Consider the following 57,671-nt stretch of genomic DNA (forward strand, 5'->3'; position numbering starts at 1 on the left):
TAGTCCTTAAGGGTCGTTTCCTTACCTTCGATGTTTTTGAATGGGATCTCTTGCAGATCGGCTTGGGCGAGGAGGGACGTGGCTAGCAGGGAAAACGCTGCGATGCTGAATTTAAACATGATGGAGCATAGATAGCCCATGGATGATATCGCGCAATGCGGAAAGTAAGGCGAGTTCGCAACTTGCCGACAACTAGCCAAGCTGTCCTACTTGAGCCGGTGATGTGCGATCGCTGCTAAAAATGCGCCGAGGGTGTAGCAGACGAGGTCGCTCCAGACAAAGGTGTGGCCGAGGATCAGGGCGGCGATTGGGTTCGCGCGGATGACGTCAATCCATGCGGCGTGATAGAGCTGGCTAAGTTCGATGGCCACGGAGATGACCAAGGTGGTTAGGCATAGACGCTTGGTCGTGGATTGGGGCGCGAGCATGGCGAGGCCCCAGAACACAGCCATGGCCCAGAGGGTGTCACCGGCGTATTGACCGAAGACACTGGTGTCCGAAACAAAGCGCGAACGTGAGAACAGCCCCAGAGCGATGGTCACGACCAGACAGCCGATTGCGATCAGTCGCCGGGAGGACGGGCTCATGGCGCTAGCGTTTGGGGTGGCGGTATTTCCAAGTGCCGCGTTCTAACAACTCCACCTTGACCTTGGTGATGCCGCGGGAGTAAAAGCCGAGCTCTTTGGCGCAGCCGATCGCGATGTCGATGACCCGGCCTTTGACGTAGGGGCCTCGATCGGTGATCGTCAGAATCTTGGACTTGCCGTTGAAGAGGCAGGTCACGCGCACCTTGCTACCCATTGGCCAGTGCTTGTGCGCGGCGGTGTGGGCGTGGTCCCGCAGGGGCCGGCCGCTCGCCGTCTTGGTGCCGAAATTCGTGCGGACGCTGTACCATGAGGCCAGGCCATGTTGGGTTTTCAGAACCTTGGGCTTGGGGGCAGGGACGACCTCCTTGGAACCCGTGGTCGAGCAGGAAACCAATGCTGCGGAACACAGCACGAGAAACAGAAGCTTTTTCATCGATGTGTCGTTGCCTAGTCGTTCTTCAGCACCTTGATAAACGCTTCCTGGGGGATGCTGACTTTACCAAATTGCTTCATCTTTTCTTTACCCTTTTTCTGTTTCTCCAGCAGTTTGCGTTTCCGAGAAATATCACCCCCGTAACACTTGGCGGTGACGTTTTTCCGCATCGCGGAGATGCGCTCGGCGGCGACGATCTTGCCGCCCACGCAGGCCTGAATGGCAACCACGAAGAGCTGTTGGGGAATGACGTCCTTGAGTTTGTTCGCCAACTGACGACCGTAGGTTTCTGCCTTGTCGCGGTGCACGATGGTGGAGAATGCTTCCACCGGTTCTTGCGCGATAAGCATGTCCATCTTGACCATTTTCGCAGCGCGGTAACCGCAGTGCTCGTAATCCATCGATCCATAACCCCGAGTCATCGACTTCATGCGATCGTTGAAATCGACCAGAATTTCAGCCAGTGGCAGCTCGCAAGTGAGCATCACGCGGGTGTCGTCAATGGTTTCGGTGTGAGTGAGTTCGCCTCGTTTTTCCATCACCAGTGACATGATATCACCGATGTATTCGCTGGGCACCATGATGAAGGTGCGGACCATGGGTTCGCGGATTTCCTCGATTTCCTGGGCTTCGGGAAGGAAGGAGGGGTTATCGACGATAAGTTCTTCTCCGTTGGTTCTGGTTACCTCATAAATCACCGATGGGTAGGTGGAGATGACGTCCATGTTGAACTCACGGCGCAGGCGCTCCTGGATGATTTCCATGTGCAGCAGGCCGAGGAAACCACAGCGGAAGCCGAAGCCGAGCGCGGATGAGCTCTCGGACATGAAGGTGAAGGCTGCATCGTTGATCTGCAGCTTGCCCATCGCGGTTTTCAAGTTCTCGTAGTCGGAGCTATCGACCGGATAGATGCCGGAGAAAACCATGGGCTGGATCTCTTTGTAACCCGGCAGTGCCTCGAGGCAGGGGTGGGTGGAGTCGGTTAGGGTGTCGCCAATTTTCGCCTCGTCGGCGGATTTCATATTGGCAATGACGTAGCCCACGTCGCCGGCGATGAGTTCGTCGCGCTTGGTCATCTTCGGGGTGAAGACGCCGCACTCCTTGACCTCGTAAGTTTTATCGGTGGCAAAGAGCTTGATGCGCTGGCGCGGTTTGATGGTGCCGCTGAAGACACGGACGTAGGAAATCACACCACGGAAGGCATCGTAGATGGAGTCGAAAACGGAGGCCCGCAGCAGGTTGTCATCGTTGTCCACCGGTGGGGGGACGCGTGCGACCACGGCTTCGAGAATGTCCTCGATGCCAATGCCATTTTTCGCCGAAGCAGGGATGGCCTCCTCGGCGGGGATGGCGAGGATGTCTTCGAGCTGTTGTTTGCTCTTTTCGACATCGGCTGCCGGGAGGTCGATTTTGTTCAGCACCGGGATGATGGTCAGGTTCTGCTCCATCGCGAGGTGCAGGTTCGCCATCGTCTGGGCTTCCACCCCTTGCGCGGCATCGATCATCAGGATGGCTCCTTCGCAAGCAGCGAGGGAACGAGCGACTTCGTAGGAGAAATCGACGTGGCCGGGGGTGTCCAGCAGGTTCAGGCTGTAGGTGATCCCGTCCTTCGCCTTGTATTTCATGGCAACCGGGTGGGACTTGATGGTGATGCCTTTTTCCCGTTCGAGATCCATGGCATCGAGCAGCTGATCCTGCTGCTGACGCTCGGTGATCGTCTGGGTGTATTCCAGAAGTCGATCCGACAAGGTGGTCTTGCCGTGATCGATGTGGGCGATGATCGAAAAGTTACGTGTGAGTTCTGTGCTCATGATGTTGAACCGCGAAATATGCTAAGGACGCGAAAAGTGCTAGGGTTGTGTTTGGAACCGCGAATTTTGCGAATGATGCAAAGGGAGAATGGAGTGGCCGAGTGTGGCGTCGCTGGGTGTTGGCTTGGACAATGGCTGGGTGACTAGCCTTTGATTTCCATTAACATTTGGGCGTTGTTCGGGAAGCGCTTGAGGAAGAAAAGGAGACGTTCCATCGCTTCTTCCGGACGGTGGCCGGCGAGGCCGCGGCGGATGAGGTGGATCTTGTTCAGCAGGTGCTCCGCCATGATTAGCTCCTCGCGGCGGGTGCCTGATTTGAAGATGTCCACAGCCGGGTAGATGTATTGCTCGGCAATGCGGCGATCGAGCACGAGTTCCATGTTGCCGGTGCCTTTGAACTCTTGGAAAATGGCTTCGTCAGCGCGGGAGTTCGTCTGGATCAATGCGGTGGCTAAAATCGTGAGCGATCCTGCCTGGCGGGTGTTTCGCGCAGCGGCGAAGAGCTTACGTGGCAACTCCAGAGCGCCGGCGACGATACCGCCGGACTGATAACCGCGTCCTTTCTTGCCACGGCCACCTCCGCCACCGCCTCCGGTGTTGTAGGCGCGGGCGAGACGGGTGATGGAGTCCATCAGGATGAGCACGTCCTTGTCACCCTCGACCAAGCGCTTGGCGCGCTCGATACACATTTCGGAAATGCGGGCGTGGTTGCGTGCCGGGTCGTCATTCGAGCTGGCGTAGATTTCCACGCCGGGGAGACAACGTCTGAATTCGGTGACCTCCTCCGGACGTTCATCGACCAAGAGGATGATCAGGTGAATCGATTCATCGTATTTCTCTCTGATCGCCTCTGCCATGTGCAGCATCAAGGTGGTTTTACCGGAGCGGGGAGGCGACACGATGAGGCCGCGCTGGCCACGACCGACGGGAGCGACAATGTCTAACACCCGAGTGGTGTAGCGATCGGGGGTGGTTTCAAATGCAATGCGACGGTCCGGGTTGATCGCCTTCAGCTCCTCGAAGTGAGGGAGCTTGAATGCCTCGTCCGGGCCGAGGTCGTTGACGGTTTCGATCTTGGTGAGCTGCGGTCCGCGTGGGCCTTCCTGGCTGGTGCCGTGAATCCAGACGCCGGCGCGCAGGCCGTGGGTGCGGATGAAATCGGGCGGCACGAAGACGTCCTTTTTGCATTGTTCGAAATTTTTCTCCGGAACGCGCAGGAAACCAAATCCCTTGGGTGCGATCTCTAACATGCCATTGACCTCCACCGGATCGCCAGTGAGAACGATTTCACGTTTCGGTGGTCGTTCGCGTTTTTGGTTGCCTTGGTTGCGCTGGTTGCCTCTGCCGTTGCCCTCATTGCCGTTGTTATTTTGATCGTTATCACGGCGACCTTTGTTGCGGCGGTTATTGCGGCGGTCGTTGTTGCGCTGGCGACCATTTTTCTGGCGGTTGCCTTGCTGCTGGCGGTTGTCCTGATCGTTTTGGCGATTGTCGTTGTTGGACCTTTCCGCCGGTGCCTCGTCTTGAGTAGAGGTGTTTTTGCTATCACGTTTGACCGGGCCGAGGCCCTTGACGCGTCCCATTTTCGGTTGCTCGGTGGCTTCCGCTGGGGCGTTTTGCTCTGGCTGACGCTCTTTGGTGTCGCTGGTTGTATTGGACTCGGCTGCAGGCTGGGGTGCTTTCGCCCCTTGATCAGCCTTCGTCACTTTGGCCGCTGAGGCGTCGAGTGGCAGTTCCTCCTGGGTGGCGACAGACTTTTTGGGCGCCTTTTTAGCGGCTTTTTTTGCCGTCTTTTTCGCCGCCTTCTTGGCTGTTTTTTTCACGGCTTTGGTCGCCTTTTTCGCTGTCTTCTTGGCAGCTTTTTTGGCGGATTTCTTTTTTGCCGGTGCCTTTTCAACCGTGGGTTTGGTTGATTCAGGCTGTGGGTCCTGTGTCGATGGATCGCTCATGTAAAAATGGGAGGGATGGAAAAGTGGTGGTGGGCAACTGGCTGAGCCAGTCTGTGGTAGCTCTCACTGGATGCGAAAAGCTGGTGAAACGTGGTTTCGAGAAATGGGTAATTGGGAAAAATGGCAGTCCTTCACGGGTGGAAAGGTGACGTGCATGGATGACGCTGATCACGGAAAGTGGATCAGGGGCGGGAGGTCATCTCCGAATGGGGCGTTCAAGTTCGCGAGCCCTTGGAGTTGAGTCCTGGTCGGCGGAAAAGACCAATTTCTGACCGCCTCATCGTCCAGACGACGGAAATATGCAGCAGCATCGATGCCTTGGCAATGATTTATTTTGTCCTCAGATTTGGAGGGACGACCGTTAAAGCCGCCAATTTTTTCAACACGAGAGCCCTATGGACACTGCGATGCAAATACCCCCAACTCTCGTGAGTGGCCCCGACGGATGCCGTGAGCAGGACGAGGTGTGACACAAAAAAGCCCTCTCTTCGCCGAGGCAAAGAGAAGGCTGATGAATTGAGGTTGGTAGCGCCTTGGTCTACTTGCGGCGGCGCATGATGAGTGCAATGCCACCGAGTCCAAGGAGAGCTGCGGAGGATGGCTCAGGAACGCTGGTCAAGGTGAAACCGTTCATGGCGGATCCGGCTGTTCCCGCTGTGTTTTGAACCGTAACCGAAGCGCCTTCAGCAACAAAAGAATAGCTAGCGTCGAAATCGTTGGCGCTCCACTGGACATTGTCGATTGTGCTCGAGCTGCCGTTGGTCAGTGTGTATTCACGAATATCTGAGTTGGTTGTGCCGCCATTAGAGTCAAGTGCATAGACGCTGAGTGTATAGGCTTGCCCTATCACCAGGCCGTTGATGGTGAGTGCTAGTGCTCCTGTTGAACCGGAAGCTCCGACAATATCTTCATAGATCTCTACGGGGGCGTTGGCTCTGTTCTGAAGATCAAACATGCTCACATTGGCACCGGTGTTGATGTTGGTGGCTGTCATAGTCGCACTGATGTCGTTGGCAAAGCCTGTGCTAGCGGCTGTGTAGGTGTCACTGGTGGATGTGAGCACCTGATGAAAGGCTCCTTGAGTATTGACATCTGTGTCGTCTCCGAGGGATGAGTCCCAACGGACAAATCCAGGGGCTACCGAGCCGTGGAAATCGACGGACAAGCTGGCAGCGGATGCGCTCAAAGGAGCTAAGGCAATGAAGAGTGCCGTAAGTTTCAATGTTTGGGTGTTAATCATGGTATGGTTTTTTATGTTGATGCTTCCGTTGTCATAAGTTTCCGCGCCTTTGGCCAAGGCTAAAGGGGAACCCTAAGATGTAGCATTTGAATGTTCGTCATCCAAAAATCTATGGTGAGTTAATTTCCAATAACGAATCAGAGCTACCAACTAACAAAAGACCGATACCAACAAGGATTTATGAATTGGTTAGAGGGGTATGTTTTGGCCTAATCCATTACTTGGTGAGCCACAAAAAAAGACAGCCTGATGCTGTCTTTCAAGGAGTGGGGTAACGGACACTCACCGGGATGCATCAAGTGGCTTACTCAGCCAGAGTGATGGTGATCTTGCCGTGATCCACGTCGATGTCTTGGACTCCTTCGGCAAGGCGGTTGTTGGACAGATTGAGGCCGAGTTCACCGATGAGGTTTTTGCCTTTGATGTCGGCTAACCAGGCGTTGGGGAGGGAGAGTCCCCAGACGGTGAGGTCGTCGAGGATGATGGCGGGGTTATTCTGATCATCGGTGAGTTTGAAACGGGCTTTGGCCTTGAGGGTGCGACCGCCGACCACGGGGATCTCCTCATCCAGATCGGTGCGGATGCGGGCGTGGATGGCTTGGTTGGCGAGCTCGAAGCGGACTTTATCGCCCAAGCCGGTGTTATCGTGGAACAGGGCGTTGACCTCCTTTTCCGTGAGCACGAGAGTCTTGCCTCCGGGTTCATAGCTGCGCTCTTGCACGGCTTCGACTTTTTCATCGAGGAGACGTTGTTCCTGTTGATCGAGGACGACCGGTTGGATCGGGCGATTGCTCCACCAGTAGTAGGCGGCGCCGGCGGATACCAGCAGCAGGGCTACTACGCCGATGACGAGGAGGGTCTTGCGCTTTCCTCCGGTGCGGGCAGGGCGGAGAGGGGTGGCTGTTTCTGAGGTGCTCATGATGGATTGGAGGGTTGTTATGTGAGTATAAGTCACATCGGGGGATTAGCTATCAGTGAATCGATGAGAAAACCGGGCGGAAATTGTAACGGCAGACTCAGGGTGAACTGAATTCGAGTCGCAATCCACGCGGTCGCCAGTAATCGACGATGCGCTTCTGCAGCGCCGATCTCTCGTCCAGAGGGATCAATGCCTGGTCGGCCTGTTTCACCGGTGGCCGTTGTTGGATTTTGGCGAGAAACTCTCGGGTGGCAGCGCGGCGTTTGCTGCCTCCGTGGAACAGGGTGTGCACGATGAGCAGGGAGGTGCCGTAGCTGCGGTAGTGGTTTTCGGCCTCCCCTTGTTCGATGCGTTTTCTCCATTGCTCGGAGCTGAGTGCCATGGTTTCTGCGATGCCCGGGAGCACGATGTGATCTTGATCGTTGGGGAGATGACGTTTGATGCGGCGTTTGATGGAGGAAGGGACTTTTGAAAACTGATAGACGCCTCCGGTTTCATGCATGGCTGCGAGGTATTCGGCGACTCCTTCTTGAAACCATGTCGGATAGTGGGCGAGATCGCGGTGCATGCACAGGTGGGTGAACTCGTGCACCAGCAGCCCGTAGTCCGCCTTGGGCGGTAGTCGGCTTCCTGACGGAGGTGGCGGACTGAGAAAGGTGTCTGCGCGGAGCATGATCGCTTGTTTCCTGCCACTGTAATATCCAGCCGCCTCCTTGGGGCCTCCGGCGGCGACGAAGCTATCTTGATCTGGAAAAATATACACCTTGGCGCGGCCATCTTTGGGCATGCCGAGCAGTGGCAGAGGCAGGCGCTTGATCACGCTGGGCACCGATTCAGCGGTGGTGGCGAAGAGAGCCAGATTGCGCTGGTTCAGTGCGGTCAGCGAATGCAGCGCGAAGTTCTCGGTGTGATAGATGAACTCCCGACCACCGCCACCTTGCTGCACGAGGACAATTTTGGCCTGGGTAGAGGGACGGAATGATTGAGGCCAGGATTTGACGTGAGATTCTTGTGCCTGGGCAGCAAGGCTAAAGCTGAGGCTAGCCAGCAGCAGCCAGCATTTAGCGAGGAATCGTAGTCTGGAGAATAGAGGCATCAGCAGTGGCGGTCAGCGGCTCTCCAGCGCGAGGCATGAGGAGGAAATCTCCGGCAACATGCTGGCGGCCATCGGCTGACTCTAAAACACCATCGACGACGGTCACAATGGAAAAGCGCTCAGGGTCAGGATTTCCGACACTGGCGCCGGCGCTGAGGCTGAGTCGGTCGACCTGGAAATACGGACAGCTGGCGAGTGTTTGTCCGTCGGGCGTGTCCATGGGCGGTTCGGTATCGGTGAAATCAATGCAGCTCATGGATTCCTCGACGTGGAGTTGACGTGGTTGACCATCGAGCCCCATGCGGTTCCAGTCGAAGACACGGTAGGTGGTGTCCGAGTTTTGTTGGATTTCGTAAATCACCAAGCCTGCGCCGATGGCGTGGAGTCGACCCGATGGGATGAAGATGGAGTCGCCCGCCTTCGGACGGATCGCGTGCACCGTTTGATCGACGGTTCCAGCTTCGATCGACGCTTGGAAATCTTCCTGGGTGATGCCCTCCTTCAGGCCGACGTAGAGTGTTGCGCCCGGATCCGCGGCGGCGATATACCACATCTCCGTTTTTGGCTCGCCGCCAAGCTCTCCGGCGATCTCCGCCGGTGGGTGGACTTGGATCGACAGATCATCGCGTGCGTCGAGGATTTTGATGAGCAGGGGGAAGTGCGGTTCCGCTTCAAATCCGACGCCGAAGATTTCCTCTCGCTTTTCCTGCCACAGCTGGCCGAGGGTGCTGCCGGACAGGGGGCCGTGATCCACCACCGACTGCTCACCTGGGCGGTCGGTCATTTCCCAAGATTCACCGAATGGGGTGTTCGGCTTGGGAAGGGAGCGATCGTAAACTGTCTCCAGTTCACGTCCGCCCCAGACACGTTCCATGTAGAGCGGGGAGAATGTGATCGGCTGCATGCAAAAACCCATAGGTGGTGGTTAGAGAACTGCGATGATTTTTTGAGAAAAAAATTCGCTTCCGATGTGGGATCGACTAGGGGTAGGGCATGAGCAATGGCGCGAGTAGCGAGGCATGGATTGTGGCGGAGAACCTTCACCGGGGATACTCGGTGGGGAAGAAACGCGTGGAGGTGCTGCATGGTATCAATCTGGAAATCCGTCGAGGTGAGAAAGTCTTTCTCTGTGGCCCCAGTGGTGCCGGGAAGACCACACTGATGTATATTCTCGCCGGTCTGGAGCGCCCCGAGCAAGGGCGGGTGCTGGTGGATGGGGTGGACCTCTATGCCCAAACGCGCCGGAAGCAGGCGAAGCTGCGGAATCAATGCATGTCCTATATCTTCCAGAACTATTACCTCATGCCCGAGCTGACCGCTTTGGAAAATGTCATGGTGCCGGCGATGATCGGCGGCAAGGATCTGGCTGAGAAGGCGAAGGCTTCGCTGGAGCGCGTCGGCTTGAGCAATCGTATCGATCACCTCCCGGCCGAACTCAGCGGCGGCGAGCAGCAGCGGGTCGCCATTGCGCGTTCGCTGGTGAACTCCCCCCAGATTATTTTTGCGGATGAACCGACGGGAAACCTCGACTCTCGCAACGGCTCCCAAGTGATGGAGATGCTGATCAACCTCACCAAGGAAGATAACGTCACCCTGGTGGTGGTCACTCACGATGAAAGCCTCGCGCTTCACGGCGACCGCAAGATGATCGTGAAAGATGGTGTCATAGCCTGAAAAAAGGCATATGCAATAGGGCCGATCCGTGCTTTAACAGCGCCAACAATTTTCTGACCCATCATGAGCGACTCACAAAAAATCTGGCTCGACGGAGAACTCGTCGACGAAGCCGATGCAAAAATTTCCATCTTCGATCACGGCCTGCTTTACGGTGACGGCATCTTCGAAGGGATTCGCGCTTACAATGGCCGTGTGTTCCGGCTGAAAGAGCATGTCGAGCGTTTGTTCCTCTCGGCCAAGGCTATCTTGTTAGATATGCCGTGGACAGAGAGCGAAGTGTGCGACATCGTCTGTGAAACTGTCCGTGCCAATGGTCTTAGCGATGGTTACATCCGCCTCGTGGTCACCCGTGGTAGCGGGGGGCTGGGCCTGAACCCCTACCTCTGTCCGAAGCCCTCGATGTTCTGCATCGCCGCTTCCATTCAGCTCTATCCGAAGGAGCATTACGAAAATGGCCTGGAGCTCATCACCTGTTCCACCCGCCGTCCTACCCACGCCACCCTCAGCCCTCAGGTAAAGTCGCTGAACTACCTGAACAACGTCATGGCGAAGGTGGAGTGCATCCAAGCCGGCGTGATGGAAGGTCTGATGCTGAATGAGCACGGCACCGTGGCCGAGTGCACTGGCGATACGGTTTTCATCGTGAAAGACGGAGTCGTCTACACACCACCGATCAGTGATGGCGCGCTCGATGGCATCACTCGCGCGGTGATCTTTGAACTTTGTGAGCGACTGGACATCAAGATTGTGGAGAAAACCATGACTCGCTACGATGTCTACACCTCCGACGAATGTTTCCTAACGGGCACAGCCGCCGAAGTGATTCCTGTGGTGAAAATGGACAGCCGCGCGATCGGTGACGGCACTCCCGGTGAGGTCTTTAAGAAGCTGCTCGACGGCTTCCGTCATGAGACCACCACCACCGGCGTCGACATTGCCTAATCGCTTTCGGCAAAAATCTGATACCGCTCGAGAAAATCGGCGAGGTCGTCAGGATTGGTATAACATTTTTCCACATCGTGTTTCAGCAGCTCGGCATGACGCTTGAGCTCGCTGGCGAACACGGGGGAAATGGCACGTTCCTTGAGTCTGGCCAAGGTGTCCATGAGGGTGATGCTGACCGATTCCACGTTGCAGGAGTTTTGCCGAATCTGATTGAAGGAGGCATCGAGAAATCCTGAGTAGGTGTAAGTCTGCGTGGCAATCCGGAGCAGTCCTTCGTCATCGTGCAGCACGCCGCCGGGGATGCCCTTTTCGTCCAGCTCCGCCATCGCGGAGCCGAGCACCTTGATGCAGTTTTTGGCAGTGAAGGGGTCGTTGATCCCGGGGGACAGCGCCCTGACGGCTACTTCCACCAGTTGGTCGATGGCAAACTCGGCGTCCTGGTCGTCGGTTCTCTCCGGGCCCAGCAGCAGTGCCTCCTCGACATCATCCTGAACGTCATCCCAGCCACCGTCTTGCGTCCAGAGCAGTGCCACCTCTTCGCCGGGCAAGATGTGGTCGCCCGGTTTGAAGTGAATGCGTAGCAGGGCGCGGTGTTCCATGGCACGTGCTAACAAGGGTTCGATGTTGATGGCCTGCACGAAACCGGAGCGCTTGGTTTTGACCGAGATCGGCTCGTTCAAGTCCTGGGGCAATGTTCCGGCTTTCACTGAGGCGTGTTTTTCTTCGGACAGCGCCGATAGGGGGAACAAGACCTCCAAGGTCTTAAACAGGCGGCGGGAGACATCGTTGATCACTTCCGAGGCCTGGAGGAAATTGGTGACGTGATGAATGAAGGCAATCAGCAGGGCAAAGCTCAGCACCCCGAAGACACCTCCGGCGGTGACCGAGAGCTGGGGCACCCAGCCGTGGTCGCCATCGCGCACCGTGGCGGTGACCATCAGGCAGTAAATAAAGGTGCCGATGTAGCCACCTAACACCCACTTCGTCTGCGGTTGGCGGATGAAGTTTTGCATCAGTCGGGGGCCGTATTGGTTCGATGCGGACGACAGTACCACCATGGTGATGGAGAACACCACGCCGGCCACCGTGATCGAGGAGCCGGCCACGGTGGTTAGGATGGCGCGCGCGCCTGAGGCATCGGTGAGTTCCCATTCCAGGGTGCCATATAGCGCCATATCGATCTTCTGCGCGGCATACGCAGCCAGCATCGCGCAGATCGAGACCAAGCCGGGAATAAACCAGAAGCTCATCTGCATCCGATTGAGAAAACGCGAGATCTTAACTTTCACTGGATAACCTTGGGGGCGATTGCGGGTATTGTAAAAATAAATCGGGGAGGAATCGTTCTCAGCCGGTGAGGATTTTCAGCCCCATGACCAAACTATCGATCTTTCGACCTTGCTTTTCAGGGCATCGCCCTGAGAGAATAGCAGCATGCCTGTTCAAGGATCGATTGATAAATACCGCGTAGACTCCAAGGAGAAGTTCAAGCTCAGTGATTATGAGACGAATGATAAATCGCTCTTTCAACATGGGGGCAAAGAGGAGCATGATCCGTATTTGAATCAGCTCCGTGACGAGCTGAAGCAGCTGCAAAACCAGCTCTACGCCGAGAGCAAACATCGCGTGCTGGTGGTCATTCAGGCCATGGACACCGGTGGCAAAGACGGCACCGTGAAGAGTGTGTTTTCCAAAGTCGATCCCCAGGGAATCCACATCGAACCCTTTAAGAAACCCAGCGAGGAGGAACTGGCGCACGATTTCCTCTGGCGCATTCATGAGAAAGTCCCGCGCAATGGACAGATCGTGGTATTCAATCGCAGTCACTACGAAGACATCATTGCGGTGCGCGTGAAAAATATCTACCCCAAGGAAGTTTGGAAACCGCGCTACCGCCACATCGTGGAGTTCGAGCGCATGCTGGCTGAAGAAGGCACGACCATCGTGAAGCTCTTCCTGCACATCTCCAAGGACGAGCAGAAAGAACGCCTGCAAGCGCGTCTCGATAATCCGGCGAAACATTGGAAATTCAACCCGGACGATCTCAAGGACCGTGCGCGTTGGGACGACTTCATGGAGGTCTATGAGGACCTGATTGAGAAAACCAGCACCGAGTATGCACCCTGGCACATCATCCCTGCCGATCGCAAATGGTATCGTAACCTCGTGGTCGCGCGTATCATGGTGGACACTCTCAAGGGGCTGGACATGAAGTTTCCGACCTCCGATTGGATCGCCGAGGACATCACTATCGATTAACTCATGGCGGCGCACGCAGCAGAGTTTACCTTATCGACCCGGGGTAAGGGGACCTATGAAATCACCGATCAGGTGATGAATGTCGTGGCTGAGGCCGGTGTCGGCACGGGCACGGCGACCATTTTTGTCCAGCATACCAGCGCCAGCTTGGTGATCATGGAGAATGCGGATCCGAGCGCGCGCACGGATTTGGAGGCCTTTTTTGATCACCTCGTGCCGGAAGACACACCGTATTTCATCCACACCTACGAAGGGCCGGATGACATGCCCTCACACATCCGCATGGCTCTCACCCGCAGTAGTGAGGTGATCCCAGTGATTCATGGTAGGATGACTCTGGGCACCTGGCAGGGGATCTTTCTCTTCGAACACCGCCACGCCCCGCACACCCGGCGGATTAGCATCGTGGTGCAAGGCGACTGAGGGCCGACTGCTTTCATGGTGGCATGCGCACCAAGGTCGAACTAGGGGTAATGCTCTGCAACTTTCTGGACTCGGAGAGTGTGGAGCCGTGTTGATTTTGTTGGAATCTAACAAAAAACATCTTTTAGGAAAAGGACGGCCGAACTTTATAGTGATTATGAGTTAGTTTTTCAAGTGTCTGGAAGAGAATTTCTTAGCGCGGTAGTTAGAAAGATTCTTGGACAAAAAAGAGGTCTGCGACATAGTAATATCATGTCACATCTAACCCTCGTTTCAAACAGACTACCGATAAGGATCAATGAAGAAGGAGAAGTGGAGCGCACCACCGGTGGGCTGGCATCCGCCCTTGCTGGCGCGGGCATTCCCGGGTCATTTACCTGGATTGGCTGGGGCGGGGTAAATGAGGAGGACATTGAGGACAGGGAGGATTATGAGAAGAAATTAAAGGCGGTGGGGGTCAAGCCGGTGATCCTCGAGACCGATGAGTTTGATGCCTACTACGAAGGGTATTCGAACTCCACGCTCTGGCCGATGTTGCATTACATGAAGGACCGCGCGCGCTTTGATCCGGAATGGATGGAAGGATACCGCGGGGTGAACCAGAAATTTGCCGAAGTGGTCGCCAAGGAGGCCGACCAGGACGGAGAGGTCTGGATCCACGATTATCATTTGATGTTAGTGCCGAAGATGCTGCGGAAACTGAGACCGGATTTGAAGATTGGTTTTTTCCTTCACACCCCGTGGCCATCGAGCGAAATCATCCGTGCTCTGCCGGAGCGTAACGAAATTTTGGAGGGGCTGTTAGGGTGTGACGTGATTGGATTTCATACCTACAACTACCTGCGCCACTTCCGCTCCTGCCTGCTGCGGATCCTCGGGATTGAAGGGGAGTCGGAGGGGCTCTGGCACGGCGATCGGATGGTGCGGATGGGCGTGTATCCCATCGGCCACAACAGCATTGGTTTTCAGGAGGCAATGCAAAGCGACACCTATCGCGAAGCCCTGGCTTTGCACAAAAAACGTCTCGATGGCGGCAAGCTCATCCTCAGCGTGGAGCGCCTCGATTACACCAAGGGGGTGCCGGAAAAGCTCGATGCCATCCGTGAGTTCCTGAAGAAAAACCCGGAGCAACGCAGTCAGGTGAACTTTGTGATCATCGCTGTGCCGTCGCGTGTCGGGGTGGAGGAATACAACTTGTTAGCCGAAACCGTGCAACGCGAAGTGGGCGCCATCAATGGCGACTACGGTGAGGTGGGGCACTCGCCGGTGCAGTTCTTGCACCGCGGATTCCCCATGGAGGAACTGGCGGCCTTTTACGCCCTGGCGGAAGTTTGCATGGTGACGCCCATTATCGATGGAATGAATCTGGTGGCGAAGGAGTATATCGATTGCAAAAGGAAGAAATACGATGCCCGCGCCGGTGTGCTGATCCTGAGTGAGTTTGCCGGAGCGGCCCAAGAGATGTCGCACTCCTTGCTAATCAACCCACACGATACCCAAGGGGTGGTGAAAGCGATGGAGCAGGCGCTGGCGATGTCTGAGGACGAGATGTGGTCGCGTGTGCGCGCCATGCAAGATCGCTTGGCCCGCAACGATGCCGGCGCCTGGGCGAGACACTTCCTCGGCGATCTCGATGCCAGTGGCACGCCGGAGCACGATCCAGCGGCGCACGAAACTTTGGCGGAAGTGGAGGCAAACCTGACCAAGCACCTCGCCGCCGGTCGTAAGGTGGCCCTTTTCCTCGATTACGATGGCACTTTGCGCGACTTTGTGGATCGCCCCGAAGATGCGGTGCCGGATGCCAGTTTGTTGAATTTGTTAGAACGTCTGGCAGCGCATGACTCATTGAATCTCGCGGTGATCAGTGGTCGACCCAAGGAGTTTTTGGAAAGCCACATCGGTCACCTTCCCATCGATCTGGTGGCTGAGCACGGTTACTACTGGAAACGCCTGGAGGTGGGGGAGTGGGAGCTGATGAACCCGCACGTGGACAACTCTTGGATGGAAACCGTTCGGCCAGTGTTAGAGTGGGCGGTGACCTTGACTCCCGGCTCTGAAATCGAGGTGAAGACTTCATCGATCGTGTGGCACTACCGTCAGGCCGACCCGGAATTCGGTCTTTGGCGCGCCAAGGGGCTGTTGGACGAGCTCACTGCCATCACCGCGAGCCTTCCGGTGTCGGTGCATCACGGGCAGAAAATCGTCGAGGTCGCGTCGCAAATGGTGAACAAGGGCGTGGCAGCGGACTCCCTGATGAGGGACTGGATGCCGGACATTGCCTTTGCCGCGGGGGACGACCAGACCGATGAAACCATGTTCGCCATCACCCCGGTCTGTGAGGACCATTTCCACACGGTCAAAATAGGAACTGGCTCAACACGTGCTGAACATCGCACCAGCATCAAAGGCCTCCGCCGCTTTCTCGAATCCCTAGCAGACACCCTTTCACAACAGTCATGACCCACGCAAACTCTGATAACTACAACTACGGTATCATCGGCAATGGACGCACCTGCGCTCTGATCGATACGGACGCCACCATTGTTTACTGCTGCATGCCGGATTTTGATTCCGGAACGATCTTCGCCTCCATCCTCGACCCGGACATCGGGGGCGAGATGGGGATTTCCATGATCGGCGGTGAACCGGTAAGTCAGGAATACGAACGCAATACCGGCATCTTGGTCACCCGCTTCAAGGGCGATGATGGCGAGTTTGAGGTGATCGATTTCATGCCTCGCTACTCGTGGGACGGTCGGGCCGGAACGAACCATGATGTCTCCAGCGATGTCATCCGCGTGATCAATCCCCTCAGTGGCTCACCGCGGATGAAGGTGAATTATAACCCGAGACTGGAGTATGGTCGTTTCGATACCGAATCCCACCCGTTTGGTGATAGCAGGATCAAGAGCACCACTTCCGGTCAACGGAAAGACGGTCACGCGGTCTATGAGTCATGCTATTTATACACGGATCTCGATTGTGATACCATTATCGCCGGTGGCGAGCATAGCCTCGATCAGCAGGTTTATCTGCTGGTGAGTTATAACGATAAGGTGATGCCTCCCGATGCCGATCTGGTGGAGCTTATGCTTCAGCGCACGCGTTCCTACTGGTTGCTGTGGGCAGCGCGCACGCACCGCTGCGAACGTTACAGTGCGGAGATTTTACGATCAGCTATCACGCTGAAAATGCTGCAGTTCTCGCCCACTGGCGCCGTGCTGGCAGCCGGCACCACCTCGCTGCCGGAAACCATCGGTGAGGAACGGAACTGGGACTACCGCTTCTGTTGGATCCGTGATGGATCGATGACCGTTTCGGTGTTGCGCCACCTCGGCCACCCGCTGATGGCCGAGCGCTTCATCGATTGGGTGATGAAAACCGTGCCCACCAAGGATGATGCGCTGCAGATCATGTATGGAATCCGGGGTGAGAAAAAACTCACCGAAGAGGAGCTGGACCACATGTCCGGCTACCACGGTTCTGGTCCTGTGAGGGTGGGGAATGCCGCCTATCACCAGATGCAGCACGATATTTACGGCATCCTCATGGACGTCATCCACCAGGATCTGGAAGCGAGGAAACGGACACCGGAGACGCTCGATCGGATCTGGACCCGCGTTCGCTCGATCGTGAAAACCGTCAGCGAATACTGGCAGGAACCGGATCGTGGTATCTGGGAAATTCGGGGGGAAGCCAGACACTTCGTCTTTTCCAAAGTGCTCTGCTGGGTGGCGGTCGATCGTGCGATCAAAGTGGCCCGGATGTTAGATAAAGACACCTGGGCTGACAATCACGAGGCGCTGCTCGCCGCGATCAAGGATGACATCATGGAAAAAGGATGGAATGAGAAGAAGCAGGCATTCACCCAGGCCTATGGCTCGGAGGATTTGGATTCGTCGAACCTGCTGATGGCTGAGTATGGCTTCATCGATTACAAGCATCCCAAGTTTGTTTCCACCGTAGAAAAGAGCGATGAAGACCTCTGCCGCGGCGGACTGATGTATCGCTATCGGAACCAGGATGATTTCGGTGAGCCGTCGAGCGCTTTCACCGTTTGTTCCTTCTGGATGGTCAAGGCCTTGGCGAAAATCGGCAAGCGCAAGGAGGCGCGGAAACGCTTTGAAACCTTGCTCAGCTATGCCAATCCCAAGGGACTCTACGGCGAGGATCTCGATTTCGAGAGCAAACGTCACCTCGGAAACTTCCCCCAAGCCTATTCCCACCTCGCGCTCATCGACTGCGCACTCGAGCTGGCCGAGGACTGTGGTGATTACCTCATCGAAGCCTAAGAGTATAATCTAGCAGGAGGTGTCAGCCCTCTGCTAGGTATGGACGTGGTGCTTGTGTGTCTGATTGTTTTTAGACATTCAGGCACATATGGGTATCTTCGGCTCGATCTCTCTTTGAGGACCGTGTAGAGTCGCCTCACCGCCCCTTGAGATGAAAATACGAGTGAAAGTCACCCCGAATGCACGAGCCAATGAAGTCATGGGCTGGCAGGAAATGGATTTGGTCGGCCCCGTGCTGCTGGTGCGCATCAAAGCTCCACCGGTCGATGGCAAAGCCAACAAGGCATTGACCCAATTCCTCGCCAAACACCTGGGTGTTAGTAAATCCCAAGTGCGCTTGGAAAAAGGAGACAGCTCAAGAATCAAAGTGCTCTCAGTGCCAGACGGTGTGGAGGTTTGAGTTTGTCAGTTTTCAGTGGTCATGTGGTCACGTAGTGTTCAGCCCTAGGGGCCGGCCCGCCTCAACCCAGACCCGGAGGGTCGACAGAAACTAGCGCGGGGTGAAACCCCGGGGGGGATAAACAGCCGCCACAAGCACCCAAGTCCCGGAGGGACGACAGAAGGGCAACTGCGCCTAACACCCTCCTCTCGGTTCCACGCAAATAGGCCGATGGAACCCTGCATGTTATTCCGCAGGAATGCCAAACAGGCTGATCGCCAAAGCCAACACCGCCATCAAAGCGAAGAAAATCGCACTGGGTTTCCGTTTCAAAGACATGGCCGCATAGGCTGCAATCCCCGACTGCAGCGCGTAATAGATCGCGAAGGCTCGCGAGGCGAAACTGATGATCTCAAACACATTCGAGGTCCACGTGAGAAGCAGACCAATTCCCACCAACAGGCCGTAACCCATCCTGGGCGATATCCGCCCCCCTGAGATCTCACTCAGCAATCCACCCGAGCCACTGGTGTCTGCGATGGCGGCACTGAACTGGGCTGCAAGAGCCGCTGCGACGAGGAGGACAGGCAGGATAGGGGCCACCACCAGCATTAAGTCGATGATGGCGGTTTCGTCTAACTCAAGTTCACCTGGAACGATGGCATAAGTCAGCAGGCCAATGTAAACGAGGTAAATCACGGTCGCGATGATTTGCGCCCACCACATCGATCGGATACGCGTCTTTGCATCATAGGTATGACCAATATAGCGAGAAGTCTCGAATCCCTGCACCGTCACAATCAGCCCTGCCAGTAGCATCAGTGCATTGGTTCCACTTTCCTTGGCTTGGTCGAAGACCAAGGCCCCGGCATGGGCCTGGTCACCAAAATAGACAGCGAGGCCGACAATGAGGCCGGCGATGACGGCCAGTTTCACTCCCACAGAAATCTGTTCCATGCGCTCGAGCGCGGAAAACCCCCGTGTGCAACCAACGCTCAGAATCAGGAGAAACACTCCAGTGGTCATTAGGCGCGCGTGGAAGGGGTCGTCCACGCTAGTGAGGCTGACGGCAAACGAACCAAATAAATTGAGGTAATACGCAACCGAGATGAAGAAGGCGAACGCCAGACTCACTGAAGCAAAAAGCTCCATCCGATGGATCACCGGACCTCGCTGGGCTCGGGTATCGATGTCTTGGATATTGAAGCGAATCGCGCTGCCAAAGCCCCACGCCACACCACAGAGCAGCAGCATGGCCAAAGGTGCCCAGCCGCCAAAGCTGACATCCAGAATGGGGCCTAACACCAAGAATCCGCTGCCGATAATGGAGGCCAAGGGGGTAATGGTCGCTCGCCACAGCGGTGAGTTGGCCACGCGCGGCCAGATGAGCAACGCACTGACAAGAATGACGGCGGTAAGTATGAAAATGTTTAGCACCTCGGAAAATAGGAAAGTTCAACAGCCAGCAGAAGCCACTGCGTTACGAGCTAGCGATAAAGCTCCAGCACCCGACCGACAAGGCGCAAATCCAACGCTCTAGCAGCGGGGGAGAGGCTGTTAGCCGTATTCAGTGTTCAGGAGTCAGGAGTGTGGAGTCAGGAGTCAGGAGTCAGGAGTGTGGTTTTCTGCCCCTGGGGCCCGGCCCGCCCTCAACCCAGACCCGGAGGGTCGACAGAAACTAACGCGGGGTGAAACCCCGGGGGGGAAATAGGCACCACACGCCCCCCAGTCCCAGAGGGACGACAGAAGGCCGCCTCTCCGAGCATCTCACCAACACCACCAACCCATCCCAACCGGAATCCCTCGATCGTAAAAAACAGGCCGCCTCATTCCGCTATCTCTTCGGCCCCTCGGACTTGGAGAAAATTACGGTTCGGTTCCGCATTGAGTTTTTCAGGGATGGCCAACTCCAATTCAGCCCCTTCGAGATGCATAAAAGTCGCCGCCCGCCAGCGTGTCTCATCTCTCGTGTAGGCGAAAGCATCTGTAATGGGGCTCTGGTCGATAGCGATGCGCAAGTTCTTACTGCCGACATTCCAGTTCGCCTTGAAGTAATCGTATCCCTCCTTGCGCCCTTTGTAGTAGACCGATCCCAAGGTGTCTCGGTTGGTGGTTGCCACGACTTCCTCAAATTCTGCCCTGGAATAAATTGTGCTACATCCTCCGGCTAGAAATGAGAGACCTATCGCCGTCGCTCCGACGACGGCAGCACCACCGAGGGCGAGAAATAATTTCAACATTGATTTCATAGCGAGGGATTAGGGTGTGAATGAGCTCACTGGATCCTTGGTTTGATTTCTCTCTTGGCAATTTTCTGCAAAATAACCTCCGTGCTTGATGCTAACAGAACAAAGCCAGCCAGCACATACACGACATGGTTTGAGGACTTGCTTACATAAATCAATGCCAAGACCATCGCTGTGAGGCTGAGTATGGCGGCAGTTAATACCAAAGGTTTCGAGCCCTTTGTTTCGTTGAGGATTTTTAAATGACCAAGGTGGGTGACCGTATGGATCAACAAGATAGAAATGGAGCCAATTGAGGCGATCTCTGACAAGTCAAACAGCAGTGATAAGACAATGATCAGAATCCCGCTGATGATTAAGCCTTCCCGGCTATGTGCGATGGGCTTGCCAAACTGCGCCGGAAGCTCTCCTTCTTTGGCCAGCTGATAAGTCACATTGGTAACCGCATATAAATTGGCATTGATCGATGACGCCGTTGCAATCAATGCTGTGATGGCAACCACCGTAAAACCAGTTTTACCAAAAATCGGCAGAGCGGCCTCAGCCAGGGCGAAGTCCTTGGCCGCGATGACTTTTCCCACTGGGAGGTTTCCGAAAACAGCAAAGGCAATAGCGACGTAAAGCACCATCACCAAGAGGATGGCTGTCATCATGGCTTTGGGGAGCGTTTTAGAAGGTGTGGGCATGTCTTCCGCCGTATTGGTGATGACGCGGAAGCCTTCAAAGGCAAAAAATGTAATGGCCAAGCTGAATAAAATATCTCCAGAGCCCGGATAATGTTTCGTCGACAGGAGCTCTGGATCGACAAACATGATGCCAGCGATCGATAAACCGGTTAGAACCACGAATTTTACACCCACCGTAATCCTTTCCCAGATGGCCACATCCTTGGCTCCCTTGAGGTTGATCCCAACAAATAAAACAATAATCCCAATCGCAAAAAAGTGATGTGTGAGGCTCGTTATCTGCTCGGAGGGTAGAAAGGTCACCGCGTAATTGCCAAATGCCTTAGCGACTAAGCTTAATGAGACAACGGCTGAAAAATACAGCATCACCCCCATGGTTCCGGTGAAAAAGCCCACGCCATAAGCCTGAGATAGGTATTCGATGATCCCCCCTGATGACGGGTAGCGTGCGCCTAACTTCCCCAACGAATAACCACTGAATAAAGCAATGATCCCACCGAGGATGAATGAAATATAGACAGCACTTCCTGAGATAGCGCTCGCTTCACCGAGCAGGGCAAAGATCCCAGCGCCTACCATCGCCCCGACCCCCATGGATACAGCCGACCAGAAACCAATCGGTTTTTGTGATTTATGCATACAATCGCTTACAGATTCAAGGCGAGTGTAACGCCCCTTAGGTCTGTGTAAAGCGACCAAGTAGCGAATGAGAACCAGCGCTTGATAGGCCTCAGTCCATGAATGATAAATGTTCGCGCGCCGGTGGTCGATTACGGCTGGTCAGTGGTCAGTTAGTGACTCGATCACGAGTTGGCTATCTTCGTGCCGATTCGGGTTCTTGAGTGCGCAGGCCATCGCAAGCCAATCGCTGTGGACTTGGTTGTAAACGCTGAGGCCAAAGAGAAATTGGTCATCATGAGCGAGATAGCTCAAGGAGTCGCTTTTTCTCACCGCAGCTTCATCAGCGATTAGCCGCGTTGCGGCAGCCTCGGAGGCTTTCCAGTCACTTGCCTTTTGCGCGAGAATCATCGTAGCCAAGGTAAAAAAGGGGTAGCCCTCATCGAGGTTCGTTGTGCTTAGTAACTTTCTGGTCGCTTCCACGGCCGATCGGACTAACGACAGGTGCCGCTCGCAGCTCGGGTCGAGGTCGATCAGGAGATCGCGTGCCAGGTAGTTTGCAGGTCGCACAACTTCACTACATTGTCCATGATGCAAGAGAGCTAAGCCGATGGCAGAGGTAAACCTGCGGTAACGCCGAAATCGTTCAGGGTCAGGCCACTCATCAGGTTTCGCCCATCCCGTCAGCCCGATCACTTCTGAAAGGTCAAAGTCGGCCTGTGTGGGCATCGCTCCAGAGCGTCTGATCTCTGTCCAAACCTTCACATAATCCGGGTAGCCGGGGTCCCCCGGTGAGAAGTCGATGATATCCTGATCACAGACTCTTGAGCGAGTGTACTCAAACAGGCTGACGATTGAGGAATCCATGACGTGTGATGAATTAGCACTTGGTGCAGTGATGTGAAACGAGGTTTTTTGGCGTAAGAGAGTAATCTGCCGCCGCGGTTGCAACGTCTGTCAACCGGGTGGATTGATCGTTGTAAAACGCGTTTGGACTCCAACACCTATCGGACGCGTGCCCCGGCTTGTTATGCTTGGGTGTTTTGTTGTTTGAGGTAGTTGAGAGCACTCTGGCATGCCTTACGGACCTCACAATCAGAATCTGACATAAGACCTTCGAGTAGAGATAGAGCTTCTTCCGTATACTGATTCACTACTGCTCTTATACAAGCAATACGCGTCTGATGAAATAGAGAATTATCAGCCGCCCCTATCATGACGTATCTCTTGGATTCGGGGTTCTGAATCTCTGCTAGAATGTCGCCCGACTTCCATGAAATCTCACCACCACCAGTATTGAGGAGCCAGCCTCCTAGGAGATGCACAAAGCTGTCAGAAACGGCATAGAAGTTATCTTCAGAATAGAGTAGCTCGATCAGAGCATACATGTAATCGGCTAGCCATGGAGAGCCGCCTGGCTGGCCATCCTCAATCTGCTCAATCAGAGGAGCAATAAATCTCTGATCGTTGACATCTGCCAACAATGACGCAAAAGCATTCGTGTCGTCAGTATGAGATGGGTCTTTGATGATCTCTACAAGAGTTTCAACTACACGGCCGTTGATGGGTTTAGAGTCAGCGTAAAGTTCAGCGAGCACATCGTTGCGCGTGCTTATGTCAGTGAGTCCCTGAGCGATCATTATCTTAGCCTAACATTAGGGCCGAGGCCTTGTTACCCTCTTGGTTACCATTGGATATCCGTGTTTGGAAGGGTCGATTGAAGCTTCTTACCTCCCGCATCAGAAATCTGTGTTTCAAACAAGTAGAGCTCTTTGAGGTTGATAAGATCCCGAAGCTTCTCAAGTCCTTCATTTGAAATGCGGGTATTCCGAAGGTGGAGGACCCTCAGTGCTTGCAGGTCTCCGATATGCTCAAAGGCTGCATCGGATATCCCCGTTCGATGAAGATACAGTTCCCGAAGTTTGGTAAGTTTGCAGATCTCCTGAACATCCTGATCCGTCACATTCGTTCCACCTAAATAGACGCAGCAAATCCTCTCAAAATACTTGGAATTCTCGGGCTTCACCATATCGCGAACCCATGCCGGGCCAAGCCACTCTCTTCGAATGCCTCCGCGTATTGTATCATCGGGACGATGTTTTGATATTCTTTCAGCGATCATTGATTCCTGCTCCCACCTTTGTTTCGCCATTGCCACCTCGTATTTGAGTGCTGCCTCAGTTCGATTGCTAGACTCATCCAGAATCCGAATCTTGCCTTCCAGTGCAGAGCTCGGCAGAACGATACTTTTGGCTGCGATAAACTTCAAATGGACAGGCTTGAAGTCGCCCAATATCCCTTTAGCGATAAGCAATCCGTCGAGATCATCCTCAGACTTCGATAAAGTAAGTTCCCAATCCATGGGAAAGGCCTTTCCAATATTTCCATACGTGGCCGTAAAATCAATCCGCTGGTCGTTCGATGAAGTCACGTTCATTTTGTCGAAGAAAACTGAATTTTCCTCAGTAATAATCTCAATCTCTCCCGCCCACTGACCGTCCGTTCTAATGAGTGTATATCGATAAGGCCATTCCGAGTCGGTTGATTGGGAAATATAGAACTCCGGCTCCTCAACGAGCTCCTCCGCAGACCTTCCACCCTCCTTACACGTTGTAACAAATAAGCAAATTGCGAGTGTGATTACGGCTCGGTGCATTGGTTCTTTTTAGTATAACCTTGAGGTCAACCACTGCGTATTAAATGGCTGCGCACAAGGAGCGGTTAACGGTCGCCAGCTTCTCCTTGTCATCCCTTTGCTGTCTTCTGGCGCAATTCACTGCATAAATGCCAATACACATCCATATCATAAATCTCAAGGTTCTCGATGGTATCTGGTCCACTTAAAAAGAGAGGGGTTTGATAACCAACGCACTCAGTAAATTTAGGAGTTATGCCACCCGCATCGAGCCACTCATGGAAAAAAGGTTCAGCAAGGGCGTCTGAAGCATACTCGACCAATTCGATGTTGTGAAAATCAGCAAACGAAACAGGGATCTGCATCGCCTCGCCAGCACCTGGTTCAATAAGTAATATTGGCCACTGTCCTTCGCTTGGTCTGGTATCAAGAGCAAAATGGCGTCCTAACCAGTCGTATCCGAAACACACGATTACTCCCCGATACTCGGGAAAAGCCATCTCAACATTCTTAGTCCAATCCGCAATATCTCCAGATCCGTGAAGACGATATAGACCATTAGAAAAAGTTGCACCGCCTGAAGAACGAAGAAGCTCAGTGATCCCCGTGGCCCGCTCTTCAAGTGAAGAAAGAACTGAAAGATTTAGTTCGCCGCTAGGACCTGCGCCCTCGCCATATTTTTCACGGAAATGAGCGAACATTTTTTAGGATAACATCAAAAGCCAGCCTCCGACTAAAACGGGCGAATGTTGCCGAAGAAGTTAAGGCTTAGAGTGATCATAAAATTAAACGATGTAACGTGTAGTGGCTTGGTGTGCGCTGCCTTGTTCTAATTGATTTTATTGGCTTCACTGAAGGATACATGAATGACAAGGATGTCTCCTTCTACAGGCTGAATAAAAACTTTAAACCTGATATACTCACCAGTATCCGCTGAAGTTTCGTTGAACGAAGAAGAATAATGTTTACCCAACAAGCCTGGTGCAGATGTATTTACTCCTTTAGAGCCAGAGGAGGAAATGTTTTTATATTCACTTTTAAACCCTTTCGCGATCATGTCTGCTAAGTCGCCCAAATTTGGACCGGTCATGCCCTTCTTGGCCTGATAAATAAAATAAGCACTGCCCTGTGAAATGCGAATATCGCCGACATCAAAAGATGATGTTGGATTTGTATTTTCAAATCTTTTGAGTTTATAAGACGACATTAAAGACTTTGCGGTCTTCACAAGACCTCCTTCAGAAAGAGGGGCTGAATATAGACTGATGGTAGAAAGTATCGTTATTGATGCTGTAATGATTAAGTTCATTTTTTTGTAGAACCGTCAAAGGCCTGCCTCCCGCTACTGGGAGCTAGCCTCCGACTCAAGTTTAGGTTTCTGATCACCCTCAGGCTTCGACTTGGGAGCGGTAGCGGGGTGGCCAGTGCTGTTCCGTTCGCCCTCTTTTTCGAACCAGTATAGCGCGCCAGCCAACAAGGCAGCCCCCTCATCGCGATGAAGAATGTTGATGATGGGGAACTGATTTTCATTAAATTTCCTGCGGCCTATACTCGATTTTTCCGGCACATAATATCCGAAACTGTGAACTGCAGATTGACTCGTAAAAGTATGTGCCAATCTGATGTCCCATCCCCACAGCCTCTGGAGATGCACGTAGACCATTCTGTATGTTTCGCTGCCATCTAAACTTCGAGGTGTAGAATTGATCGCCTTCCCAGACAACACGACTGACACAGCTTCCATCCTTGCCGGGGATTTCTCTGGCGGTTCTTCACACTCGTCCCCATCGATCGAATTCTTCGCTCCATAGAGAATCCAATTTCCCTTGGGAAAGACCAAGCTATTAAAGGTCACCGTAACGTCCCCCCTGGGGTCAGCCTTGTGTTTGAAGACGACAGCCCGACCATCCTTCGCTTCTAAGATTGCTCTTTTATCTAAAATACAGCCAAGCGACTCGATTTTCTCCGCTACGATTTCCATGCGTCTTTCACCAACCGAGGGAAACTGTTGGAGGGCGTTCTCATTTGCTTTAGAATCTGCGGCAACCCAAAGGAAAACCAGCATTGTGATTGCAGTTCTTGTGATTCCGATTCTTGATTGCATGGTTCTCAGTTGATCCTCCGTATCTTGTTCGCCTAGTTCGTTTGTTCGTCCGCAAGGAGAGCGCCCCGCTCGCGCAAAGCACTGACTCGATCTTCTTGGAAGGAGGCCCAGTCGAGCGGGGTTCTCCCATCACTGCAGGGTTGATTGATGTCCTCTCCCAGTGAAATTAGTAGATCGACAACATTCAGATTCCCATTCATGGCAGCGAAGTGCATGGATTCGCCAAATGGCCGACCTAGGGACGCCCATTGCTCAATCACATCCGACCGCCCCTCCATAGCCGCACACTCACAAACCGAACGCCGATATTCACTCTGCCAGTCGGCAGGCAACGATTCCCAACTGGTAAAGTCGCACTCAGGAGGATCCGGGGGCGTAGGCTTAACCCGCTCAAGCAGATCCGAGAAACCAGCTGCAAGCTTTGCTCTCTCGCCAGTCTCGTGGTCCCACCAGAAAACAGTATGTGGAGATGCAAGACGCATGACAAATAGGTTACCACCATGATCACTACCAATAACGAAGAGGTCGTCCGGAACTGCCCCCTCGTAGCAATCCTGCATACCATCAAGGTCGCTGAATAGAACTCCGTTCTGGGGGTCGATCCCGTGTAGCGTTCTTATCTCGAAATAGCCTTCATCCCGTGCGATCGCATCAATTGTGTTCTCAATCAGTGATCCTCCTCCACAATCGAGCAGAAACGTTCTGTAGTCGTCGGGAAGACTAATGCCGCGGGAAGCCTCAAGATCCACCAGCTTCTTGGGATCTGCGCCTCCATAGGGGCTTTCGATGCAGGTGAACATTTTTTGGCAGAACGTCAAAGCGATGTCACTGCCTGCCGACAGCGCGCTCCGACTTCGGGGTTGATGGTTGAATGTTCATGACGCTTCCGACTCGGCGCGGGCAGGCAGTTGATCATCCGCGACTTGTTATGCCTTGGGTTTTCTCGGTGCGAAATCATCCTTGTTGTCGATGACCCATCGATGAGCAGCCTCCTGCGTCTCTCTGTCGATTTCGGCGAAAGTGCCCCACTTCGATTCGAGTTCCCGGAGCGCCTCATCCAACGACGCACGATCACTCTCCGACAACTCGGCATAGGGCTCCTCGTGATCTGGAATCAGACTCCTGTATCCGAATCGATCCAATATGGCCAGGTACTCCGCAACTGCTTCGGCAGCTTTGGTCGCTCCGCATCGTTCGAGACTGGGCAATACCTGAAAAAGCACTGAGTGATGTCCCTCTACAATCATGTCTAAGAACCCGTTCCGCCAATCGCAAGACAAGCGCCCGACAAAGGTTGGAACCTGTTCGCAGGTGAGAAGTCTCTGGTCGGGTATCCCTGCCGAATCAGCGAAATACGATAGAACTTCGTAGTGCTCACGACCTCGGAGAATCTCATCAATATCGTAGGAGACCGGATTCCTGTCGAAATCGGCAAGTTCCTTCGATCTCTCTTTCTTCGATTCTATCTTCTCGCAGTCTTCGCAGAGGATCGAAAGGCCACCGATGTCCAAAAACTCAGTCACTCGTCCACAACGCCGACACCTCTTGTTCGGGGTGTCCGCCAGTAAGTCAGAGATGTCCGATTTTTTTGGCATAACGTTCCAGCACACCCAATCCGACCGACTCAGCGCGCTTTCATCACTTCTACCACGCTCCCTCCTCCTGTCAATCCTCCGACTCGCCAGCGCGGTCGGATTTGTGGTGCTGCGTCTTGTTCGCTTTGATTACGTATGTCGTAATTTTCTCAGCGCAATGACGCACTTGCCCCCGCGTAGGATAGTCGTCAGGCACAATTTGAATCTCTTCAACCTCAAGATTCGCTTCATGGAGCCTATTAGCGTCCAAGACACCTTCCAGAACCTCGGCAACGTATTGCTCCAGATCAAACGACGGCTTTTCTGCCTTGGCGATGGAAGAACGGACCGTAATAACTGGACCACCATCTGGCACCCTGCCGAATCTAAGAGAAACCAATACGCAACCTGGTCCCGTCACATGACTCATCCTCACGTATGTATCAGTGCGAATTGTTTCCATTCTATTCCTCCGATACGCGAAGAGCTAGTTTTCCACCTTCGATTCTCCAAGAGACATCGAACCCTTCACAGATACAACCGTGTATTTGGTTCTCCACCTCACCAAGTTTCAACGAAGTCGTCCCCACACACTCGGGACCACAAAATTGTCGCAACGTAATATCGGTAATTGTTGTATCTTTCGTCTCCTCCCTGAACCGCTGAACCAGAGAGTCTGCCTTCTTCAACACGGGATTCATCTTTTTAGCGAACGTCATAGCGCACCAATCCCTGACCGGGAGGCGAACGTCGATGACGGGTTAAGGGTTGTAATCATAAAATCGATCCGAAAACACAGCGCGGTCAGGGATTGGGTGCCGCGACTTGTTCTCTCTTGGTTTCTGTTAGTAAAAGTCATAGTAGATCTTCCACGTTCCGAGCTCGGGATGACGCCAGAATGTCAGACTACCATTGTCAATGACGTTGAGTTGAATCTTCGCATCCGAAGAAATCTGGAATACAAATTCATGGGGATGCAGGTCGACCCCTGACTGACAGAACGAGGGAAATCCGCCGAACTTGTGGCCATACACATGTGATGTGACGTCGTAGTAATTCGAAATCTGGTTGTTACTCTCAAGAGCTAGAAAGGCGTCTTCCTGTTCGGAAGTCAGCCCGCCACCGTCCCAGACAGGGTGATCTGTCGCGACCAACTCCGAACGTAGGGGAAATGGCTTCAGCCCTTCACCATCGTTCTTGAACTCTTTACGCACGAGTCCAGCAATCTCCCGATACTCTCGAATCGCAAAGCAACCGTCCATCAAATCAGAATCGCCTTCGAGCTCGGGTGATATAAATGCAGTCAAAAGAGTAAACCCAGAGAGCGAAGCAGGAATATGGGGAAGTGCCTGAAGATAAAACTGCCCTAACTCCATCATTCGATTGCCGTGCTTGTCCAACGGGACATCCTCGTCTGGCAAGTAATGAGATACACGCCCAAGCCATGATTCTTCGATTTCATTGGTGGGGCGGAATCCGCCTACCTCGAATGTCGTGCAGGGTCGGCTTACCTGTTCAAGAAGCGTGGCGAGATTCATTTTTGAGAGAACGTCATAGCTCACCTATCCCTGACCAAGGGGCGAGCGTAGACTTATGGTGAATAGTTGTAGTGGTCATAAAACGTAACATCGGGGCAGGTCAGGGATTAGGTGCAGCGTCTTGTTCTGCTTAGTTTAGTGTTAAGGCGATAAACCGGAATTGAGGGAATTGCTTTGATGTTTCGATCAGCTCTGCAAGTGTTCCTTCGGTCATTCCTTTCGTTATAGCTAAATCCAAAACACCCATCTCAATAGTGTCGTTGATCTTACTAAATATCAATACATCCACTATCGCGTCGTTGCCGTTTAATTTAGCATTCCTACCCCAAGAGGCATTGGCTAAACGCCAGCCTGCGTCAATATCGCCTTGATAAAAAGGATGTTGACCTGTGTGTGACCGAAGGCACCAGGCCCAATAATTCTTTCTGCTACGTTCAGGGAAAAAACTCGCTGTAATATAGTTACCTCGCTTTAACTCTCCAGTTCCTAAAACTAATGAATCACCATTCTCAATTTGCCGAACTTGAGCTGATTCATAGTTTGAGGCACTTGTGATGTGATAAAACTTTACGCCGGTTGTAGGAGGTTCATCACTAGATGAGTAGTGCATGATTTGGCTAAAAACAATAACCTCAGCAGTCTTATCTCGATGTTTGCTGCACCCGACAACTAGAAGAATAATTACACTTAGAATAATAGGGGTAAATCGCATATTTTTTAGCAGAACGTCAAGGGTGACCCGCCGCCTACAGGCAGCGCCACTCCGCAACAGGGTTAAGGGTTGAATTAAATAGGGTCATGTCGACTCGGGGCGTGTAGGCGGTTGGTGTCCACCCGCTTGTTCTCTCAGGTTTTGTTCTGCGCGGTTGATCGCGTCCTCGGCAATCCTGTCTTGCTCGTCGCGCCGCGAAAACCACTCATGGCCACACCAACTGCAAATGCATGCCTTGGGTGTTGCGACGAGATGGCCACAAGCTTCGCATCTGTTCAGGTAGAATAGCTCGGGACACTCACTTTCGATTCGCTGCAAAACGCGATCCGTAAAGGCATCGAATCCATCGCGAAGCTCCGAAGCGATATAGGCATCATCCCAGTCCCCAAACATCTTCCTGAGCATCTTGTCCTGAGAGGGTGAATTCGCAGCCTTTTGCCGTCCGAGATAGGCCTTGTAAACGCTTCGCTCAGCCTCAGTGCAGATGACGGAGAAATGAGCCCAAAGATAACGTCTTAGCTCCGTCTGCTCATTGTAATCCTGCACGGGCATGTTTTTAGAGAGAACAGTGTTATTAGTTGACTCGAGTAGTAGAAACTTTCAGACGCTTAATTATCATAGCTTGTTAAGTGTAGAGTTGATACCCGTTGTAATGCATAAATTCTAGCTTGTTAGTTCGAGGCGCCGCAAGAGAAATAATGGATAAGTTCTGTTATTTGTATGGATGAATATAGTATCTGGAGGTGTTATTACGGGTTTATTGCTAGTCACAGATGGTTAAAATACATCCGGAATGAAAGGTGTCGTTTTTTCTTGATCCAATATTCATGTGAACAGTATGTTTGTGTTATGAGTCGGAATGATAATGCAAAGATTGATCGGCAGGCTTCGGAGGGGAGGACGGAAGCAAAGATCGTGGACTGGCGTGAGGACATGTTAGCTTCGCGGGATTTGAATGATCGAGAGAAACAGGGGTATGGTTTTCTGTTATCTTGGTATGAAACGTGGCGTATCTCCAGGCGTTTGCAGCCAAATTTACAGTCAGCTCGTCAATTTTGGAGGCAAGAGGTTCTCGCGAAAGATCGTAAGCAGTGGCAGTTGGAGCAATGGGCACAAGCTGTTCGCTGGTATTTGCAGTGGCTGGATATATGTGCCAGGCAGGGATGGGCGACGGTGAGTCTGGCTGAGAAGGTGAGGGATGCGGTGGAGCGGACTGGTGCTAGGCGTGGTTTGGCGTTGAAAACGAGGCAAGGCTACGGCAGCTGGGCCGCCCGTTTTGCGGCTTGGGCTGGTGTGAGAAAGCGAGTTACGAATCCTGAGTATGCTCGTGATTGGTTGGGGCAATTAGTAAGTCAGTCACGTGTGAGTTATGCGACCCAGAAGCAGGCCCTGAATGCTCTGGTGTTCCTTTACCGCGATGTGTGTGGCATGGAAGAAGTAGATTTAGGTGTGAAGCTGCGCAAAACACCCAAGCGTATCCCTGTGGTGTTGGATATGAATGAACTAATGAAATTGATCGAGAAGCTAGAGCCCATCTACCGTCTGCCGGCACAGCTTCAATACGGCGCTGGTCTAAGAGTCAGCGAGCTAGTGAATCTACGAATCAAAGATGTGGATACTGAACGACGGCAACTCACCGTCAGAGCTGGAAAGGGGGATAAAGATCGGGTAACTGTGGTGCCAGCTCAGCTGGTAGAATCCATTGAGTTGAACAAAAAACGTGCACGCCTGCTTTATGAAGAAGACCGGCGCAATAAGTCACCAGGAGTGTTTTTACCAGGGGCTTTGATGAGGAAAATGCCTAAGGCTGGAGAGCGGTGGGCGTGGTTTTGGCTGTTTCCGGCGAGGGATTTGTCGAAAGACCCTGACTCTGGAATCATCAGGAGGCATTGCCTTCATCCAGCCGTTTACTCAAGAGCCCTGCAGCGAGCTGCGCTGGCAGCAGGGATTGAAAAACGAGTGACTTCGCATGTGCTCCGCCACTGTTTTGCTACGCACTTGTTAGAATCAGGTTGTGACTTGCGGACGATCCAAGAGCTGCTGGGGCACGGCGATGTGAGGACAACGGAAATCTACACCCACGTAGCCAAAGGGGCGAACGGATGTGGTGTTAGGAGTCCGTTTGACGACTGGTGACAGTGAGGCAGATGCTGACGGCGAGGAGGTTTTCTGTCGCCAGGAGCTCCGCACAGCTGATCAGGCATCTGCGATGTCTTCGGCCGGGTAGGTCCAAATTTCACTAAGCGTGGGGTGGTAGTGGGGGATGGTGGCCAGCTGGCCGGCGGTGGCGCGGAAGGCCATGGCGACGACGATCTCGTGGATGAGTTCGGTGGCTTCGGGGCCGACCACGGACCCGCCGAGGATTTCCTTGGTTTCGGCATCGGCGATGAGTTTGACGAAGCCGTGCTCGGTGCCGTGCACCATGGACTTTCCGTGATCGTTGAATGGATAGCTTTCCACGATGACCTTTTTCCCTTCCTCCTCGGCCTCGAGTTCGTTGATCCCGACGGAGGCGACTTGGGGCTCGGTGAAGATGCCGTAGAGCTTCAGGCGGTAGTCCATGAGCTGGAAGCTGCTTTCTGGATCGCCCCGGAGAAGTTTAGCGGCATTGGTGGCGGCTTTTTCACCTTGTTCGATGGCGAGGTGGACAATTTCGTAGGGGCCGCAGACGTCACCGGCGGCGAAGATGTGGGGGCAGCTGCTTTGCACGGCCTTACTGATGACCACCTTGCCCTTGTCCAGATCCACTCCGGCCTGTTCCGCCTGCAAGTGCCCGGTGTTTGGCTTGCGACCGAGGGCGCAGAGGATTTCTGCCGCCTCGACGCTGAGGGATTGATCGTGGTGATCGAAGGTGATTTTTTTCATCCCCTCGGCAGTGGTTTCCACCTGCTGGATTGAAGTGCCGCAGAAAACTTGCATGCCTCGTGCCTCCAGTGCTTCTTGCAAGGTATCGGCCAGGTCGTGATCCATGCCGCTGAGCAAGTGCTCGCTGCGCTGGATGACGGTGACTTTCTTGCCAATGCCCTCGTAGTAGTGAGCCATCTCCAAGGCAATGGCACCACCACCTAACACGATGATGGAATCCGGCACATCTTCTTGGTCTAAGACATCATCGCTGGTGACGTAACCGGTTTCCTCCAAACCGGGGATATCCGGCACCGCGATGGATGATCCGGTGGCGATGACAAAGCTCTTCGCCGAGACGGTCAACAGCTCGCCACCATCGCGAGGTTTGACTTCCAGTGTATGGGGATCTGTGAAGCGGGCGTGGCCGCGGATGAGATCGAATCGGCCGTCCTGCAGCTGCTCCGCGCGGTAATCGCTGAATTCACTGATTAAGCGGCGTTTGCGGGCGATGATGCTGTGGGTGTCCGGCTCGCCAGCTTCGGCGCGGAGGCCAAATTCTTCAGCTTCGCGAATGACGATGTTTCTGTTAGCCGATTCGATCAGTGTCTTACTAGGCATGCAGCCGCGAAGGATGCAAAGGCCACCGAGCTCATCGGCGCCATCGATGACGACGGTTTTCAGTCCTTCGGAAACGGCGGTGCGTGCGGCGGCGTAACCTCCGCTGCCACCTCCGATGACGGCGAGATCATATGTGTTGGTTGATTGGTTCATTAGTTGATTAGTTGATTAGTTGATTAGTTGATTAGTTGATTAGTTGATTAGTTGATTAGTTGATTAGTTGATTGGTTGATTGGTTGATTGGTTGATTGGTTGATTGGTTGATTGGTTGATTGGTCGATTGGTCGATTGGTTGATTTGTTGATTTGTTGATTTGTTGATTTGTTGATTGGTTGATTGGTTGATTGGTTATTGAGCGAGGGTGCGGTAGTTATCGTTTCTGATGGTTAGGCCGATGGCGTCGAGGTGCTCGAGCAGGGGCATGACGACTTTTCGGGTGGAATCGAGGTGCTGGCGGAGCTCGCTGGCGGTGGCTTGACCACGCTCGCTGATGAAGGACGTGACGCGGTCGGCGGCGTGATTCCGGACTTCGGTGCTAATGACGACCTTGGGATCGAGTTCAATGACTTGGCCGGAGCGGATGAGGAATTTCATCGCTTGCTCGGACTTTGCGCTGGCTGTGAGGTCGGCTTTATTCGGTGGCTGCAGCCCGCATTGCTGCAGATTTTTCAAAATAGCCTGGGCCTCCGGGGCGATTTCTTCAGGCAGTGTCAGCTGGTGTTTTTTATTCGCAAGCCCCTTGCCGTTATAGAGGAAACCGCGCTGCTCCATGGCCTCGGGAAGCAGGAGGAGTAGCTTGGGGGGGAGTTCCGGAAGTTGCTTGGCCAGTTCGTCCGTGGGCATGGCTGGGATGTCCGGTCGCTTGCGGTGCCAGGTATTGATCGCCTTGGACGCTGCATCCAGCTGGGCATTCCACCATGGTGCATCAAGCCAGAGGCCACCGTGGCTGATGATGGAACCCTCTGAGAGCATGCGCTTAATCTGGGCGGCAATGGCCTTGGGGTGAAATGGGCTGTTAGGAAGTGGGTTTCCCTGCGGGATTTGGTGGTCGCGCTCTAGCAGGGAGCTGAGGTAGGGCGGAATGGTGTCCGGGCTGGTGGCTCTGGCTTGTAGGAAATGCTCGCGTGCCTCGGTGCGGAATCCTTGACGCCGGGGCTGGGCATCCAGGACGGTGCCGCCAGCCAGGGTGCTCTGCTGAGAGCCATCGCGCAGCACCACACGGTCGCCAGTTAGAAAGAGCAGGGGTGTCTCGAGGCGCAGTTGGGCCAAGCAGTCTTCACCGGGGTGCAGCTGGGTGCGATCGTTGAGAATCACCCTCGCCTGGCAGCGTGTGGAGCCGTGGTGCAGCATCACGGTTTCGGTATTTTTCAATGCCCGGGCCTTGAAGCCGGGGATCGGGCGGGCGAGACGTTGCAGGTGGATATCGACCGTATCTGTGGGAGTGCCGATATGGGGAGCGCAGAGGCTGTGGCCACGCTGTGCGCCGGTTTTCCCCGGGCCGGCAATGGGTAAATCCGGCACGTTGAGAGCGGTGCGCATGCCTGGCAGGGCGGTCTCGAGCGATTGATTGTGGTTCTGGATGTAACGAATCTTGGTCTCGAGCCCCAGCGGCTGCAGCGTTAGGGAATCGCCCACATGCACCGCACCCCCACTGAGCGTGCCGGTGACCACGGTGCCAGTGCCCTTGGGGGAGAAGATGCGATCGATCGCCAAACGTGCCTTCCCCTCGGGTGGGTGCTGCGGGCAGTGGTGCAGGTTTTCTAACAAAACTTGTTGCAGAGCATCGATCCCATCGCCTGTGACCGACGAGACCGGCACGATGGGAGCATCTGCGAGGGAGGTGTCCTTAAGTTCATCGCGCAGGACTTCGATGGAAAACGGCACGTCCTCGCAGAGGTCCGCCTTGGTGAGGGCGATGACGATGTTTTTGATGCCGAGGTAAGAGAGGATGTGCAGATGCTCCTCGGACTGCGGCATCCAGCCATCATCGGCGGCGATGATAAAGATGGCGAGGTCCAGTGCGCCGACGCCGGCCACCATGTTGTTGACGAAGTCGGCGTGGCCGGGGACATCGACAATGCCGATCTCGTAATGCGCCTCACCATCGGTCAATGCCATGTGGGCAAAACCTAGCTCGATGGTGACACCGCGTGATTTTTCCTCCGGTAAACGATCGGGGTCCGAGCCGGTGAGGCACTTCACCAAGGAAGATTTTCCATGATCGATATGGCCTGCGGTGCCTAAGACGAGATAGCTGCTCATGCTAAAGCTACGATCCGCGAAGAGTGGCTGTTAGGAAAGGGGTTTTTAGTGCGATTTTTTTTGCCACCGGTTCGCTGATGCTACGCAGACGATGGATGCGGCTTTGGCGACGCATTTTGTTGGGACTGGGGGACCACGGAAGATGTGGAATGCTCGGAAGGTCGCTGGGGGGGGGCGGCTTGTTTTTTTTGACCGCGAGTCTGGCGAATGGGGCGAGTTTTTATTGGATGGCGGTGGGACCACCCTACTACGCCGAGGCTACGCAGGGCTCGCGAAAGGGCTGGCTCAGGGGGATTAGCGGGCTGCTTGTCTGAGTTTGTTTTGCTCTTTGTCGTAGATGTGGAAATCGATACGACTGAAGGCGTTGAGATCGAGCGAGACTTCGCCGAATGCTTGGCTGTAGCCGCTGATTTTTCCATCTTGGAAGGACGCGAGGCGGAGGGTGACGTGGCCGCCCTCGTGGAACCACGCGCGGACGTCGCCGGCGTATTTTCGTGGTTGAGCACCGGTGTCGCCGAGACTCAGGGACTTGATTCGTTTGAGGGGAATACGGATGGGGGTGTATTTGGTCTCGATGATCATGCGTCCGTCCTGGACCTTGCCGACGGTGCCGGGGACTTCATCGCCATTTTTCAGAATGATGCGGTGCGGGGGCAGGGCGTCTTTCTCGTCGGCATCCTGTTCCTTGTCTTGCCCGGCGGGCTGCAGGTCCAGCTGCTGATTGGGCAGGCTGGTGCCGTTCCATGGGACCACGGCGATGTTGGAAATCTCGATGGGGTATCGTTTTTCACCGACAAACGACATACCGGTGCCCAGGTTCTCTGGATCGGGTGCCTGGGACTGCAGCACGCAGACGTGCACGTTATCGATGTAAACCGTGATGGTTCCGGACTTGCGATCGATATAAATGTCAAAGTGGGCATCGGTTTTATCGCGTGGCAAATTGAGTTGTTTCCAACGTCCGCCACGCGCCACCACGCCACCACCGTTTGCTTTCCCCCGGGTGCGCAGGTAAGCGTAGGAGCGGTTGAAATTAAGATCGTAGTAGGCATCTGGTCGACCCTCCGAGACATCGCTGGAGTAGAGGTGCAGGCGGAAGCGCATGGAGGTGTTCCAGCGGGTGTCGAAGCTGATGTGGGCCTTCTCGGTGAGGCCGATATCGCGGCCGATGGCGCCGTCCGAGGTGGATTTCAGCGAACCGCTTTCGAATTCCCATGCCTTGTTGTCATCGGCAAATGTCCACTCTTTGATGCTGTTAGGCCCGTAGTAGCTGCCGGGGCCATTGCTGATGATCTGCAGGGACTGCACCATGGAGCGTTTTAGGCTGATGATGCCACCATACCACGTTTCCAGCTTCACGCTTTCGGGCGTGAGCTCGTGGAGGCTCCCGAAGAGGGTATCGCCCCGGGTTTCGCTGAACGAGGGTTGCAGTCTGACCCGGGCGACGGTTTCGGGGCGAGGTCGGTGTTTCCAGGTATCGAGCTGCAGCGACAGGATATTCTCCACGGGAAAACCGGCCTTTTGGCGCAGGCTGTCCGAGGTGAACTCGAGGTTGCCCTCGTCATCCATGCCGTGCGGCAGGCCGCTGAGTTTATCGCCATTGGTGAGAAAAATGCGCGACTTGACCGCTGGGTCGTCGGACGCCTGTTCTGCCGCTCCCTCGTCGGTGGCTGGCACGTGGCGAGGCTTGGCTAGATTTTTACCTGCCTGCTCGATCGCCTCAAGCACCTCATCGGCGCGGACGGCCTGAGTGCCGGCACAGAGAGCCATGAGCATGCCTGATAGAGCGAGGGCGCTGAACCGTGCTGAAATGGGGTGGAGTGAATCTTTCATGAAGTGAGATGCGTGGTTGTGCTCGCTAAGGGCTTATTTGCTTTGGGCGATGCTGCGCAGGGCTTCCGGTTTCAACGTGAACTGGCCGAGGATGGGGTGGTTCGCGCTGATGCTACCATCGTCCAAGCGCGCTTGATTGAGCTGCACGGAGCCGGATCCGTGAAGGTGGGCGGTGAAGGTGGATTTGGGATAGGGGGTGACATTTTTCGCTTTGGCGAAATACAGACTGCTGATCCGGCGATCCGGCACCATCAGGGGTTTGGTCGCGTGTTTAACATCCAGCTGGATCATACGCCGCCCCTCGCCGCCGCTGATCGATGCGATATGACCGGAGATTTTCTCCCCTTCGCTATCGACCAAGACATCGGTGACGGAGTCGATGATTTTGGTCTGGAACCTCGACGGTTCGCCATCGTTCCAGTCGCTCACCTTGATATTGCTCAGCAGGGCGGTGGTGCCGCGGCTGGCGCGGTTGTTGAAAATGATGTGGTTGCCGTCAGCGGTGGTGAAGGTATCGGTGCAGGTGGCGGTTTTGTGGCCATCGATATACAGCAAGATTGTTCCCTCCACGCGATTGACCCGAAGATCGATGCTGAGTTTCCTACTTTTCACATCGTGCGGTTTGAGATCGATATTGGCCAGCAGTGCGGGGTGCTGGTCCTTGACGATGCGTTTGATCTGCATGCCGGCGGTGTTGAACAGGAACTCGTAGGTGTTCTGCTTAGTCTGGGCGGCATCGGTGCTGGCGCAGAAGCGGAAGACAAAATTCGGCGTATCCTGCCAAGCGAGGTCGAAGCGGAAGCGCACGTTGTCCGGCAGGTCGAGCTCGCGAGCCAATTGGCCGATCCCCTTGCCGGTGTAGACGCCGTCCTTCAGGCGCCACTGGCCAGAGGTGCTGTCCCACTCCGAAGGCTCTTCCGTGGCGGTGTAGATCAGTCGCTCCTGGGAGAGACCGAAACGCAGAGAAGTCACCTGCTGGCGCGGCACGGTGAACTGGCCGGCATACCAGGTGGAAAATGCCACCTTGTCCTGATCCATGGAGAGCACCTTGCACGGTAAGGTATCGCCATTGGCCAAGGTGATCTGCTCTGAATGCGGCTTCGGCACGCTGCCCTCGCTGGGGAAGGTCATGCTCTCGATGGCTTCCGCGTGAATCTCCAAGGGGCTGGCGGAGACGGACGACTGGATGGTGGTGCCGTCTTTCCCCATGTGGGTGATTTTGCCCGTGAGCACATCGCCATTGGTCAGCTGGATCACATCGGCATGGGCGCCACCGACACTGGCCAGAAAGAGGCAGGCAAGTCTTGACTGCATCGTGCTGGAAAGGTGGAGAGCGGGTGAAAAAAGGCGAGAGTTCATAGTGGGGAGCTTAAAAATTATCATCCCAGTTATCGAGAAGACTGTTTTTATTCGAGAAATCAATGAGGTTAATATAATGCGCATCCAGGTTGATTTCACCTAGGAGTTTGGTGAGCAGCTTGGTTTTTCCCTGTTCACCCTGCGAGGGGACCCCGGAGATGCGGCCGTAGGGGTAGATGTAGAAATTCACCGCCTTGGGATCGAGCTCGGTTTCCGGTTTCACCTTAGTCGAGGCGAGGTGGATTTCACCCACTTCGTCCATGGGGATGAGCATTTCATTGTCGTAGGCGCCTTGGAAGCTGACTTTGCCATCGCGGATCGACTCAAACTGCCCGGAAAAGCGGTCGATGCCATTGTTCAGCAGGATGATATCGCGTTTCTCCGACTGCATGCTGCGGGCCGAGTCCTTGAGGCCATTCCAGTGGGAAACCACCACATCGCTGACGCGGATCTCCGACTTGCCGCTGTATCGGTTTCTAAAACCGAGGTGGCTACCGGTGCCGGCGTATTCCTCGCCGAGCGACCACTTTGCTTTGAAGGCACCGTTGAGGAAAAGCATGATATTCTTCTTATTGCGGTCCAGGCGCAGTTCGATATTGGCTTCGCTTTCGGTCGACAGACCCAAGCTGGCCTGGCTGCCTTCCAAGCGGGAGTTCTGCGGTTTGCCGTCCTTATCGAAGGTGCAGGCGTAGAGGGATGCACTGTGGCTGGAAAGCGACAGTAAATAGCCGTGGCCGATGGTGGCTGCCATTTCCGTCTGACTGGTCACCCGGGTGTTATACATTGGTGGATTGAAATCCGCGTGCAGTGCAATGGTGGTGTAAAGGGTGCCACGCCAAGCGAGGTTGAAGGAAACCCGGCAGGTGTCCGGCATGATGTCCTCACGGCAGAGGTAGTTGTTCTGGCTCACCCCGGAATACCAGGAAGTGCCGATCAATTTCCAATCGGCCGGCGGCTCTTCATCGGCCTTCTTTTCTTTCTCTCGCTCTTTCTCGACGGCGGGGTCGATGTAGCGGTAGTTCGGCACCGTTTTCCAGCCTTCCTCATTGAGTGGACCGTAGTAGACGAGCTTGCCACCGAAGGGGGTGGGGGAAATCTTAGCGATCGCCTCGCGTGGCAGTTCCAAGCCGCCCAAGTGATCTGTTTTCACGGTCACTGTCTTTTCGTCGGCCGTGACAATGGTCCCCGGGATCACATCGCCATTGGTGAGCGTGACGCTGGATTTTTGGCCGATGGCCTTGTGCGCCTTTCCGCGGTTGAGCACCACGCGTTGCAGCTTGGTGGTGGAAAAATGGATGGGCTCAGCCGCTTCCGGGTTCTTCCAGATCAGGGTCTCGGACTGGCCGAAGGAGAGAAACTCACCGTGTAAGGTGTCGTTGTTGGAAAAGCGCAGCAGGTCCGGCGCGGCCGGGCAGGTCTGGGTGCCCGCGAGGAGGCCGAGGGCGATGATTCGAGTCAAAGGATTCATTTTTCGTAGATAGGAAGAAAGCGGTAGTTGAGAGCGAGTGAGAGCAGGGCACCGGCGGTGCTGAAGGCATTGCCGTGGTTGCCGGCCCACGAGCCGTCCGGCAGCTGGGTCACCGAAAGCAGGCGGATGTTATCCTTGTTCCAGGCGTTCCATAGCTCCTCGTCTGCTTGGAAAAGGGCCTGCGACATGTAGTAGCGGAAGTAGAAGGGGTAGCTATTGTCCTGGGTGCGGATATTCAGCTTGAGGAACTCGGTGGACTTCTTGTAGCCCGCCTCGTCCTTCTTCTTGGCGAGTGACCAGCAGAGCGAGCCGATGGCGGTGAGAGTAAGGCGACCTCCCCCCTTGCTGGTGTAGCCGTAGGCACCATTCGAGCTGCGGCAGGTGCGCATGTAGGCCAGCCCTTTTTCAATCGCCTCGTCCGGCACCGCGACGCCTGCATTGCGTGCGGCGAGCAGGGCGACGATCTGGCAGCCGGACACGGTGGTATCGGCGTGGCGGGTGGTGGGGTCATAGCGCCAGCCGTGTTTCGGGTTCACCTTTTGAGCTTTGAGGATCAGGTCCACCGCCTTCTTCAGGGCGGGGGCGATACGTTTGTCATCGACCATGCCGTAGCACTCGGCCAGCGCGAGGGTGGCGAACCCGTGATCATACATTTGCGGCCCGATGTAGCCTTCCGAGCTTTCCTTTTGTTTCTCAAACAAGAAATTGAGCGACTTGCTGATCTTCTGCGCGTAGGGGCCGTAGTTGGGATCCTCACCGTGGGCGAGGAATGCCAGGGTGCAGAGAGCGACAACACCTGGCCGAGTGCCACTGCCACCGCCCCAGGATCCGGATGCGTCCTGGCTGTTCGACAGGTAGCGCAGGCCGCGGGTGTACATGGTTTCCACCTGCGCTGGGATGGTGTCGTTCTGGCGGCGCGGAAGCGACTGCGCCTGCGCGAGTTCCGGCAGCACGAGGGCTGCCAGGAGGAGAGATGAGAGAATGAATTGTTTCATGGAACGTAAGTTCGGGGATCTCGCTATCGGGGAGACGGCGTGAGGACTGGGGATGGATTATCGTTGGGTGGACTTCTTCGCGGCGCCGCGGTTATAAGCGTCCATAGCTTTTTGAAATTCCCGGGGCAGGGAGCTGCCGGCATTTCCTGAATTTTTCGGCACGCGGCGTTCGCCACCCTCGGCGGTGTTGTCCGGGTCGCCGGGTTTGCCACCGCCACCACCGGAGCCTTTGCCTCCGCCGCCGGCACCTTCGCCTTGCCCCTCACCTTCGCCAGGTTTTTTCCCCTGACCGGGTTGCTGGCCTTCGCCGACGTCTTTACCGCCTTCCATCATGTTCTGCAGCATTTCCATCATCCCTTGGGACTGTGGCTGACCTTGTCCTTCGCCTGCTTGCTGCTGTTGTTTTTTGGCGGCTTCAAAAATTTTCTCAATGACCTCGGTCTGGGTGGCGATGGTGGCGCCGCCGGTGTCCTTCAGCTCGAGCTGGTCGATGGCATCGGCCATGATGGTTTCCACCTCGCGCAGGAGATCGATCACCTTGGGGTTGGTCTGTTCATCGATGAGGTCCTGCACATCGGCGGAGAGGTCGTCCTGCTCGTTGGCGAGCTTTTTCGAGCCGTTGCTGTGCTTGGCCATGCCTTCGGCGAGCGCCTCTTCGGTCGGTTTTTCCGGAGCCTTCTCGCTGGCGGGAGCGGCGATCAGTGTCGGCACCACGAGGGCGGTGCAGAGGAGTGAGATGCGGGTCATTTTCATGAGGTCAAATGGGGATCAGAGCTGGGTGACGGGAGGGGTTAGCCGGCGGGAACAACGTCGGACGGGCGGGTGTCGGGTCGGGCTGCCTTCGGCAAAGCGGGGTGAGCGATGTCGGGGTTCAGGCTGCGGCGGAGATTTTCCAGGGCGCGGGTGCGGGAGCGGATGTCTTGCTCTTTCTGGATCATTCGCATGACCTTGAGCATGAACTCGAAATCTTTATCCTCGCTTTGCTGCTGGCCACCGCCGCCCTCACCGCCGCCGCCGGCACCACCTTGGTCACCCTCGAGCTGTTTGGCCCACTTTCTGAGCTGCTCGGCCCATTGTTTCGATTGGGTAATGGCGGCGAAAGAAAGGTTGGCGGAAACGCGGGAGGAGAGGATTTCCATCGCCTCGTCGATGCGGGAGTTCTTCATGGCTTCCACCAATTGCTTGTGCTCCTCTTTTTGGGTGCGGGCGTAGTAGTGGGCGAGATCCTCCTGGATCCAGCGCACGTCCGAAGCGGTCTGGCGCTGCTGATCGGAGGCTCCTTTGATGGTGCGCTGCTCCACAGGATCGAGCTCTTCGAACGAGCTGCCGATGACCTTGTCGATGGCATCGATGAAGGCGGAGGCGATACCGTCCTGCTCGTTGGCGGCCCTTTTGAGTCGATTGACAAAGGTGCTGGCCTCAAAGTTCTGGTTGGCCTCATTGGCGTCCTTGAGTGCCTGCTTCATCTTCTCGAGAGCCTTTTTCTGCTCCTCGACGGCCTTTTTCATGTCCTCCTTGGATTTCTCCTCGGTGTTGCGCTGGCTTTGGGCGTCTTGGAGTTTTTTCTCCACCTTGGGCAGATCCTCCTGGGAAAGTTCACGCATCGACTGCAGTGCCTTGGACATCTTTTTCAGCGCGTCCTTATCGATCTCGCCATTGCGCACCGCGTCTTTGAACAGCTCCTCCATTTTCTTGGTGAGTTCCTGCATGCGTTCCTTGTTGGCTCGCTCTGCGTCCTGCTGCTTCTGCAGTTTTTTCAAGTTCTCCTCGGACTGCAGGTCCTTGCCGTCCTTGCGCTCGAGGCGCTGGTTTTCATCGTTGAGGTTCTGCTCCTTGCGGGCGATGTCTTCGAGCTCGCCGATGGCGCGGTCGAACTCATTTTTCAGCACCTGCGCATGTTCGTCACGGGTGAGAATGTAGAGCACGACTGGCTCGGAGTAAACCCGACCCCGTCCCGGTTTATAATCCTCGGTCCACGATCTCAGGGTCAGCTTCTGTGGGGCGATTTCGAGGTTGGCCGGGGAGAAGGCAAAGGGCTGGCTGATGGTGGTGCGGGAGGGAGAGCCTTGTTCCAGAGTCAGCTCGCCCTTGGCCGGCGTGCCACCGGTGGGCTTGGTGAACTCTCCCTGCCAGGAGATGCCGCAGGCTTTCAGACCGTAGTCGTCCTCGGCGAGCACTTCAAAATCGATGGTTTCCTCGGCCAGCATGATGTGCTGGCGCTCGATCCCCTGAATGTAGGTCGACGGCAACTGGTCCTGAGCCGTCTCCAGGCGCAGTTTTACCGGCTTGTCGGCCTTCAATCCATAAATATCGGTCCACTGCATGGGGATGACCAGCGACCGGCGGCCCATGGTGATGGGGGCGGTGGTCATCTGGCGGCTGTTGAGTTTCAGCGCAATATCACGGGGTGGAATTTCTTTTTCCACTTCCACAATGGCGTCATTCTTGGGCTCGGTGGATGGTGGGGTCGGATGAGCTCCGCCAAATGGAGAACCGGCATCTGCCGCTCCAGCGTCAGGCTGGGGCAGTGATTCGGACGGCAGGGTGATGACCTGGGCACTGCCGGATGAAAGGGCCCGACTAGCCACCGCCTGGATGGTCACCTCGCTGCCCTCGAGCACGGAGAGGAAGCCTGAGCGGAGGTCGGCGCTGATGTCCTCGCGTTCCAAGTAGGCCGGCAACTTCACTGCTGCGCGCAGGTTTTCAACGGCTGGACGGATGACGGGTTCGACCGGAAGGCTGGCGCGCGCGTCATCGGCCTCGATGTGGAGGTGGTCGGCTGCGCGTTGGGCGGGGAAAACGAAGGCGTATGCGCCATCCACCAACGAGGCCTCCACCCATTCTCCGTTGCCGTAGCGGGCGCGGGCGGTTTCAGGGCTGCGATTGGTGTCTGCGCTCAGTGGCACGCTGAGGGTGAAAGTTTCCCCGTAAGGAACGTGGTGGGGTGTGCTGATCCCGGAGAGGTCGAGCTGGGTGAAGGTGAAACGCTCCGTGTTGGCCAGCGGCATCAGCCAGCGCTTCAGCGCGTTGACACCTGCCTGTGGGGCGGTGATCAGTGCGGCGACCATGAGCAAGAAGAGCACCATGACCACAAGCGACCACTTGCGGTGGCGGGCGGCAGGCAGGGCCTCCAAAAGATCTCGACCCGCGGCATCCGCGGCAACCGTGCGCATGGCAGCGGCGCGCAGGGCGGGGGACAGGCTGTCTTTTCCTTCCACCTGATCCTGCAGTTCGACGGCACCGAGCAATCGATCGCCAAGTCTCGGATAGCGGCGGGCAATGAGCTTGGCCAGCTGGTTTTCACGACGGTGGCCGTAGACCCAGCGGCGAATCCAGTAGGGGGCGAAAAGGGCAAAAAGGGAAACGCCGACCAGTAAAATCACCAAACGCACCATGTTCGGCGTCTCGAACAGGCGATCGAGCCCAAACACCAGGAGGAAGGAGAAGAGCAGACCGAAAAAACCCGCCAGCACGGCCTCGGCAATCTTGATTTGCCACAGCCGCTTTTTAAACCGCTCAAGCTGGTTTTGCAGTCCTTGCGGAATGGGTGCTTGGTGCGGTGGCTGCGATGAGGGTAATGGATCGGACATGATAGGAGGAGATGGCTGATTCTCGGACTTAAGCTATGGATACTGTGTGCGATGCGGTAGGTGGATGCAATGACTATTCACCGTGGGCCATGGAGTTGGATGACCCAAGGGCGGGCAGCCTCGGGGGAATTGACACAGCAGTCCTAGACGAGCTTTCCATGGTTTACGGTCTGTTCCCTACGGATATCTCATAAATGTAACGCCGTGGAGAGGGATTTTTTTGATAAAAGATGTCTTATTTCTCCGAGGGATGCAGCAGGGATGGTGCCAATCTGGAATCGGGAGGAGCAGAGGGGGGAATGGGTGGGGCGGTATATGGGCTTGCATATTATGGTGTCTCGACTATGCCGTGGCTGACTTTTGCGTGATTTGAAAACAGAGCCTGCATGGCGTGAGGAAGACCTCGGAATGCCGCTGCCAAAGACGCAGCATGCATGTTCGGTGTGCCTGCCTACCTGGGACTCTGTTCTCGGCTACGAAGAAGGGCGCGAAAAAGTCATCCAAAAACTCCGCAGCGGCTACCCACGTTTCTTCCGCCACCCGGCGATTGCGAGGCTGTTCAAAGAGGCCACCTTGGCGCTCACGGAAAATGGCTCGAAGGCGGTGGTATTTCCCAACAAGGATACTGCGCAGCGGGCGCAACGCTTTGTGGAAAAACGGTCCGGATCCGCCTCCCGCATTGTCAGCTACGAGGGACTCCAGGCCCTGGTAGTCTCGGAGGCCGACTTTTCCGTGGCGATGGAATACTGGCGATACACCGGAGAAATCGTCAGTAGCCGACAAGCCGAGCGCATTCTACAGGGCAGGACGCCCTCTGAGTTCAATCCGAAAAAGCTGCTCCGCAAGCTGGCGGGTCATGCCAAGTGCTCGGACAAACATATTTATCTCTACGAAAACGGCATGGCGGCACTCTTCGGGGTGTATCGCCTGATCAGCCAGCTGCGCCCCGGTAAGAAATCGCTGCAATTGGAATTTCCTTACGTCGATGCCATGCGGGTGCAAAAGCACTTCGGCAATGGCGTGGTCTTCCTGAACGAAGCGGAAGGCGAATCCTTCGAGCAAGCGCTGCGGCGCATCAGCAAGGGCGAGTTTTCAGCGGTCTTCTGCGAGGCTCCGAGCAATCCGCTGCTGCGCACCGTGGATCTCGAGACCGTGTCCTCGGCCTGTCGCGAGGGCGGGGTGCCGTTAATTGTCGATGACACCATCTGCTCGGCAATCAATATCGATGTCTCCCGCTACGCCGACGTGGTCCTTTCCAGCCTGACCAAATGGGTCTCGGGCCGGGGCGATGTCATGGCCGGCCAGGTGCGGGTCTGTCCTCGCTCGCCATTTGCCTCTGATCTGCTGGAGTTCCTGGAAACCGATTGCCCCGGGCACTCGCGACTGTTTGCCTCGGACGCCCGCGTGCTGGCACGCAATGTCAACAGCTTCGCTCGACGCATGCGCGAGTGCAATCGGAACGGAGAAGCGGTCGCCGATTTCCTCCTCGCGCATCCGGCGGTGGAGAAAGTGTGGTATCCCAAGTTCACCACGCCCGAGCTGTATCAGGCGGTGAAGCGTGATGATGGCGGCTACGGCGGCTTGATTTCCTTTGTGCTCAAGAACCGCAAGAAGTCGCCCAGAGTTTTTGATGCCCTGCAGCTCTCCAAGGGGCCGAGTCTGGGCACCGATTTCAGCCTGGCCTGTCCTTATACCTTACTGGCTCACTATGATGAGCTGGAATGGGCCGAAGGCTGTGGTCTCGACCGCAATTTGATCCGTCTCTCGGTGGGGCGCGAGGAGCAGGAAAGTCTGATCGAAGTGATTGGCAAGGCTCTTGAAGAGGCCTGATTTGCATAAAATGCACCCCGTGCTGCAAAATCAAACCATCTCAAGGGGAATTTTTTCCCCAAAGGGGTAACTTTTTTTCACCTCGTCGATCGCTCGCAAAGCCTTATAGATCAAGGCTTGCGGCTTCTTAGTATCCTTAGCATGTTTATAAACATTGTATTTAGCCCTTGCGCCAGCAGGCTTTGAGCTATATTTCACTCATGTCGCTGTGACATCAGATGAGATGATCCTTACTTCATTGAAAAGGGGGTTGATTTCAACTGATGGACATAGTCAAAATCGTGAGTTTGTGGCTAAAATGTCAATTTTTGCCAAACGCACCCCCAAAAACGCGACAAAGCGTTGAAACCACCCAGTATCAAGCAGCCTAATATAAACCATTACCCATATTAACATGGCTAGAAATAAGACCAAATTAGCACTTCGAGTGAACGATGATAATCCGAACCATCACCTGTGGAATAACCGCGGCGTTTGGTGGTGTCACTTGACCGTTCATAAAAACGACGCCACCTCCGAGCGTTTGAGATTTTCCCTCAAGACCCGCGACCTCGAGAGTGCGCGTGACCGTCGCGATCGCATTCTTCGCGACATTGCTGAGCACTACGAAGTGGCGGCATAAACCTTCTTTTTTTTCAAGTAAGCGGCAATATTGGGCAGAATCCCGATATTGCCGCTTCTCTTTATACACGGCTCCGCTAAATTCCAACGCCATGGCGCGTGAATACCGGATAGCATCAGGCAAAAGTAAACCAGGCGGTTCAGGCATCGACTATGCCGCCGAACTCAACGAGCAACAGTATGCCGCCGTGGCATCCGCTCCTGGCCCAGCCCTTGTGATTGCTGGTGCCGGATCAGGCAAAACGCGCACCCTGACCCACCGTGTTGCCTATTTATTGGATCAGGGTGTGGACCCTGGCAATATTCTGCTGCTGACCTTCACCAACAAAGCCGCTCGTGAGATGTTAGAGCGGGTGCAGCAACTGGTGCCCAGCGATATCAGCGCGCTTTGGAGCGGCACCTTCCACTCCATCGGAAACCGGATCTTGCGCCGACACGCCGACGAGTTAGGCTTCACCAAGTCCTTCTCCATCCTCGATCGCGACGACCAGAAGTCGCTGATGACCGAGGTGGTGAAAAGCTGCAACATCGACACTGGTGGTCGACGTTTCCCCAAGGCTGATCTGTTGGCATCGATCTTCAGCCTGGCGGAAAACACCAGCGAAGACCTCAATGAAATCTTAGAAATCCGCTATCCCCACCTCGAAGAGTGGTCGGATGAAATCCACGAAGTTCAAAAGGGCTACCGGAAGAAAAAGAAGCAGACGAACTCGATGGATTTCGATGACCTGTTGATTCTGACCCTTAAGCTGCTTCAGGACGATGAGGATCTGCGCCATCTCTATCAGCGCAAATTCCGCCACGTGCTGGTGGACGAGTATCAAGATACTAACAAGGTGCAGTGTGATCTGATTGATCTTCTGGTCGGTGAGAAGCAATACCTGATGGTGGTTGGCGACGATGCTCAGTCGATCTACTCCTGGCGTGGTGCCGACATGTCGAACATTCTCAGTTTCCAAGAGAAATACCTCGAGGCCCAAGTTTTCAAAATCGAGACCAACTATCGCTCCACCCCGGATGTGCTTGAGCTCTCGAATGCGGCGATCCGTCCTAACAAGCAGCAGTATGAAAAAGAACTGCGAGCCGTCCGCGAGCAGGGGATGACTCCTGCGCTGGTGCCCTTGGACGATCCGTCGATTCAGGCGGAATTCATCGGCGAGCGTATTGATGAACTGATCGGCGAGGGTGTCGAGCCGGAAGAAATCGCGGTGTTGTATCGGGCGCATTACCACAGCATGGAAATCCAGATGGAGTTGACCCGACGTCAGCTACCGTTCCAGATCACCAGTGGCTTGCGTTTCTTCGAGCAGGCGCACATCAAGGACGTCTCGGCGATGATTCGTTTTGTGGTCAATAGTCGCGACGAAGTGAGCTTCAAGCGCATGGCTCTGCTGCTCCCGGGGATCGGGGCGAAGACCGCCGACAACTTATGGACGGCGTGGACCAACTCCGCCGCCGGACGCAGCGTCGAGGTTCCGAAGTCGTTTTCCGAAACCTTGCTGAGCTTCAAAGTGCCGGCGAAGGCGAAGGACACCTGGCAGCAACTCTGTCACACCCTCGACGAACTGGCGCCCGATGGAAAATTCGAGCGACCGTCGAACATGATCTTCAGCATCCTCGAGGGCGTCTATCAGGAATACATGAGTGTCAGCTTCGACAACCACGAGCACCGGCGCAACGACATCGAACAGCTGATGCAGTATGGTGAAAGCTACGAAGATGTGCTCGAATTTCTCGCCCAACTTTCGCTTATGTCCTCGGTGGACGGTGATCCTAACAATAAGGAGAAAAAAGACGAAGGGGTGATGCTTTCCTCCATCCACCAGGCGAAAGGTCTGGAGTGGAAGGTGGTCTTCCTGGTCTGGCTGGCTGACGGCATGTTCCCGAACGGGCGCGTGCTGGAGTCCGATGATGAGGAGATGTTAGAGGAGGAAAGGCGACTGTTTTACGTCGCGGTCACTCGAGCCAAGGACCAGCTCTATCTGACCTATCCGATGACCAATCCGAAGAGCTACACTGGCGATTACATGACCCGGCCGTCGCGTTTCCTCGATGCCATTCCCACGGAGCTGACCGAGGAGTGGAAGGTGTCAGCGTGGTGATGCCGTGAGCAAGGTGGCCCACACCTTTTCAGGCTAATGTGGTCGGCTCAGTCGTCGCCGAATCAATCGATGATCTCGACACTGCCGAACACGTGGTCTCTGATGAGCTGGGTGGCTGCGGCGGTGGATTCGCCACGACTGATGATCTGGATCTGCCAGAGCTCCATGCCGCGGATGAAGATCAGCACGTGGTGGTTGAAGCTTTGGCCGTCTTTCTGATAGGTGAATGCGAGCTGGCGGGCTGGCAGTCCGGAGGCGGTGGCGGGCTCCTTGGTGCTGACGAAGGATGTGATGCCTGGCAGTGAGCGGATCTGGGTGATGGTGCCGTTTGCCGAATCGTCCAGGTCGATTTCGGCGGTGGTGTAGGTGCTGTGGATGATGCTGAGCTGTGTCGCGCCACTGACCACCTTGTAATTTTCAAACTTGGCCACCAGCGACTTCAGTCCCTCCGGCAGACGGATGTCGCCAATCACCGGCTTGTCGGGCAGTTCGAGGCTGAGTCCGGCGACTTCATACACGGTTAAGTGATTGTTGCTGGTGCTGTTAGTTTCTTTGTCTTTGCAGGAAACGAGACTGAGTAGTCCGAGAGCAATCGTGATGAGTAGAAGGTGTGTTTTCATGTGTGTTGATGAAGAACTTAAAGGCTCCATGAGAAGGAGTCCAGAGGAAGTCGGCGGCAGGATTCACAAAAAAATCCCCCTGTCCGAAGACGGGGGGATGGTTGAATACGAGAGCCTAAGGGCGTTTAGTGGGCGCAGGTGCAGGCGTATTCCTGGTGGCCGCAGCTTGAGCAGTCGCTCATGTTGAGCATAAATTTGGCCCGCACCGGTTGCGCGTCCGAGGTGGTTTGCACCGTGACGATGGTGGGGAAATTATTGCCCTCTGGGATGGTGGCGCTGGACACGAGGACATTGGAGTCTCCTTTTTTCGTCGGGTTCAGCGTGGTCGGATTGCTGCGATCGCCGCAGATGACACTGACGGTCTGATTTTTGGGCGCGATGGCTTGGTTCTCAGCATTGAGGAAGGTGATTTGCACCTTCTTGTCCTTGGTTATCAGGAATTCAGCATGGAAGTCAGGGCCTGTGATGATGCGTCCACCATTGGGGCCGGCCGGTTTTTCTTCGTGGCTGTGGCCTTCGTGATCGCCGTGGTCATGGTCATGGTCATGACCATGGTGGTCGCCATGTGCGCCCGGTCCGTGGTCGGGCACTCCGTCGCCATCGTGGTCGTGGGGAACGGGGGCCTTGTGTTCTTCTGCGCCGTGATCATGGCCGGCGTGCGGGTCTGTATCGGTTTTTTTGTCGTCACAGCTCACAAAGGCAAAGCTTAGCGATGCCAGGGCGGCGAGGGTGGATGTTAGTTTCATAGTGGGTATATGTGTAGGGTCTATTGTATGTGAACGAGCGTGTGGTTATCCTACGCTCGGAGGAGGATTTGTCATTTCGAATATGTTGGGGATTTACTGGGTGGCGGGGGCTTCGTTCTCCAGTGCGCGTTGCGCCGCTTTGCGACCAAAGGCCCAGAATACGGCGGGCGTGACTCCAAGGCCGAGGAAGGTGGATGTGACCAGCCCTCCGACGATGACGATGGCCACGGGATTCAATATTTCTTTCCCTGGTGCTTCCGTAGGGTTGGAATCCGGCAGGAAGGGAAGGAAGCCCATATTGACCACCAGCGGGAGCAGGGCGATGCCGGCGGAGAGGGCGGTCATCAGCACGGGGACGAGTCGCTCCAAGGTGCCTCGTTCAATCATCTCGCGGGTGAACCCTTCGCCTTCGTGTTTCATCAGGTGGAGGTAGTGGGAGATCATCATGATGCTGTTTCGCGCCGCAATGCCGGCGACGGCGATGAAGCCGACTAGGGTGGCGATGCTGATGTTGTTGAGGGTCAGATAAGTCAGCACGATCCCCCCGATCAAGGCAATGGGGATGTCCGCTAACACCTGCAGGGTGAAGACCGCTGTGCCAAAGTAGGAGTAGAGCAGAAAGGCGATGATGACGAGCACCAGCACCGACATCAGCGCGATCCGTTTCGAGGCCTCTTGCTGGGCGACATACTGCCCCTCATAGCTGATGAAGTAGCCGTCGGGCAGATCCACTTTCTGGGCTACCTGCTTTTGTAAATCCTCGACCAGTGAGACGAGGTCTTTGCTGGTGGGGTTGATACTGACTACAAAACGGCGCTGGGTGTTTTCGCGCATGATGGTGTTCGGCCCCTTAGCCTGACGGATGTCGGCGAGGTTTTTCAAGGGGATGCGGAGGCCGCTCGAGGTATCGATGTACATGTTCGCCAGACGTTCCGGCGACTCCCGCCACTCCTGGGGCAGTTTCACCACGACATCGAAGATGCGCTGTCCTTCGTAGATCTCGGAAACCGTTTCGCCGCCTAACAGGGTGGCCAAGCGGTCGTTCAATTCACCCGGGGTGATGCCGTAGGCCTGGGCCCGTTCGCGGTCGACTTCGATCCGCAGCTGGGGGATGGGAGCTTGCTGTTCCACCCGGGCTTCCTCCAGCCCGGGGATGGCGCGGGCGATGGTTTGGATCTCGGTGCCGATGCGGCGCAGCTCGTCGAGGTCGTCACCCTTGATCTTGATCGCAATTTGGGCCGACACGCCGCTGAGCATGTGACCAATCCGGTCCTCCAGCGGGCTGCTCATCGCGGAGAAGGTGCCGGGGAGGTTCTTGGCGCTCATGACCTGGCGGACTTCTTCCATGATGTCGCTGCGGCTGCGGTCGCTCTCGGAATCGAAATCGACCTCGAATTCGACGGTGGAGACTGGCACCACGTGATCGCCCCGTTCGGCCCGACCGGCCCGGTAGCCGACGGTTTTCACCCCATCGATGGCCATCAGCATCTTGCTGGCGGTATCGGCCAGCTCGGTGGTTTGCTTCAGTGAGGTGCCGGGGGCGGTGGTGGTGGCGATCACCGCCGTGGGCTCGCGGAATGAGGGCAGGAAATTATTGCCCATCTGCGGGTAGAGCAGAGCCGCCGTGATCAGCAGCATGGAGGCCGCGCCGATCACCGTGAACGGCTGGGCGAGGGCCACTTTCAGCCAGGTGTTTTTCAGCACCCATTTCATGGCCCGGACCAGTGCGCTCTCCTTGCTCTTCTTATTCTGTTTCGGGTTGAGCAAGAGTGAGGAAAGCACAGGGATCACAGTCAGCGAGACGACAAAGGAGGCGGCCATGCTGACGATGGTGGCGATGGCAATGGGGGTGAACAAACGTCCCTCGACACCGCTGAGCGCCAGCAGCGGGATGAAGACCAGAATGATCAATGCCGTGGCGTAGAGGATGGAGCTACGCACCTCCGAGGAGGCTGCGGCAATGACCTCTAACTTGGGTGCCGGCACCTCGTGGTTGGCATTTTCCTTCAGTCGGCGGAAGACGTTTTCAACATCCACAATAGCGTCGTCCACCACCATACCAATCGCCACGGCCAGACCGCCAAGGGTCATCGAATTGACACTGAGGTCGAAGAGATCGAATACCAGGATGGCGATGCCGAGTGACAGCGGGATGGAGGTGAGCGTGATCAGGGTGACCCGGAAGTTCATCAAAAAGAGGAACAGGATCAGGCAGACCATGATGCCGCCGAGCCAGAGCGCCTCAATCAAGTTGTGAAACGAGAGGTCAATGAACTCGGATTGTTTGTAAATGGGGGTCAGCACCACGCCCGGTGGCAGGCTTTTGCGTAGCTCTTCCAGAGTGGCGTCCACTTCCTTGGTCAGCGCCAGGGTGTCGAAGCCGGGGGATTTGGTAATGCTGACGACGACACCACGGTCGCCATTGGCGGAGGCGTCACCGCGCATCGGTTCGATGCCCCACTCGACGCGAGCCACGTCTTTGATCCGGATTGAGCGATCGTTCACCTGCTTGACCACGGTGTTGCCGAGGGCATCCAGGTCGGTGGTCATGGCCAGATTGCGGACCATGATTTCCTGGGTGCTTTCGGTGAGAAATCCGCCGGTGGTATTGTTCACCACGTGCTGTGCGGCCTTGTGGAGCTCGTCGAAGGTGATGTCGTGAGCGAGCATTTTCTCCGGATCCGGTTGGATCTGGAGCTGCTTGATCCCACCGCCCATGGAGAGCACCTCGGCGATGCCGCGGATCCCCTGGAGTCGACGCGCAATGGTCCAGTCTGCCATGGTGCGAAGCTCACTGGGCTCCATGCTGCCGCTGGGGTCGGTGATGCCTAACAGCATGATGTTTCCCATCAACGAGGCCACCGGGGTCATGTAGGGAACCACGTCCTTGGGAAGGGTTTCGGAGCTGCCCATGAGCCGTTCCTGGACGAATTGCCTCGCCTGATAGATGTCGGTTCCCCAGTCGAACTCAACAAAGATCAGCGAGAGTCCGACGTCACTGGTGGCCCGAAGTCGAGTCACCCCGGTGACGCCCATCAGGCTGTTTTCCAAGGGCACGGTGACCAAGGTTTCCACCTCCTCGGGGGCGAGGCCCGGCGACTCGGTGAGGATGGTCACCGTGGGTTTGGTGAGATCGGGAAGCACCTCCACAGGGAGCTGGGTGGCGCGGTAGTAGCCCATCGCGAGCAGCACCAGGGCGATGGTTAGAATGAGTCCCCGTTGCGCCAGGGAGAATCTGATTAGCTTGTTTAACATGGCTTGGGTCAGGTTGGGTTCAGGGGCTTATTCGGCGGACTCGCGCTCGCTCAGCACCTGCTTCATCGCGATCGAATGACGCACGCTGGTGACGACCAGTAAGACCAGCAGCAGACCGGTGGAGCAGGCCAGTAGGATGACGGTGGGGCTCAGGCTGGCTGAGCCGTCGTTGGGATTACTTTGCTTTTCCTTCGCCGTCCGCTGTTCCGCTGTCATCTCGCTGCCGTCGGCGTTGTGCTCGTGGCCGTGGGCCGCATCGAGCGCCTCCTTGAGTGAGATGCCGCTGCCGCTCGAGAAGCTGAGGGCGTAGGACCCTTTGGTGACCACTTCATCGCCGGGGAAGAGCCCCTTGACGATTTCCACATAGCGATCGTTGCTCTCCCCGGTTTCAACCGGCAGGCGGGTGAAGGCATTTTTAATGTCGAGGTGTTTGACGTAGACGACGCGATTGGCTTCGTCGCCTTGCAAAGCTTCCCTGGGCACTGCCATCACATTTTTCCGGGTGGAAGTGACGATGGAAAATTCAGTGCGCATGCCGGGGCGGACGCGGAGCGTTTGGTTGGGGACGCGGAAAATGGCGCCGATGGTTCCGCCTGCACGGTCGGCCTTGGTGTCGAACCTGAGCAGTTCGCCATCGATCATTTCGCCGCCCAGCGCCGGGATGCGGATGTGGGCTTTGGTGCCTGGTTTGATCTGGCTGACCGCATCCTCCGGCACCTGGGCGGTGGCCCAGACTTCGGTGAGATCGACGATGTCGAGCAGCTCCTTTTCCGGTTCCACCGGCTCACCGAGTCGGATGTGGCTGGCAAGCACCAGGCCATCGCGCGGTGCCTTGAGTTCGATGACCGGGGGGGGGCTGCCTGGCTGGCGGCTTTCCACCTTCACCAGCACGTCTCCCTTTTTCACTCGATCGCCCTCGAAGACCCGGACCTCGATGATCCTGCCGGCAATTCGACTGCTTAACACGGAGTGGTTCTGTGGCACTTCGCGGATATGTCCGACGGCGAAGATGGTGCGTTCGAAGTCCTTGGCTTCGACCAGTTCGTATTGGATGCCGAGGTTTTTAATGCCTTCGGGTTGCAGCGCGAGGAAGCCATCCGAGGGGTCGGTTTCGGTCGCGGCGGCGAGTGGTAAGGATAATAGGGAGCTGGCGAGCAGGCTGCGCGCGATAGTCGTTAAGGTGTTAGGAAACATGGTAAAAAATAAGTGTTAGAATGAAGTGGCTTGAGCCCAATGAGAGCGGACAAGCGGGTGGAAAAAAATCGGGCTGCTTAGCGGGCCAAGGCCGATTGGTAACGGACGCGTGCGAGGTGGAACTCGCGCAGGGCATCGAGTCGCGAACTCGCCAACCTAAGCAGCTGCTCACGGGTGCGCAGGTTCGCCTGCAGGTCTCCTTGGCCGTTGCGATACGCCTCATCGGCTAGGTCGGCCTGGGCCTGGGCGAGGGGCAGAAGTGTGTCGGAGACCTCCCTGGCTAGTTTAGCCCATTCCTGCATCTCCCGGTGGGCCGTTGCCGCCTCGTGACGGATATGGTGCGCCAGCGCTTTGGCCTCTTTTTCCTTCCGCTGTTTGCGGGCATCCGCCGCTTCGATGGCTCCTTCGTTTTTGTTGTAAAGGGGCAGGGGGATCTTCAGTCCGATGCCGACCGTGGTCTCGGTTTCGTAGCCCTCCGGTGCGTCCTCGCTGCGTTCGATGCTGCCGGAAATGGAAACCTCGATATCGTCGCGGCTCTTCGCCCGTTCCAACGCGGCGGCATGGTCGGCTTGTTGGATGGCGATCTTGGCCGCTTTCAGGTCCGGCCGATCGTTCGGGTCGACTGATCGGCTCGGGGTGCTGATTTCCGGGAGGTGGCCGGTGACGACCAGTGAATGGTTCACCGTCATACCTAACAGCGGCTTCAAGTTGCCCATCAAGGTGGCGGCCTCGGCGTCGAGCTGGCGGAGTTGGTTGCCAAGCTGGGCGGCTTCGAGTTTCGCCTGGCCGGCATCGAGGATGGACCCTTCACCTTTGGCGGCGGCGTTGCTGATGTACTCGGCGAGTTGGGTGCAGACCTTCAGCTGCTTTTGCAGCAACTGCTTGTGGTTGCGCAGGGCGAGGATTTTGACGGTGATCAGTCGGCTCTGCTCGACCAGGCGCCGCTCGACATCGCGCACCTCGGCTTCGGCCTGTCGCACGGCGGAGAGGGAGACGGCTTTTTCCAGCGCGAGCCGATTGGTCACCGGAAACTTGCGCGCGACGCCAATACTGAACGCGCGCTCGCGGAAGTCCTTGTTGTGCGAGGCTCCGAGTTCCAGCTGCGGGTTGCTGTGGCGTCCCGACTGGCGCAAGCGGCCATAGGCCTCCGCGATCCGATAACGTGCTGCGGCGAGGTCGGGGTTTTGTTTTTTAATGCGGTCTGGAATCGACCCCAGAGAAACGACGAGAGATTCAGCGCCAGCGGAAAACGGGGCTGAGAGGGTGAAAAGGGCAGCGGTGAGCGCTGCACAGGCCATCTTGGAATGGGGGATGGCCGGGAGGAATGATGGGAAATACATGAGATTGGATAGCTTAATCGACCGGTAGAAAAGGCGGCACCGGATAACCGCATAGGTAAACAAACCCACCGCCAGGGCACAGTGCTCCGGAGGCAGGGGGATGGGCGGTCTCACGCACGTGAAACCGGATTAAGCCATCGACGGCCCACGCACAGGGGTCGTCTTGGTGACCAGGCACCGATGGAGCGAACGTAGTTCGGTCGGTGGGTCGGGGAGGAGCTCGAGGCGGGTGTCGGCCGCCACGAGGCTGGAGATGCGCTCGGCAAGTCGGCCGAAGTCATCGCCGAAATCGTCGAAGGGGACGATGTTAACAAGAGGAGGAGTTGGTAATTTGACGCCATCTTGGATGATCACGCTGTCGGAATCGATGATGAAGCAGAGCTGGCAAGGTGCCGGCTTGTCGTGGTTATTGTGCTCCTCGCCATCGTCCGGTGAGTGATCGTGGCACTGGTCCGCGGAAAGTGGGCAGTGGGCCGGGGAAGTGCAAATCGTCTGGCAGCACGAGGCTTCCGTGGTGTGGAACAGGCCAAACTGATCCGAGGCGCAGCGCCCGAAGGCGATGAGCAAGAGCATCACAACGATGATGGATCCGAAATTACGCAACACGCTTAAATTGCTTCTTGGCGGACCAAAGTCAAGCTGATTTACCAATTAGCGATTTTGTTAGGACGCGCGGGATGGCGTGAAAAGAGTGGAAGTGCTTGGTGGAGAGCAAGGGGGCGAATTATGCACCCTCAACGGTGATAAAATTCAATGTGGATGCTTGCCAAGGGAGCACATTTGGAGATGATTACAACATAGTGATACATTAATTGGCATTTATTATCGCCGTGTATCAGAGAACCCAATCAATGACTATGTCCGAAGA

Annotated in this window: 51 protein-coding genes (2 of these 51 running past the window's edge); 12 read left to right on the plus strand and 39 right to left on the minus strand. The window is 55.5% G+C overall.

Going from position 1 to position 57,671, the window contains the following annotated elements; all coding sequences use genetic code 11:
- The 9 genes from JO972_RS01990 to JO972_RS02030 form a co-directional block, all read right to left on the minus strand.
- On the minus strand, positions 1–119 hold the 5' portion of the coding sequence (locus JO972_RS01990; RefSeq protein WP_309488312.1) for a glutathione peroxidase. Its footprint begins 418 nt before the window's first position; 119 of the gene's 537 nt are visible here — the first part of the coding sequence; it begins with the start codon at positions 117–119; the stop codon falls past the left edge of the window.
- Between the two features lie 87 nt (positions 120–206).
- A complete protein-coding gene (locus tag JO972_RS01995) occupies positions 207–587 on the minus strand; it encodes a ribosomal maturation YjgA family protein (protein ID WP_309488313.1) in 381 nt (126 codons plus the stop codon).
- Positions 588–591: 4 nt separating this feature from the next.
- Positions 592–1,020: a septal ring lytic transglycosylase RlpA family protein gene (locus JO972_RS02000; RefSeq protein ID WP_309488314.1), complete on the minus strand. Its 429-nt coding sequence runs from the start codon at positions 1,018–1,020 to the stop codon at positions 592–594.
- 14 nt (positions 1,021–1,034) lie between these two features.
- Positions 1,035–2,831, minus strand: a complete 1,797-nt coding sequence (gene lepA / locus JO972_RS02005; protein WP_309488315.1) for a translation elongation factor 4 — start codon at positions 2,829–2,831, stop codon at positions 1,035–1,037.
- A 143-nt stretch (positions 2,832–2,974) separates the two neighbouring features.
- Positions 2,975–4,780 (minus strand): transcription termination factor Rho, encoded by a 1,806-nt coding sequence (gene rho, locus JO972_RS02010; RefSeq protein ID WP_309488316.1) that lies wholly within the window; start codon positions 4,778–4,780, stop codon positions 2,975–2,977.
- A gap of 538 nt (positions 4,781–5,318) precedes the next feature.
- Positions 5,319–6,020, minus strand: a complete 702-nt coding sequence (locus tag JO972_RS02015) for a PEP-CTERM sorting domain-containing protein (protein WP_309488317.1) — start codon at positions 6,018–6,020, stop codon at positions 5,319–5,321.
- A gap of 304 nt (positions 6,021–6,324) precedes the next feature.
- On the minus strand, positions 6,325–6,939 hold the full coding sequence (locus JO972_RS02020) for a flagellar basal body-associated FliL family protein (protein WP_309488318.1): 615 nt from the start codon (positions 6,937–6,939) through the stop codon (positions 6,325–6,327).
- Between the two features lie 97 nt (positions 6,940–7,036).
- A complete protein-coding gene (locus tag JO972_RS02025; protein WP_309488319.1) occupies positions 7,037–8,035 on the minus strand; it encodes a hypothetical protein in 999 nt (332 codons plus the stop codon).
- Entirely contained in the window at positions 8,001–8,939 is a 939-nt protein-coding gene (locus tag JO972_RS02030; protein WP_309488320.1) for a type I phosphomannose isomerase catalytic subunit, read from the minus strand. The genes JO972_RS02025 and JO972_RS02030 overlap by 35 nt, the downstream gene beginning before the upstream one ends.
- Positions 8,940–9,028: 89 nt before the next feature.
- On the opposite strand from JO972_RS02030, the gene JO972_RS02035 reads away from it, so the two are divergent.
- A complete protein-coding gene (locus JO972_RS02035; RefSeq protein WP_309488321.1) occupies positions 9,029–9,709 on the plus strand; it encodes an ABC transporter ATP-binding protein in 681 nt (226 codons plus the stop codon).
- 63 nt (positions 9,710–9,772) lie between these two features.
- Complete coding sequence (gene ilvE / locus JO972_RS02040; RefSeq protein ID WP_309488322.1) at positions 9,773–10,654, plus strand: branched-chain-amino-acid transaminase; 882 nt, start codon at positions 9,773–9,775, stop codon at positions 10,652–10,654.
- Here ilvE and JO972_RS02045 read toward each other — a convergent pair.
- Entirely contained in the window at positions 10,651–11,946 is a 1,296-nt protein-coding gene (locus JO972_RS02045) for a DUF2254 domain-containing protein (RefSeq protein WP_309488323.1), read from the minus strand. The genes ilvE and JO972_RS02045 overlap by 4 nt on opposite strands.
- Positions 11,947–12,091: 145 nt before the next feature.
- On the opposite strand from JO972_RS02045, the gene JO972_RS02050 reads away from it, so the two are divergent.
- The 5 genes from JO972_RS02050 (at position 12,092) to JO972_RS02070 (ending at position 18,031) form a co-directional block, all read left to right on the plus strand.
- Positions 12,092–12,916, plus strand: a complete 825-nt coding sequence (locus JO972_RS02050) for a polyphosphate kinase 2 family protein (protein ID WP_309488324.1) — start codon at positions 12,092–12,094, stop codon at positions 12,914–12,916.
- Positions 12,917–12,919: 3 nt separating this feature from the next.
- Positions 12,920–13,339: a secondary thiamine-phosphate synthase enzyme YjbQ gene (locus JO972_RS02055; RefSeq protein ID WP_309488325.1), complete on the plus strand. Its 420-nt coding sequence runs from the start codon at positions 12,920–12,922 to the stop codon at positions 13,337–13,339.
- A 252-nt stretch (positions 13,340–13,591) separates the two neighbouring features.
- The gene (locus tag JO972_RS02060) at positions 13,592–15,799 is read left to right on the plus strand and encodes a bifunctional alpha,alpha-trehalose-phosphate synthase (UDP-forming)/trehalose-phosphatase (RefSeq protein WP_309488326.1); all 2,208 of its coding nucleotides are present in this window, start codon (positions 13,592–13,594) and stop codon (positions 15,797–15,799) included.
- The gene (locus tag JO972_RS02065) at positions 15,796–17,631 is read left to right on the plus strand and encodes a glycoside hydrolase family 15 protein (RefSeq protein WP_309488327.1); all 1,836 of its coding nucleotides are present in this window, start codon (positions 15,796–15,798) and stop codon (positions 17,629–17,631) included. The genes JO972_RS02060 and JO972_RS02065 overlap by 4 nt, the downstream gene beginning before the upstream one ends.
- 151 nt (positions 17,632–17,782) lie before the next feature.
- On the plus strand, positions 17,783–18,031 hold the full coding sequence (locus JO972_RS02070) for a DUF167 domain-containing protein (RefSeq protein WP_309488328.1): 249 nt from the start codon (positions 17,783–17,785) through the stop codon (positions 18,029–18,031).
- Positions 18,032–18,256: 225 nt separating this feature from the next.
- Here JO972_RS02070 and JO972_RS02075 read toward each other — a convergent pair whose 3' ends face one another.
- The 15 genes from JO972_RS02075 to JO972_RS02145 all read right to left on the minus strand — a co-directional run bounded on the left by JO972_RS02075 (position 18,257) and on the right by JO972_RS02145 (position 30,675).
- Positions 18,257–19,447, minus strand: coding sequence for a hypothetical protein (locus JO972_RS02075; RefSeq protein ID WP_425498268.1), 1,191 nt, complete (start codon positions 19,445–19,447; stop codon positions 18,257–18,259).
- A gap of 389 nt (positions 19,448–19,836) precedes the next feature.
- Entirely contained in the window at positions 19,837–20,259 is a 423-nt protein-coding gene (locus JO972_RS02080) for a hypothetical protein (RefSeq protein ID WP_309488330.1), read from the minus strand.
- A 26-nt stretch (positions 20,260–20,285) separates the two neighbouring features.
- Complete coding sequence (locus tag JO972_RS02085; protein ID WP_309488332.1) at positions 20,286–21,581, minus strand: APC family permease; 1,296 nt, start codon at positions 21,579–21,581, stop codon at positions 20,286–20,288.
- Between the two features lie 141 nt (positions 21,582–21,722).
- Complete coding sequence (locus JO972_RS02090) at positions 21,723–22,427, minus strand: hypothetical protein (RefSeq protein ID WP_309488333.1); 705 nt, start codon at positions 22,425–22,427, stop codon at positions 21,723–21,725.
- Between the two features lie 161 nt (positions 22,428–22,588).
- Positions 22,589–23,158, minus strand: a complete 570-nt coding sequence (locus tag JO972_RS02095) for a hypothetical protein (RefSeq protein ID WP_309488334.1) — start codon at positions 23,156–23,158, stop codon at positions 22,589–22,591.
- Positions 23,159–23,244: 86 nt separating this feature from the next.
- Positions 23,245–24,216 carry a leucine-rich repeat domain-containing protein gene (locus JO972_RS02100; protein WP_309488335.1) on the minus strand — a complete coding sequence of 324 codons (972 nt, stop codon included), beginning with the start codon at positions 24,214–24,216 and terminating at the stop codon, positions 23,245–23,247.
- 89 nt (positions 24,217–24,305) lie between these two features.
- Positions 24,306–24,896 carry an SMI1/KNR4 family protein gene (locus tag JO972_RS02105; protein ID WP_309488336.1) on the minus strand — a complete coding sequence of 197 codons (591 nt, stop codon included), beginning with the start codon at positions 24,894–24,896 and terminating at the stop codon, positions 24,306–24,308.
- Positions 24,897–25,024: 128 nt separating this feature from the next.
- Positions 25,025–25,504 carry a hypothetical protein gene (locus JO972_RS02110; protein ID WP_309488337.1) on the minus strand — a complete coding sequence of 160 codons (480 nt, stop codon included), beginning with the start codon at positions 25,502–25,504 and terminating at the stop codon, positions 25,025–25,027.
- A gap of 33 nt (positions 25,505–25,537) precedes the next feature.
- The gene (locus JO972_RS02115; RefSeq protein ID WP_309488338.1) at positions 25,538–26,299 is read right to left on the minus strand and encodes a hypothetical protein; all 762 of its coding nucleotides are present in this window, start codon (positions 26,297–26,299) and stop codon (positions 25,538–25,540) included.
- 32 nt (positions 26,300–26,331) lie between these two features.
- A complete protein-coding gene (locus JO972_RS02120; RefSeq protein WP_309488339.1) occupies positions 26,332–27,099 on the minus strand; it encodes an SMI1/KNR4 family protein in 768 nt (255 codons plus the stop codon).
- 126 nt (positions 27,100–27,225) lie between these two features.
- Positions 27,226–27,894, minus strand: coding sequence for a V-type ATP synthase subunit I domain-containing protein (locus JO972_RS02125; protein WP_309488340.1), 669 nt, complete (start codon positions 27,892–27,894; stop codon positions 27,226–27,228).
- Between the two features lie 70 nt (positions 27,895–27,964).
- On the minus strand, positions 27,965–28,336 hold the full coding sequence (locus tag JO972_RS02130; RefSeq protein WP_309488341.1) for a hypothetical protein: 372 nt from the start codon (positions 28,334–28,336) through the stop codon (positions 27,965–27,967).
- A 382-nt stretch (positions 28,337–28,718) separates the two neighbouring features.
- A complete protein-coding gene (locus JO972_RS02135; protein ID WP_309488342.1) occupies positions 28,719–29,411 on the minus strand; it encodes a DUF1963 domain-containing protein in 693 nt (230 codons plus the stop codon).
- 130 nt (positions 29,412–29,541) lie between these two features.
- A complete protein-coding gene (locus JO972_RS02140) occupies positions 29,542–30,021 on the minus strand; it encodes a hypothetical protein (RefSeq protein WP_309488343.1) in 480 nt (159 codons plus the stop codon).
- Between the two features lie 186 nt (positions 30,022–30,207).
- On the minus strand, positions 30,208–30,675 hold the full coding sequence (locus JO972_RS02145; RefSeq protein ID WP_309488344.1) for a hypothetical protein: 468 nt from the start codon (positions 30,673–30,675) through the stop codon (positions 30,208–30,210).
- Positions 30,676–31,038: 363 nt separating this feature from the next.
- Between JO972_RS02145 and JO972_RS02150 the strand changes: the two genes are divergently transcribed.
- Positions 31,039–32,259, plus strand: a complete 1,221-nt coding sequence (locus tag JO972_RS02150) for an integron integrase (protein ID WP_309488345.1) — start codon at positions 31,039–31,041, stop codon at positions 32,257–32,259.
- Between the two features lie 60 nt (positions 32,260–32,319).
- Here the strand turns inward: JO972_RS02150 and JO972_RS02155 are convergent, their stop codons facing one another.
- From JO972_RS02155 to JO972_RS02190, 8 genes are all read right to left on the minus strand, one after another.
- A complete protein-coding gene (locus JO972_RS02155; protein WP_309488346.1) occupies positions 32,320–33,741 on the minus strand; it encodes a dihydrolipoyl dehydrogenase family protein in 1,422 nt (473 codons plus the stop codon).
- Positions 33,742–33,936: 195 nt separating this feature from the next.
- Complete coding sequence (selB, locus tag JO972_RS02160) at positions 33,937–35,850, minus strand: selenocysteine-specific translation elongation factor (RefSeq protein WP_309488347.1); 1,914 nt, start codon at positions 35,848–35,850, stop codon at positions 33,937–33,939.
- Positions 35,851–36,144: 294 nt separating this feature from the next.
- Complete coding sequence (locus JO972_RS02165; protein ID WP_309488348.1) at positions 36,145–37,683, minus strand: hypothetical protein; 1,539 nt, start codon at positions 37,681–37,683, stop codon at positions 36,145–36,147.
- A gap of 33 nt (positions 37,684–37,716) precedes the next feature.
- On the minus strand, positions 37,717–39,042 hold the full coding sequence (locus JO972_RS02170) for a hypothetical protein (RefSeq protein WP_309488349.1): 1,326 nt from the start codon (positions 39,040–39,042) through the stop codon (positions 37,717–37,719).
- 10 nt (positions 39,043–39,052) lie between these two features.
- Positions 39,053–40,510 (minus strand): LSm family protein, encoded by a 1,458-nt coding sequence (locus JO972_RS02175; RefSeq protein WP_309488350.1) that lies wholly within the window; start codon positions 40,508–40,510, stop codon positions 39,053–39,055.
- Positions 40,507–41,505: a prenyltransferase/squalene oxidase repeat-containing protein gene (locus tag JO972_RS02180; RefSeq protein ID WP_309488351.1), complete on the minus strand. Its 999-nt coding sequence runs from the start codon at positions 41,503–41,505 to the stop codon at positions 40,507–40,509. Before JO972_RS02180 ends, JO972_RS02175 begins: the two co-directional genes overlap by 4 nt.
- A gap of 57 nt (positions 41,506–41,562) precedes the next feature.
- Positions 41,563–42,258 carry a hypothetical protein gene (locus tag JO972_RS02185; RefSeq protein WP_309488352.1) on the minus strand — a complete coding sequence of 232 codons (696 nt, stop codon included), beginning with the start codon at positions 42,256–42,258 and terminating at the stop codon, positions 41,563–41,565.
- Positions 42,259–42,296: 38 nt separating this feature from the next.
- Positions 42,297–45,095: a hypothetical protein gene (locus JO972_RS02190; protein ID WP_309488353.1), complete on the minus strand. Its 2,799-nt coding sequence runs from the start codon at positions 45,093–45,095 to the stop codon at positions 42,297–42,299.
- A gap of 369 nt (positions 45,096–45,464) precedes the next feature.
- On the opposite strand from JO972_RS02190, the gene JO972_RS02195 reads away from it, so the two are divergent.
- The 3 genes from JO972_RS02195 (at position 45,465) to JO972_RS02205 (ending at position 49,648) form a co-directional block, all read left to right on the plus strand.
- A complete protein-coding gene (locus tag JO972_RS02195) occupies positions 45,465–46,925 on the plus strand; it encodes a PLP-dependent transferase (RefSeq protein ID WP_309488354.1) in 1,461 nt (486 codons plus the stop codon).
- Between the two features lie 394 nt (positions 46,926–47,319).
- Positions 47,320–47,547 (plus strand): hypothetical protein, encoded by a 228-nt coding sequence (locus JO972_RS02200; RefSeq protein WP_309488355.1) that lies wholly within the window; start codon positions 47,320–47,322, stop codon positions 47,545–47,547.
- Positions 47,548–47,638: 91 nt separating this feature from the next.
- Complete coding sequence (locus JO972_RS02205; RefSeq protein WP_309488356.1) at positions 47,639–49,648, plus strand: ATP-dependent helicase; 2,010 nt, start codon at positions 47,639–47,641, stop codon at positions 49,646–49,648.
- A gap of 62 nt (positions 49,649–49,710) precedes the next feature.
- Here JO972_RS02205 and JO972_RS02210 read toward each other — a convergent pair whose 3' ends face one another.
- From JO972_RS02210 to JO972_RS02235, 6 genes are all read right to left on the minus strand, one after another.
- Complete coding sequence (locus JO972_RS02210) at positions 49,711–50,268, minus strand: DcrB/PsbP domain-containing protein (protein WP_309488357.1); 558 nt, start codon at positions 50,266–50,268, stop codon at positions 49,711–49,713.
- 125 nt (positions 50,269–50,393) lie between these two features.
- The gene (locus JO972_RS02215; protein ID WP_309488358.1) at positions 50,394–51,014 is read right to left on the minus strand and encodes a hypothetical protein; all 621 of its coding nucleotides are present in this window, start codon (positions 51,012–51,014) and stop codon (positions 50,394–50,396) included.
- A gap of 93 nt (positions 51,015–51,107) precedes the next feature.
- Entirely contained in the window at positions 51,108–54,269 is a 3,162-nt protein-coding gene (locus JO972_RS02220; protein ID WP_309488359.1) for an efflux RND transporter permease subunit, read from the minus strand.
- A 27-nt stretch (positions 54,270–54,296) separates the two neighbouring features.
- Positions 54,297–55,463 (minus strand): efflux RND transporter periplasmic adaptor subunit, encoded by a 1,167-nt coding sequence (locus JO972_RS02225; RefSeq protein ID WP_309488360.1) that lies wholly within the window; start codon positions 55,461–55,463, stop codon positions 54,297–54,299.
- A 77-nt stretch (positions 55,464–55,540) separates the two neighbouring features.
- On the minus strand, positions 55,541–56,803 hold the full coding sequence (locus JO972_RS02230) for a TolC family protein (protein ID WP_309488361.1): 1,263 nt from the start codon (positions 56,801–56,803) through the stop codon (positions 55,541–55,543).
- A 129-nt stretch (positions 56,804–56,932) separates the two neighbouring features.
- Positions 56,933–57,409 carry a hypothetical protein gene (locus JO972_RS02235; protein WP_309488362.1) on the minus strand — a complete coding sequence of 159 codons (477 nt, stop codon included), beginning with the start codon at positions 57,407–57,409 and terminating at the stop codon, positions 56,933–56,935.
- Positions 57,410–57,660: 251 nt separating this feature from the next.
- Here JO972_RS02235 and JO972_RS02240 point away from each other — a divergent pair, with 251 nt between their 5' ends.
- Positions 57,661–57,671, plus strand: partial view of a tetratricopeptide repeat protein gene (locus JO972_RS02240; protein WP_309488363.1) — the 5' end (the start) only. The gene runs 1,387 nt beyond the window's last position; the window shows 11 of its 1,398 coding nt (coding positions 1–11); its start codon is at positions 57,661–57,663; its stop codon lies beyond the right edge, outside the window.

Source organism: Oceaniferula flava (assembly GCF_016811075.1).
In the GTDB taxonomy this organism is placed as follows: Bacteria; Verrucomicrobiota; Verrucomicrobiia; order Verrucomicrobiales; family Akkermansiaceae; genus Oceaniferula; species Oceaniferula flava.

Bases quoted from the DNA above. Each gene is read 5' to 3' on its own strand.
- JO972_RS01995 (WP_309488313.1), bottom strand. From the start codon at position 587: ATGAGCCCGTCCTCCCGGCGACTGATCGCAATCGGCTGTCTGGTCGTG.
- JO972_RS02000 (WP_309488314.1), bottom strand. From the start codon at position 1,020: ATGAAAAAGCTTCTGTTTCTCGTGCTGTGTTCCGCAGCATTGGTTTCC.
- lepA (WP_309488315.1), bottom strand. From the start codon at position 2,831: ATGAGCACAGAACTCACACGTAACTTTTCGATCATCGCCCACATCGAT.
- rho (WP_309488316.1), bottom strand. From the start codon at position 4,780: ATGAGCGATCCATCGACACAGGACCCACAGCCTGAATCAACCAAACCC.
- JO972_RS02015 (WP_309488317.1), bottom strand. From the start codon at position 6,020: ATGATTAACACCCAAACATTGAAACTTACGGCACTCTTCATTGCCTTA.
- JO972_RS02020 (WP_309488318.1), bottom strand. From the start codon at position 6,939: ATGAGCACCTCAGAAACAGCCACCCCTCTCCGCCCTGCCCGCACCGGA.
- JO972_RS02025 (WP_309488319.1), bottom strand. From the start codon at position 8,035: ATGCCTCTATTCTCCAGACTACGATTCCTCGCTAAATGCTGGCTGCTG.
- JO972_RS02030 (WP_309488320.1), bottom strand. From the start codon at position 8,939: ATGCAGCCGATCACATTCTCCCCGCTCTACATGGAACGTGTCTGGGGC.
- JO972_RS02035 (WP_309488321.1), top strand. From the start codon at position 9,029: ATGAGCAATGGCGCGAGTAGCGAGGCATGGATTGTGGCGGAGAACCTT.
- ilvE (WP_309488322.1), top strand. From the start codon at position 9,773: ATGAGCGACTCACAAAAAATCTGGCTCGACGGAGAACTCGTCGACGAA.
- JO972_RS02050 (WP_309488324.1), top strand. From the start codon at position 12,092: ATGCCTGTTCAAGGATCGATTGATAAATACCGCGTAGACTCCAAGGAG.
- JO972_RS02055 (WP_309488325.1), top strand. From the start codon at position 12,920: ATGGCGGCGCACGCAGCAGAGTTTACCTTATCGACCCGGGGTAAGGGG.
- JO972_RS02060 (WP_309488326.1), top strand. From the start codon at position 13,592: ATGTCACATCTAACCCTCGTTTCAAACAGACTACCGATAAGGATCAAT.
- JO972_RS02065 (WP_309488327.1), top strand. From the start codon at position 15,796: ATGACCCACGCAAACTCTGATAACTACAACTACGGTATCATCGGCAAT.
- JO972_RS02070 (WP_309488328.1), top strand. From the start codon at position 17,783: ATGAAAATACGAGTGAAAGTCACCCCGAATGCACGAGCCAATGAAGTC.
- JO972_RS02080 (WP_309488330.1), bottom strand. From the start codon at position 20,259: ATGAAATCAATGTTGAAATTATTTCTCGCCCTCGGTGGTGCTGCCGTC.
- JO972_RS02085 (WP_309488332.1), bottom strand. From the start codon at position 21,581: ATGCATAAATCACAAAAACCGATTGGTTTCTGGTCGGCTGTATCCATG.
- JO972_RS02090 (WP_309488333.1), bottom strand. From the start codon at position 22,427: ATGGATTCCTCAATCGTCAGCCTGTTTGAGTACACTCGCTCAAGAGTC.
- JO972_RS02100 (WP_309488335.1), bottom strand. From the start codon at position 24,216: ATGCACCGAGCCGTAATCACACTCGCAATTTGCTTATTTGTTACAACG.
- JO972_RS02105 (WP_309488336.1), bottom strand. From the start codon at position 24,896: ATGTTCGCTCATTTCCGTGAAAAATATGGCGAGGGCGCAGGTCCTAGC.
- JO972_RS02110 (WP_309488337.1), bottom strand. From the start codon at position 25,504: ATGAACTTAATCATTACAGCATCAATAACGATACTTTCTACCATCAGT.
- JO972_RS02115 (WP_309488338.1), bottom strand. From the start codon at position 26,299: ATGCAATCAAGAATCGGAATCACAAGAACTGCAATCACAATGCTGGTT.
- JO972_RS02120 (WP_309488339.1), bottom strand. From the start codon at position 27,099: ATGTTCACCTGCATCGAAAGCCCCTATGGAGGCGCAGATCCCAAGAAG.
- JO972_RS02125 (WP_309488340.1), bottom strand. From the start codon at position 27,894: ATGCCAAAAAAATCGGACATCTCTGACTTACTGGCGGACACCCCGAAC.
- JO972_RS02130 (WP_309488341.1), bottom strand. From the start codon at position 28,336: ATGGAAACAATTCGCACTGATACATACGTGAGGATGAGTCATGTGACG.
- JO972_RS02135 (WP_309488342.1), bottom strand. From the start codon at position 29,411: ATGAATCTCGCCACGCTTCTTGAACAGGTAAGCCGACCCTGCACGACA.
- JO972_RS02140 (WP_309488343.1), bottom strand. From the start codon at position 30,021: ATGCACTACTCATCTAGTGATGAACCTCCTACAACCGGCGTAAAGTTT.
- JO972_RS02145 (WP_309488344.1), bottom strand. From the start codon at position 30,675: ATGCCCGTGCAGGATTACAATGAGCAGACGGAGCTAAGACGTTATCTT.
- JO972_RS02155 (WP_309488346.1), bottom strand. From the start codon at position 33,741: ATGAACCAATCAACCAACACATATGATCTCGCCGTCATCGGAGGTGGC.
- selB (WP_309488347.1), bottom strand. From the start codon at position 35,850: ATGAGCAGCTATCTCGTCTTAGGCACCGCAGGCCATATCGATCATGGA.
- JO972_RS02165 (WP_309488348.1), bottom strand. From the start codon at position 37,683: ATGAAAGATTCACTCCACCCCATTTCAGCACGGTTCAGCGCCCTCGCT.
- JO972_RS02170 (WP_309488349.1), bottom strand. From the start codon at position 39,042: ATGAACTCTCGCCTTTTTTCACCCGCTCTCCACCTTTCCAGCACGATG.
- JO972_RS02175 (WP_309488350.1), bottom strand. From the start codon at position 40,510: ATGAATCCTTTGACTCGAATCATCGCCCTCGGCCTCCTCGCGGGCACC.
- JO972_RS02180 (WP_309488351.1), bottom strand. From the start codon at position 41,505: ATGAAACAATTCATTCTCTCATCTCTCCTCCTGGCAGCCCTCGTGCTG.
- JO972_RS02185 (WP_309488352.1), bottom strand. From the start codon at position 42,258: ATGAAAATGACCCGCATCTCACTCCTCTGCACCGCCCTCGTGGTGCCG.
- JO972_RS02190 (WP_309488353.1), bottom strand. From the start codon at position 45,095: ATGTCCGATCCATTACCCTCATCGCAGCCACCGCACCAAGCACCCATT.
- JO972_RS02200 (WP_309488355.1), top strand. From the start codon at position 47,320: ATGGCTAGAAATAAGACCAAATTAGCACTTCGAGTGAACGATGATAAT.
- JO972_RS02205 (WP_309488356.1), top strand. From the start codon at position 47,639: ATGGCGCGTGAATACCGGATAGCATCAGGCAAAAGTAAACCAGGCGGT.
- JO972_RS02210 (WP_309488357.1), bottom strand. From the start codon at position 50,268: ATGAAAACACACCTTCTACTCATCACGATTGCTCTCGGACTACTCAGT.
- JO972_RS02215 (WP_309488358.1), bottom strand. From the start codon at position 51,014: ATGAAACTAACATCCACCCTCGCCGCCCTGGCATCGCTAAGCTTTGCC.
- JO972_RS02220 (WP_309488359.1), bottom strand. From the start codon at position 54,269: ATGTTAAACAAGCTAATCAGATTCTCCCTGGCGCAACGGGGACTCATT.
- JO972_RS02225 (WP_309488360.1), bottom strand. From the start codon at position 55,463: ATGTTTCCTAACACCTTAACGACTATCGCGCGCAGCCTGCTCGCCAGC.
- JO972_RS02230 (WP_309488361.1), bottom strand. From the start codon at position 56,803: ATGTATTTCCCATCATTCCTCCCGGCCATCCCCCATTCCAAGATGGCC.